51 protein-coding genes, 1 tRNA gene and 1 pseudogene (2 of these 53 cut by a window edge) are annotated in these 57671 nt (G+C 55.7%); 26 read left to right on the top strand and 27 right to left on the bottom strand.

The window, feature by feature from the left end; translation table 11 throughout:
* Positions 1–959 carry the 3' portion of an HlyD family secretion protein gene (locus tag SPL01S_RS13260; RefSeq protein WP_063200432.1) on the top strand. 316 nt of this gene lie to the left of the window's left edge, so only the last 959 of its 1275 coding nucleotides appear in the window; its start codon lies beyond the left edge, outside the window; it ends in the stop codon at positions 957–959.
* Entirely contained in the window at positions 952–3051 is a 2100-nt protein-coding gene (locus SPL01S_RS13265; RefSeq protein WP_063200435.1) for a peptidase domain-containing ABC transporter, read from the top strand. The genes SPL01S_RS13260 and SPL01S_RS13265 overlap by 8 nt, the downstream gene beginning before the upstream one ends.
* A 480-nt stretch (positions 3052–3531) precedes the next feature.
* On the opposite strand, the gene SPL01S_RS24630 is transcribed toward SPL01S_RS13265, so the two are convergent.
* Positions 3532–3885 carry a hypothetical protein gene (locus SPL01S_RS24630; protein ID WP_073972053.1) on the bottom strand — a complete coding sequence of 118 codons (354 nt, stop codon included), beginning with the start codon at positions 3883–3885 and terminating at the stop codon, positions 3532–3534.
* Between the two features lie 367 nt (positions 3886–4252).
* Here SPL01S_RS24630 and SPL01S_RS25265 point away from each other — a divergent pair.
* Positions 4253–4939 (top strand): annotated as a pseudogene (locus SPL01S_RS25265) (integrase core domain-containing protein).
* A gap of 377 nt (positions 4940–5316) precedes the next feature.
* Here SPL01S_RS25265 and SPL01S_RS13275 read toward each other — a convergent pair.
* A tRNA-Phe gene (locus SPL01S_RS13275) sits at positions 5317–5392 on the bottom strand.
* Between the two features lie 706 nt (positions 5393–6098).
* On the opposite strand from SPL01S_RS13275, the gene speF reads away from it, so the two are divergent.
* The gene (speF, locus tag SPL01S_RS13280) at positions 6099–8261 is read left to right on the top strand and encodes an ornithine decarboxylase SpeF (RefSeq protein WP_063200441.1); all 2163 of its coding nucleotides are present in this window, start codon (positions 6099–6101) and stop codon (positions 8259–8261) included.
* A 55-nt stretch (positions 8262–8316) separates the two neighbouring features.
* Here speF and mltC read toward each other — a convergent pair whose 3' ends face one another.
* The 3 genes from mltC to mutY are packed head-to-tail and all read right to left on the bottom strand — an operon-like array spanning position 8317 to position 10817.
* Positions 8317–9393 (bottom strand): membrane-bound lytic murein transglycosylase MltC, encoded by a 1077-nt coding sequence (gene mltC / locus SPL01S_RS13285; protein WP_013814494.1) that lies wholly within the window; start codon positions 9391–9393, stop codon positions 8317–8319.
* A gap of 54 nt (positions 9394–9447) precedes the next feature.
* Positions 9448–9720 carry an oxidative damage protection protein gene (locus tag SPL01S_RS13290; RefSeq protein ID WP_004948040.1) on the bottom strand — a complete coding sequence of 91 codons (273 nt, stop codon included), beginning with the start codon at positions 9718–9720 and terminating at the stop codon, positions 9448–9450.
* Positions 9717–10817 (bottom strand): A/G-specific adenine glycosylase, encoded by a 1101-nt coding sequence (mutY, locus tag SPL01S_RS13295; protein WP_373282284.1) that lies wholly within the window; start codon positions 10815–10817, stop codon positions 9717–9719. Before mutY ends, SPL01S_RS13290 begins: the two co-directional genes overlap by 4 nt.
* Before the next feature lie 176 nt (positions 10818–10993).
* Here mutY and trmB point away from each other — a divergent pair, with 176 nt between their 5' ends.
* From trmB to SPL01S_RS13320, 5 genes are all read left to right on the top strand, one after another.
* On the top strand, positions 10994–11713 hold the full coding sequence (trmB, locus tag SPL01S_RS13300; protein ID WP_004948035.1) for a tRNA (guanosine(46)-N7)-methyltransferase TrmB: 720 nt from the start codon (positions 10994–10996) through the stop codon (positions 11711–11713).
* Positions 11713–12039 carry a YggL family protein gene (locus tag SPL01S_RS13305; protein WP_062868636.1) on the top strand — a complete coding sequence of 109 codons (327 nt, stop codon included), beginning with the start codon at positions 11713–11715 and terminating at the stop codon, positions 12037–12039. Before trmB ends, SPL01S_RS13305 begins: the two co-directional genes overlap by 1 nt.
* Before the next feature lie 242 nt (positions 12040–12281).
* On the top strand, positions 12282–13205 hold the full coding sequence (gene glsB / locus SPL01S_RS13310; protein WP_063200555.1) for a glutaminase B: 924 nt from the start codon (positions 12282–12284) through the stop codon (positions 13203–13205).
* A gap of 30 nt (positions 13206–13235) precedes the next feature.
* Positions 13236–13952 carry a YggN family protein gene (locus SPL01S_RS13315; RefSeq protein ID WP_063200447.1) on the top strand — a complete coding sequence of 239 codons (717 nt, stop codon included), beginning with the start codon at positions 13236–13238 and terminating at the stop codon, positions 13950–13952.
* A 97-nt stretch (positions 13953–14049) separates the two neighbouring features.
* The gene (locus SPL01S_RS13320) at positions 14050–14484 is read left to right on the top strand and encodes a DUF29 domain-containing protein (protein WP_063200450.1); all 435 of its coding nucleotides are present in this window, start codon (positions 14050–14052) and stop codon (positions 14482–14484) included.
* Between the two features lie 39 nt (positions 14485–14523).
* Here SPL01S_RS13320 and hemW read toward each other — a convergent pair whose 3' ends face one another.
* The 6 genes from hemW to SPL01S_RS13350 are packed head-to-tail and all read right to left on the bottom strand — an operon-like array spanning position 14524 to position 18685.
* Positions 14524–15663: a radical SAM family heme chaperone HemW gene (gene hemW, locus SPL01S_RS13325; RefSeq protein ID WP_062868634.1), complete on the bottom strand. Its 1140-nt coding sequence runs from the start codon at positions 15661–15663 to the stop codon at positions 14524–14526.
* Complete coding sequence (locus SPL01S_RS13330) at positions 15656–16249, bottom strand: XTP/dITP diphosphatase (protein WP_062792737.1); 594 nt, start codon at positions 16247–16249, stop codon at positions 15656–15658. The genes hemW and SPL01S_RS13330 overlap by 8 nt, the downstream gene beginning before the upstream one ends.
* Positions 16250–16266: 17 nt before the next feature.
* On the bottom strand, positions 16267–16557 hold the full coding sequence (yggU, locus tag SPL01S_RS13335; RefSeq protein WP_004948014.1) for a DUF167 family protein YggU: 291 nt from the start codon (positions 16555–16557) through the stop codon (positions 16267–16269).
* Positions 16554–17108, bottom strand: coding sequence for a YggT family protein (locus SPL01S_RS13340; protein WP_004948012.1), 555 nt, complete (start codon positions 17106–17108; stop codon positions 16554–16556). Before SPL01S_RS13340 ends, yggU begins: the two co-directional genes overlap by 4 nt.
* A 31-nt stretch (positions 17109–17139) precedes the next feature.
* Complete coding sequence (gene proC, locus SPL01S_RS13345; protein ID WP_062868632.1) at positions 17140–17958, bottom strand: pyrroline-5-carboxylate reductase; 819 nt, start codon at positions 17956–17958, stop codon at positions 17140–17142.
* Between the two features lie 19 nt (positions 17959–17977).
* On the bottom strand, positions 17978–18685 hold the full coding sequence (locus SPL01S_RS13350) for a YggS family pyridoxal phosphate-dependent enzyme (protein ID WP_063200453.1): 708 nt from the start codon (positions 18683–18685) through the stop codon (positions 17978–17980).
* Between the two features lie 20 nt (positions 18686–18705).
* On the opposite strand from SPL01S_RS13350, the gene SPL01S_RS13355 reads away from it, so the two are divergent.
* On the top strand, positions 18706–19713 hold the full coding sequence (locus tag SPL01S_RS13355) for a type IV pilus twitching motility protein PilT (RefSeq protein ID WP_063200456.1): 1008 nt from the start codon (positions 18706–18708) through the stop codon (positions 19711–19713).
* Between the two features lie 8 nt (positions 19714–19721).
* On the opposite strand, the gene ruvX is transcribed toward SPL01S_RS13355, so the two are convergent.
* From ruvX to SPL01S_RS13385, 6 genes are all read right to left on the bottom strand, one after another.
* Positions 19722–20144 (bottom strand): Holliday junction resolvase RuvX, encoded by a 423-nt coding sequence (ruvX, locus tag SPL01S_RS13360; protein WP_013814482.1) that lies wholly within the window; start codon positions 20142–20144, stop codon positions 19722–19724.
* Positions 20144–20707, bottom strand: coding sequence for a YqgE/AlgH family protein (locus SPL01S_RS13365; protein ID WP_004948000.1), 564 nt, complete (start codon positions 20705–20707; stop codon positions 20144–20146). Before SPL01S_RS13365 ends, ruvX begins: the two co-directional genes overlap by 1 nt.
* A gap of 271 nt (positions 20708–20978) precedes the next feature.
* Complete coding sequence (gene gshB, locus SPL01S_RS13370) at positions 20979–21929, bottom strand: glutathione synthase (protein ID WP_063200461.1); 951 nt, start codon at positions 21927–21929, stop codon at positions 20979–20981.
* A gap of 10 nt (positions 21930–21939) precedes the next feature.
* Entirely contained in the window at positions 21940–22671 is a 732-nt protein-coding gene (gene rsmE / locus SPL01S_RS13375) for a 16S rRNA (uracil(1498)-N(3))-methyltransferase (RefSeq protein WP_013814479.1), read from the bottom strand.
* A 184-nt stretch (positions 22672–22855) separates the two neighbouring features.
* Positions 22856–23551, bottom strand: a complete 696-nt coding sequence (gene endA, locus SPL01S_RS13380; protein WP_063200464.1) for a deoxyribonuclease I — start codon at positions 23549–23551, stop codon at positions 22856–22858.
* Between the two features lie 101 nt (positions 23552–23652).
* Positions 23653–24165 carry a SprT family zinc-dependent metalloprotease gene (locus SPL01S_RS13385; RefSeq protein ID WP_004947987.1) on the bottom strand — a complete coding sequence of 171 codons (513 nt, stop codon included), beginning with the start codon at positions 24163–24165 and terminating at the stop codon, positions 23653–23655.
* Between the two features lie 364 nt (positions 24166–24529).
* Here SPL01S_RS13385 and fumA point away from each other — a divergent pair, with 364 nt between their 5' ends.
* Positions 24530–26176 carry a class I fumarate hydratase FumA gene (gene fumA / locus SPL01S_RS13390; RefSeq protein ID WP_063200468.1) on the top strand — a complete coding sequence of 549 codons (1647 nt, stop codon included), beginning with the start codon at positions 24530–24532 and terminating at the stop codon, positions 26174–26176.
* Between the two features lie 169 nt (positions 26177–26345).
* Entirely contained in the window at positions 26346–27212 is an 867-nt protein-coding gene (locus tag SPL01S_RS13395) for a helix-turn-helix domain-containing protein (RefSeq protein WP_063200471.1), read from the top strand.
* Here the strand turns inward: SPL01S_RS13395 and SPL01S_RS13400 are convergent.
* Both SPL01S_RS13400 and SPL01S_RS13405 read right to left on the bottom strand, forming a co-directional pair.
* Positions 27148–28185 carry an XdhC family protein gene (locus SPL01S_RS13400; RefSeq protein ID WP_063200474.1) on the bottom strand — a complete coding sequence of 346 codons (1038 nt, stop codon included), beginning with the start codon at positions 28183–28185 and terminating at the stop codon, positions 27148–27150. The two genes, SPL01S_RS13395 and SPL01S_RS13400, sit on opposite strands and share 65 nt — an antisense overlap.
* Positions 28186–28193: 8 nt before the next feature.
* The gene (locus tag SPL01S_RS13405; protein WP_063200477.1) at positions 28194–28778 is read right to left on the bottom strand and encodes a nucleotidyltransferase family protein; all 585 of its coding nucleotides are present in this window, start codon (positions 28776–28778) and stop codon (positions 28194–28196) included.
* 203 nt (positions 28779–28981) lie between these two features.
* On the opposite strand from SPL01S_RS13405, the gene SPL01S_RS13410 reads away from it, so the two are divergent.
* The 3 genes from SPL01S_RS13410 to SPL01S_RS13420 are packed head-to-tail and all read left to right on the top strand — an operon-like array spanning position 28982 to position 33560.
* A complete protein-coding gene (locus tag SPL01S_RS13410; protein WP_063200480.1) occupies positions 28982–31771 on the top strand; it encodes a xanthine dehydrogenase family protein molybdopterin-binding subunit in 2790 nt (929 codons plus the stop codon).
* A complete protein-coding gene (locus SPL01S_RS13415) occupies positions 31768–32322 on the top strand; it encodes a (2Fe-2S)-binding protein (RefSeq protein WP_004947967.1) in 555 nt (184 codons plus the stop codon). The genes SPL01S_RS13410 and SPL01S_RS13415 overlap by 4 nt, the downstream gene beginning before the upstream one ends.
* A complete protein-coding gene (locus tag SPL01S_RS13420; protein ID WP_063200482.1) occupies positions 32319–33560 on the top strand; it encodes a cytochrome c in 1242 nt (413 codons plus the stop codon). The genes SPL01S_RS13415 and SPL01S_RS13420 overlap by 4 nt, the downstream gene beginning before the upstream one ends.
* Positions 33561–33599: 39 nt before the next feature.
* Here SPL01S_RS13420 and SPL01S_RS13425 read toward each other — a convergent pair whose 3' ends face one another.
* The 3 genes from SPL01S_RS13425 to SPL01S_RS13435 form a co-directional block, all read right to left on the bottom strand.
* A complete protein-coding gene (locus tag SPL01S_RS13425; RefSeq protein ID WP_063200484.1) occupies positions 33600–34550 on the bottom strand; it encodes a glycoside hydrolase family 43 protein in 951 nt (316 codons plus the stop codon).
* 10 nt (positions 34551–34560) lie between these two features.
* A complete protein-coding gene (locus SPL01S_RS13430; RefSeq protein WP_062868608.1) occupies positions 34561–35961 on the bottom strand; it encodes a glycoside-pentoside-hexuronide (GPH):cation symporter in 1401 nt (466 codons plus the stop codon).
* Positions 35962–36157: 196 nt separating this feature from the next.
* Positions 36158–37534, bottom strand: coding sequence for an amino acid permease (locus SPL01S_RS13435; protein ID WP_063200489.1), 1377 nt, complete (start codon positions 37532–37534; stop codon positions 36158–36160).
* 655 nt (positions 37535–38189) lie between these two features.
* Here SPL01S_RS13435 and pdhR point away from each other — a divergent pair.
* The 4 genes from pdhR (at position 38190) to lpdA (ending at position 45345) form a co-directional block, all read left to right on the top strand.
* Positions 38190–38954, top strand: a complete 765-nt coding sequence (gene pdhR / locus SPL01S_RS13440) for a pyruvate dehydrogenase complex transcriptional repressor PdhR (RefSeq protein ID WP_004947949.1) — start codon at positions 38190–38192, stop codon at positions 38952–38954.
* 165 nt (positions 38955–39119) lie between these two features.
* Positions 39120–41783 carry a pyruvate dehydrogenase (acetyl-transferring), homodimeric type gene (gene aceE, locus SPL01S_RS13445; protein WP_013814466.1) on the top strand — a complete coding sequence of 888 codons (2664 nt, stop codon included), beginning with the start codon at positions 39120–39122 and terminating at the stop codon, positions 41781–41783.
* Positions 41784–41796: 13 nt separating this feature from the next.
* A complete protein-coding gene (aceF, locus tag SPL01S_RS13450; RefSeq protein ID WP_063200492.1) occupies positions 41797–43686 on the top strand; it encodes a pyruvate dehydrogenase complex dihydrolipoyllysine-residue acetyltransferase in 1890 nt (629 codons plus the stop codon).
* A gap of 234 nt (positions 43687–43920) precedes the next feature.
* Positions 43921–45345 (top strand): dihydrolipoyl dehydrogenase, encoded by a 1425-nt coding sequence (gene lpdA / locus SPL01S_RS13455; RefSeq protein ID WP_004947933.1) that lies wholly within the window; start codon positions 43921–43923, stop codon positions 45343–45345.
* Between the two features lie 99 nt (positions 45346–45444).
* Here the strand turns inward: lpdA and SPL01S_RS25715 are convergent, their stop codons facing one another.
* Entirely contained in the window at positions 45445–45567 is a 123-nt protein-coding gene (locus tag SPL01S_RS25715; RefSeq protein ID WP_006327883.1) for a hypothetical protein, read from the bottom strand.
* Positions 45568–46461: 894 nt separating this feature from the next.
* Here SPL01S_RS25715 and acnB point away from each other — a divergent pair.
* Positions 46462–49059 carry a bifunctional aconitate hydratase 2/2-methylisocitrate dehydratase gene (acnB, locus tag SPL01S_RS13460; RefSeq protein WP_004947931.1) on the top strand — a complete coding sequence of 866 codons (2598 nt, stop codon included), beginning with the start codon at positions 46462–46464 and terminating at the stop codon, positions 49057–49059.
* A gap of 138 nt (positions 49060–49197) precedes the next feature.
* Positions 49198–49560, top strand: a complete 363-nt coding sequence (gene yacL, locus SPL01S_RS13465) for a protein YacL (RefSeq protein ID WP_004947927.1) — start codon at positions 49198–49200, stop codon at positions 49558–49560.
* Positions 49561–49601: 41 nt separating this feature from the next.
* On the opposite strand, the gene speD is transcribed toward yacL, so the two are convergent.
* The 3 genes from speD to SPL01S_RS13480 all read right to left on the bottom strand — a co-directional run bounded on the left by speD (position 49602) and on the right by SPL01S_RS13480 (position 51745).
* Positions 49602–50396, bottom strand: a complete 795-nt coding sequence (gene speD / locus SPL01S_RS13470; RefSeq protein WP_004947924.1) for an adenosylmethionine decarboxylase — start codon at positions 50394–50396, stop codon at positions 49602–49604.
* Between the two features lie 26 nt (positions 50397–50422).
* Complete coding sequence (gene speE / locus SPL01S_RS13475; RefSeq protein WP_063200558.1) at positions 50423–51286, bottom strand: polyamine aminopropyltransferase; 864 nt, start codon at positions 51284–51286, stop codon at positions 50423–50425.
* Positions 51287–51397: 111 nt separating this feature from the next.
* Positions 51398–51745 (bottom strand): YacC family pilotin-like protein, encoded by a 348-nt coding sequence (locus tag SPL01S_RS13480; RefSeq protein ID WP_006327880.1) that lies wholly within the window; start codon positions 51743–51745, stop codon positions 51398–51400.
* A gap of 268 nt (positions 51746–52013) precedes the next feature.
* On the opposite strand from SPL01S_RS13480, the gene cueO reads away from it, so the two are divergent.
* Complete coding sequence (gene cueO / locus SPL01S_RS13485; RefSeq protein ID WP_063200495.1) at positions 52014–53648, top strand: multicopper oxidase CueO; 1635 nt, start codon at positions 52014–52016, stop codon at positions 53646–53648.
* A gap of 87 nt (positions 53649–53735) precedes the next feature.
* Complete coding sequence (hpt, locus tag SPL01S_RS13490; RefSeq protein ID WP_004947911.1) at positions 53736–54272, top strand: hypoxanthine phosphoribosyltransferase; 537 nt, start codon at positions 53736–53738, stop codon at positions 54270–54272.
* 50 nt (positions 54273–54322) lie between these two features.
* On the opposite strand, the gene can is transcribed toward hpt, so the two are convergent.
* Entirely contained in the window at positions 54323–54985 is a 663-nt protein-coding gene (can, locus tag SPL01S_RS13495; RefSeq protein WP_062868598.1) for a carbonate dehydratase, read from the bottom strand.
* Positions 54986–55174: 189 nt separating this feature from the next.
* Between can and SPL01S_RS13500 the strand changes: the two genes are divergently transcribed.
* The 3 genes from SPL01S_RS13500 to SPL01S_RS13510 all read left to right on the top strand — a co-directional run.
* The gene (locus tag SPL01S_RS13500) at positions 55175–56098 is read left to right on the top strand and encodes an ABC transporter ATP-binding protein (RefSeq protein WP_004947905.1); all 924 of its coding nucleotides are present in this window, start codon (positions 55175–55177) and stop codon (positions 56096–56098) included.
* Positions 56095–56865, top strand: coding sequence for an ABC transporter permease (locus tag SPL01S_RS13505; RefSeq protein WP_004947902.1), 771 nt, complete (start codon positions 56095–56097; stop codon positions 56863–56865). The genes SPL01S_RS13500 and SPL01S_RS13505 overlap by 4 nt, the downstream gene beginning before the upstream one ends.
* A gap of 175 nt (positions 56866–57040) precedes the next feature.
* Positions 57041–57671: the start of a polysaccharide deacetylase family protein gene (locus tag SPL01S_RS13510; RefSeq protein ID WP_062868597.1), read on the top strand. The gene runs 650 nt beyond the window's last position; the window shows 631 of its 1281 coding nt (coding positions 1–631); its start codon is at positions 57041–57043; its stop codon lies off the right edge, out of view.

Consider the following 57671-nt stretch of genomic DNA (forward strand, 5'->3'; position numbering starts at 1 on the left):
TAGTCAGTGATAATCAGCGAAAGGACATTGAAGATCAACTAGGACGAATTTCAGATATCATATCACGTTTACAGAGTAGCAAGAAAAACACGCTCGCTATGCTGACAAACCAAAGAGAACAGTACACTTCCGCTTTCAAGCGTTCGTCAGAGATTATCAAACGAGCCGAAGAAGGCATTCGTATAATGAAAGAGAACATGGAGAACTATAGGCATTATCAGATCAAGGGGCTAATTAACAAAGATCAACTAACCAATCAGGTGGCATTATATTATCAACAGCAAAATAATATGCTGGGGCTAAGCGGGCAAAATGAGCAAAACTCTTTGCAAATCACTACGTTGGAAAGTCAAATACAAACCCAAGCCGCTGAATTTGACAATCAGATTTATCAGATGGAGTTGCAGCGTTACGAACTGCAAAAGGAATTGATCAATATCGATGCCGGTGGAGAAATCATCGTTAAAGCATTATCCGCCGGTCGTGTTGATTCACTGAGCGTTACTGTCGGACAAATGGTGAATGTCGGCGACAGTCTGCTGCAGGTGATTCCGCAAAAGATAGACCACTACAACCTGGTGATTTGGGTTCCCAATGACGCGCTCCCCTACATCACCGTTGGCGACCGGGTTAACGTACGCTATGAAGCCTTTCCGGCGGAGAAGTTCGGGCAGTTTGCCGGCAGCGTCTCAATCATCTCCAAGGCACCTGCTTCGCCACAGGAAATGCTGACTTACCAGGGGGCTCCCAAAAGCGCACTGACCACAGCCGTTCCGTACTACAAGGTGATCGTCCGGCCAGAAAAACAGACCATTATGTATGGCGATAAACGCCTGAGCCTGGAAAACGGCATGAAAGCGCAGAGCACGCTGTTTCTTGAGAAAAGGAAAATCTATCAATGGATGTTGTCACCGTTCTACGACATGAAACACAGCGCAACGGGGCCAGTAAATGAGTAAAGCGCCCTTTAAAAGTTTGCTCAGCCAATTGGATATACGACTGCGTCATCGTGTACCTCTGGTCCATCAAACCGAATCCTCCGAGTGCGGTCTGGCCTGCCTGGCGATGGTCTGCGGCCATTATGGCAAGAATATCGATCTGATTGCGCTGCGCCAGCAGTTTAACCTGTCGGCGCGTGGCACCACGCTGTCTGGTCTGAGCGGTATTGCCGAGCAATTGGGATTGGCCTCACGCCCTCTGTCACTCGATATAGACGAACTTGGTGCGCTAAAAATGCCGTGCATATTACACTGGGAGTTCAACCATTTTGTGGTGCTGGTGAGTGTCAGGCGTAACAGTGTCGTGCTGCATGATCCGGCGCAGGGGCGTCGTACCCTGAGTCTGGCTGAGGTGTCGCAAAGTTTCACCGGGGTAGCCCTTGAAGCCTGGCCCGGCAGCGCTTTCGAGGCATATACTGTGAGCAACCGGCTCAGTCTTGGCTCGCTGATGAGAAGCGTGCACGGTCTCAAAGGGACACTCGGCAAGATCTTTTGTCTGTCATTGGTGATAGAAACCATCAACCTGGTGATGCCGGTCGCTACGCAACTGGTGATGGATCATGCGATCCCTGCCGGGGATCGAGGTCTGCTTACTTTGATCTGTGCAGGGTTGCTATTTTTCATCCTGCTGCGGGCGGCAGTCAGCATGGTGCGCGCCTGGTCCTCATTGGTCATGGCAACTCTCATCAACGTACAGTGGCAATCTGGGCTTTTCAATCATCTGTTGCGACTGCCATTGGGCTATTTTGAACGGCGCAAACTGGGTGATATCCAGTCGCGTTTCGGCTCGCTGGATGCACTGCGCAGCACCTTCACTGCCAGTATCGTCGGCGCCATCATGGACAGTATCATGGTGATCGGCGTGTTAGTTATGATGATTCTGTACGGTGGTTGGTTGACCTGGATCGTGATGGCCTTCACCACCTTGTATGTATTACTGCGTCTGCTGACCTATGGTTATTACCGGCAACTGTCTGAGGAGTCGTTAGTCAGAAGTGCCCGGGCCAGCTCGTATTTCATGGAGACACTGTATGGCATAGCCACTGTCAAAATACAGGGAATGGCGGAACGACGTAGTGCTCACTGGCTCAACCTCGAAATCGATACCATCAATACCGGTATCCGGGTGACGAGGATGGACATGCTGTTTGGCGGCATCAACACCTTTGTCGCGGCCTGCGACCAGGTCGTTATCCTGTGGCTGGGTACCAGTCTGGTGATCGACAACCAGATGACCATTGGTATGTTCGTCGCGTTCGGTGCCTTCCGGGGACAGTTTTCCGACCGTATCAGCTCGCTGACCGACTTTCTATTGCAGCTACGCATGATGAGCCTGCACAACGAACGCATTGCTGATATCGCCCTGCATCCGCGGGAAAATCGCAAGCCTGACCTTCCTTATGAGGCTAGGTTGCAGCCGATTACGTTGACAACCCACGCATTGAGCTATCGTTATGACAGCCAGTCGCCAGCCATTTTCAATGAACTGAACATTACCATCCTACCGGGAGAAAGCGTGGCTATCGTAGGGCCCTCCGGAGTGGGTAAGACTACGCTGATGAAGGTACTGTGTGGGCTTTTTACGCCAGACAGTGGAAGGGTTGAGATGAATGGTATCGATATCCAACAACTGGGGGTCAACAACTACCACAAGATGATTGCCTGTGTGATGCAGGATGACAAGTTGTTCTCCGGCTCAATCCGGGAAAATATCTGCGGCTTTGCGGAAGATGTGGATGATGCTTGGATGCAGGAATGCGCCCGGGCCAGCTATCTGCATGAGGTGATTATGTGTATGCCCATGGGGTATGAAACGTTGATCGGCGAACTGGGTGAGGGGTTGTCCGGAGGACAAAAGCAACGCCTCTTTATTGCCCGGGCGATCTATAGGAAACCAGGCGTGCTGTTCATGGATGAGGCGACCAGTGCGTTGGATAAGGAAAGTGAGGAGGTAGTGAATCAGGCGATCAAAGGGCTCCGTATTACGCGGGTCATCATTGCACACCGTGAAACTACGATAGCATCGGCTGATAGAATATTTAAATTAACCTAAAACAAAATGGCGACTTAAAATTTAAGTCGCCTCATAACGATAATATTATAAATTTAGCTAAACCACCGAGTGGGTCTGCAATTCTCCTCTGTTTGGCCCATTCACAATCGAAAAACAACAAAATTCTCAAATTAGAATGCATTCGGCAACGTCGTAAATCCCATACTGGTGTTGCTTTTCGATTGGGAATGGGCCGATAACTTAAAACTAATGATGGGGTTATTTATCGATCATTTTAGGTTTAAAAAAATCGAAAATTAAATAAATGAACCTGATTATTGCAATAACTACAATTATTGATATTAAAAGTTTAGACAAGGATTCTGGTGCTGCATAGGCCAGAGGAAAACCAATACCAGCTCCACGGAGAAGTGATGTTGAAATTAAGAAGCCCACAACTACCGAGATATAACGAAGTATTTTAAACATTTAGTCACCAAAATAATAGGCATGTTGAAGACTCAGAATTTCCTTTTATCCTTACCAGGAACAACCACCTGAACCGTTTTTTCCTTTACAGCCAGCTGAGGACGAATCCGATTTGTTTCCTCCGCTTCCCATTCCGATGCCACCGCCACCTTTACTTTTTTCTGTAAAGCAGCCACCATTTATAGCACCAACGGCAAGACTTACAGGGCCACCAAACATACCGGTAAAAATCCCATTCACACAACTCTCAGATGTGTTATTTTTGTAAAAGCCGACATTACTTGAGTTATTATTGGAGTTTCCGCTGTTACCTCTACTTCTTCCGCCATTGTCGGTACGATCGCCACCATTATTACCCTGACCACCGGAGACATACTCTAACAATGAAGAATCAATCACTTTCATAAACAACTCCTTCTGTTGATGTAATCGATACAATTATAAAGTGTAAAGCTGTGTAAGGCTATGTAAAGCCGCTAAATAATTAACTTATTCCGACTTCATTAGCAAGCGTTATTATTAATGAGTTTAAAAACAGGCTTAAAACGCAAGTTAAGTCATATGGTAAAGCAATAATTGCATAATTAATTATAATTATGGGGAATTAATCGTGGTCTTATTATCGATCTTATATATTAAATAATATTAAAAATATTCTTGGGCTATTGGGCTATTGGGCTATTGGGCTATTGTACTAGTGATTTGACCTGATCCCCGTGATTAATACACTCCGATGTTAGCAATGTCTTCATCAGCAATATGAGGGCACCCCATGAAGAAGCGTTTTTTGACGAGCAGAGCATCAACATTCTTCGCGAAGCCGAGGCCGATATTCCTACCCGGGAGATATGCCGCAAGCATGCTATCTACGATGCCATCTTCTATACATGGCGCAAGAAGTTTGGCGGCATGGAAGTGCCGGAAGTGAAGCGTCTTAAGTCACTTGAAGAAGATAACGCCTGCCTGGAGAAGCTGCTGGCAGAAGCCATGCTGGACAAAGAAACATTATAGGCAGCACTGGGCCGAAAGTACTGATGACAGACCAGAAATGGGAAGCTGTGACAGTGATGTGTGATGCGACAGTTCTGTCGTAACGTCGTGCCTGCAGGTGACCCCTGTCAACCTGTCGCTATGAGGCGCTGCGTCCGGCTGCTGATGCGCATTTATTCGGACGCATCACTGAGCTTGCGTTGGAACGCATGTGTTTCGGCTAATTCAGCCGAGCAAACCGACACAGAACGGATTTATCGAGAGCTTTAACGGGCGCTTTGGCGATGAATGTCTGAATGAGCACTGGTTCAGCGACATCATGCACGCAAGAAAAATCATTAATGACTGGCGGTGGGACGATAACGAATGCAGGCCCCATTCAGCACTGAATTATCAGACCCCATCCGAGTTTACAGCAAGGTTGCGAAATGGTGAGTTTGGAAGTGAACAAGCCGACATTACTAACTGACGGTTGTATCTAATACTAGGGTAGACCACCAGCTGTAAAAATTAATCGTGATCGAGAAAATGATGCCTGTGCGCCAACGCAGGCATCCTTTTTAAGATGAGCCTAGTTATTGATATCGAATATGCAAGCTCGACAACACTGCGATATCAACCCGTCAGTTCCTTTATTCCGTCCGTTAAAGGGTGTACCTCTAACCAGCGTGCTTTGATGCAGAATTAGTGGTGCCGGACTCGGACAACCGGCGCTTGCGCCGTGTTGAACAACGCTTCAGCGTTGGCCCGCAGGGTGAGGCCTCAGGCCGAATAATCGAACTCGTTCGATGGAGAGTCCATACCCTGAAAAGCAAAAACCCAGCCATAGGCTGGGTTCTCTAAATATGGTGCCCGGACTCGGAATCGAACCAAGGACACGGGGATTTTCAATCCCCTGCTCTACCGACTGAGCTATCCGGGCAACGGGGCGCATTTAACCCTATTGGCTGGATATCGTCAATCGCTTTCTGTCACAAACCCGATCGGTTGCTCTTTTTTCATTCAATGGGGTGGGGCACTCCAGGGCGTCTGCGTCGGCCTGCGGCAATAGATATGCAGAAAAGATGTGTATTTATACCGTTTTGATTTTACAGGTATTTATTTTTATATGATAAATAACAATGAGTTATGTGATGCCTGCCTCAATGGGTAGTAACATAATTGTTACTTGAACCTCATAAAAAAACATGCAATCATTGCGCAAATTTTGGCACTCTACGTCCCCTAACGGTGTTTCCGCTCATTTAAGTCAGAGGATTACTGGCATGACTGGTTTTGTTACTCAAGCGCCACTGCGCACCAGACATCTGATGATGCCATCACGCCGCCGTTACCTTTCCCGAACACAGTACGCCAAGAACGCCCTGCCGACCATGCGGTAAGGCATCTTCTGATGCTCGCTGTTAGGCATTATTAAAAATAGAGCTGTGGCTCTGATTTTACTGATGTCTATCGGACGCTGCCGATACCAGTCCCCGATAGCTGCCTGATGATCTCGCGATCATGAGCCGGTCACGGTTGCGCTTTATGCTGCAACGCCGGACATCACTTTGCCGGGATAACCTTTGTTATCTCATCGCCGTGCCCCGTGGCACCACCTCATCCTTAACCGTTTGAGAGTTAGCATTATGAAAGAATTGAAAATAGCGACAAGCGCCAGCCTGGTCGCCACGATTGAAACGCTGCGCCAGATTGTCCGCATTGAACAGACGGACTATACCGATGTGGCCGCGGTGGTGGTGTCGGTTGATGACGTTAACGCCGGTATTTTGGCGCAGTTGAAAGCCACCGGATTCGAGATCCCAACGTTTGTTGCTGTTGAAGGGGATGAACACCTTTCCCCTGACTACCTGCCGTTTATTACCGGCGTTTTTGCCCTGGCCGGCGCCAGCAAGGCGTTCTATATGGCGCAACTGGAAGCCGCTGCGGACGCCTACGAGCAGGCGCTGCTGCCGCCGTTTTTCAAAACGCTGAAGACTTACGTGGAGATGGAAAACTCCACCTTCGCCTGCCCGGGGCATCAGGGCGGGGAGTTTTTCCGCAAGCACCCGGCCGGCAGGAAGTTTTTCGAGTTCTACGGCGAAACGCTTTTCCGTTCCGACATGTGCAACGCCGACGTCAAGTTGGGCGACCTGCTGATCCACGAAGGCTCGGCCAAGGATGCGCAAAAGCATGCGGCGCGGGTCTTCAACGCCGATAAAACCTATTTCGTGCTCAACGGCACTTCGGCGGCCAATAAGGTGGTGACCAATGCGCTGCTGACCCGCGGCGATCTGGTGCTGTTCGATCGCAACAACCATAAATCCAACCACCACGGCGCGCTGATCCAGGCCGGGGCGACGCCGGTGTATCTGGAAACCGCGCGTAACCCGTTTGGCTTTATCGGCGGCATCGATTCGCGTTGTTTTGACGAGCGCTATCTGCGTGAGCAAATCCGTGAGGTGGCGCCGGAGAAGGCCAATGCGGCGCGGCCGTTCCGCCTGGCGATCATTCAGCTCGGTACTTACGATGGCACTATCTATAATGCGCGCCAGGTGATCGACACCATCGGCCATCTGTGCGATTACATCCTGTTTGACTCCGCCTGGGTGGGTTACGAAGGCTTTATCCCGATGCTGAAAGAGTGCTCGCCGCTGCTGCTGGAGCTCGATGAACTCGATCCGGGTATTTTCGTCACCCAGTCGGTGCATAAGCAGCAGGCCGGTTTCTCGCAGACCTCGCAGATCCACAAGAAAGACGATCACATCAAGGGCCAGAAGCGCCACTGTAACCACAAGCACCTTAACAATGCTTTCATGTTGCACGCCTCGACCAGCCCGTTCTACCCGCTGTTCGCCGCGCTGGACGTTAACGCCAAGATGCATGCCGGGGCCGCCGGCCGTCGCATGTGGATGGACTGCGTGAAGCTCGGTATCGAGACGCGCAAGCAACTGCTGGAACGCTGTTCGCAGCTGCGGCCGTTTATTCCTTTGCAGGTGGCGGGCAAGGCCTGGCAGGATTACGATACTGACCTGATCGCCAACGATGCCCGTTTCTTCAACTTTGTGCCGGGCGAGACATGGCACGGTTTCGAAGGCTATGCGCAGGACCAATATCTGGTCGATCCGTGCAAGCTGTTGCTGACCACGCCGGGCATCGACGCGGCCACCGGCCAATACACCGAGTTCGGCGTGCCGGCCACCATTCTGGCCAACTTCCTGCGCGAGAACGGCATAGTGCCGGAGAAATGCGATCTTAACTCGATCCTGTTCCTGCTGACCCCGGCGGAAAATCCGGCCAAGATGGAGCACCTGGTCGATATGCTGGTGCGGTTCGAACGCTACGTGGAAGAAGACGCGCCGCTGAGCGAAGTATTGCCGACGGTGTACCGCAAGAACGAGCAGCGCTACCGCGGCTATACCATCCGCCAGCTTTGCCAGGAAATGCACGATCTGTACGTCAGCTTCGACGTTAAGCAGCTGCAAAAAGAGATGTTCCGCAAGAACCATTTCCCGCAGGTGGTGATGAACCCGCAGGACGCCAACGTGGAGTTTATTCGCGACAACGTCGAGCTGGTACCGATCGGCCAGGCCGAAGGGCGCATTGCGGCGGAAGGCGCGTTGCCGTACCCGCCGGGCGTGCTGTGCGTGGTACCGGGGGAAGTGTGGGGCGGAGCGGTGCAGCGTTACTTCCTGGCGCTGGAAGACGGCATCAACCGTCTGCCGGGCTTCTCACCGGAGCTGCAGGGCGTGTATATCGAGAAAAAGGATCACGGCTGGAAACGCATTTTCGGCTATATGATCAAGCAATAAACAACAAGGGCCGGTTTGCACCGGCCCTTTTCATTGATAACAACCTCACCGCACGTTACTTCCTGCGATAACTCTTCTGCGCGTTGTTCACCTTCACCAGATAGCGGCGTGACTCGCTGGCCGGGTGTTTGGTGGTCAGCGTCTGGTAAATGTCACCCGGCTGCATGCCGTTGATGATACTCACCGCACGGGTTCTGTCGCTGGAGAACACCCGCAACACGCTGCCTGCGCCGCCGTTATAGGCGGTGATCACCGCATAGCGGCGCGAGGTTGGGTTCTGAATGCCGCCCAGATAGTTGTTTTGCAGGATCGCCAGATAAGCGGTACCGGTGTCGATGTTGTTCTCCGGATCGAACAGGTAACTGCGGCTTGGCGTGCCCCATTTCCCGCGCATCTGGAACACGTCTTTACCGGCGGTATGCTGCACAACCTGCATCAGGCCAAGCGCATCCGAACCGCTTACTGCATACGGGTTAAAGCTGGATTCGGTTTGCATGATCGCCAGGATCAGCGACTCTTCCACGCCGTATTTCTCCGACGCCTTGCGTACCATCGGCAGGTATTTGTGCGCACGCTGATCCAGGTGGTTTGGTACCAGCTGAATGGTGACCGAGTAAATCACGTGCAGGCCGGAGGTGCGTTTTTGCAGCTTGGTTTGCAGCAGATAGTCGGCAAAGTGCGCCGCACGCCATTCCCAACGGATCGGCGCGCCTTTGTTATCCAGCACCTGGCCGTACAGGAACGGCTCTTTACTGATCTGGATATCGTTGACGTCGGAATAGAGATCGATTGAACCCGGGTCGTCCCCCATCAGCAGGGTGCTGATGATAGCCTGGCGCAGGTGAGCGGCAGGATCGGTGGTGGCGATGGTTTCAATGGTAATCGCGCCAGAATCAAAGTTGATGTGGCTACGGGTTTCATACTGGTCGGTATATTTAACGTAATCTTTTGGCCCGGCGATCAGAACCTCGTTCAGACCCCAGATATTCTCGATGTTGTGGGCAAATTGGCCCATCAGGATCTCGAAGCCGTTAGTGTCTTTGACCCAGGCTTCGTTGACTTCGTCGGTTTTCTTGCCGGAACAGGAAATCAGCAATGGCGCTATTACTAGCAAAGCTAAAATTTTCTTCATCTTAAAGCCGTATACGAGAAGTTTTGGAAGGGCCAGCGCCTGGCCCCAACAGCATTATTCGCTCGGTGGCGTATAGCCTTCGATATGGACGTCGTGCCCTTCGAACAGGAATTTGACCATTTCGGCTTCCAGCAGTTTGCGGTCATCCACGTTCATCATGTTCAGTTTTTTCTCGTTGATCAGCATGGTCTGCTTTTTCATCCATTCGGCCCAAGCCTCTTTCGAGATCTCGTTATAGATGCGTTTGCCGATGTCCCCTGGATAAAGTTGGAAGTCCTGCCCTTCGGCATCGCGCTGCAAGAAGGTACAAAAAATGGTTCTGCTCATGCTAATTCCTCATCAATGGCGCTAGCGCCAAATAAACCCTGTTGGAGCGGGGAGTGTTTTGCCAACTGTTGCAACAGGCGGTCAACCGGCGCTGCCAGCCCGACGGCGGGCGGTTGCGCCAGGTTATACCAGAGACCGACCCCTTCATCCATACTGCCGCCGGCATCGTTCATTTCCAGCCACATTGGCACGATATCGAGATGGAAATGGCTGAAAGTATGGCGAAATGCGGTCAACTGCTCCAGGCGATTGCCTTTCAGACCGCGCTGTTGCAGCCAGAGTTCCATCTCTTCGCGTTCGCTGAACTGCGGGAAGCAAAACAGCCCGCCCCACAGCCCTACGGCCGGGCGCTGTTCCAGCCACGCCCGCTTGCCGTTTTGCAGCAATAAGAAGTAGGCGGTTTTTTCCGGCAGCGTCTGCTTCGGTTTTTTGCCGGGGTATTTTGCCCAACTGTGGTTAGCGTAAGCGATGCAGCCGGTGTTAAGGGGGCACAGCTCGCATTTGGGTTTGGAGCGGGTGCAGACCATCGCCCCCAGATCCATCATCGCCTGATTGAATTGGCCGACGCCTTTGGCCGGGGTGACGTCTTCACTGATCCGCCACAGGCGGTTCTCTACGTCTTTCTTGCCCGGCCAGCCCTCAACCGCATAGCAGCGGGCCAGCACGCGCTTCACGTTGCCGTCGAGGATCGGATAGTGTTGACCGAGCGCCAGCGACAGCACCGCACCGGCGGTTGAGCGGCCGATGCCGGGCAAAGCGGCGATTTCTTCAAAGGTTGTCGGGAACTCGCCGCCGTGCTGTGCGACAATGGTCTGCGCCGCCTTATGCAGGTTGCGCGCGCGAGCGTAGTAGCCCAGGCCGGTCCACAGGTGCAGCACTTCGTCCAGCGGCGCTTCTGCCAATGCGCGTACGTTGGGAAAGCGCGCCATAAAACGCTGAAAGTAAGGAATAACGGTGGCAACCTGAGTTTGTTGCAACATGACCTCGGAGAGCCATACTTGATAGGCGGTCTTATCAAGCTGCCACGGCAGGGTTTTACGACCGTAACGCTGGTACCAGTCAAGCACTACCTGTGCGAACTGTTGTGCTTGCATCATAAGCAGATTCGATATCCGGCAGAAAATGAAGCGAGATTGCAGCATAGAGTCATGTTGCTGTAAACCGGAACTTTCCGACGTCGCACGGCAGGTATCAAGATGAACACTTGCTAAACCAAGGTATCTTTGCATAATGCGCGTTTCCCTAATTGGCAGCCAAACAGACAGAAAGCACTATGATTAATGACGTCATCTCCCCGGAATTTGATGAGAACGGCCGCGCGATGCGCCGTATCCGCAGTTTTGTCCGCCGCCAGGGGCGGTTGACCAAAGGCCAGCAGCACGCGCTGGACAACTATTGGCCGGTGATGGGCGTGGAGTATCAGGCTGAACCTGTCGATATCGCCGCACTGTTCGGGCGCGAAGCGCCGACCGTGCTGGAGATCGGTTTTGGCATGGGCGCCTCGCTGGTGACCATGGCGAGCAACAATCCACAGCAGAATTTCCTGGGGATTGAGGTGCATTCGCCGGGCGTTGGCGCTTGCCTGGCGGACGCCACCGAAGCGGAATTGAGCAACCTGCGCGTGATGTGTCACGATGCGGTTGAGGTGCTGGAGAATATGATCCCGGACGGATCGCTGGACATGGTGCAGCTGTTTTTCCCCGATCCGTGGCACAAAGCGCGCCACAACAAACGCCGTATCGTACAGACGCCGTTTGTTGAACTGGTGCGACGCAAACTGAAAGTCGGCGGCGTATTCCATATGGCCACCGACTGGCAACCTTATGCAGAACATATGTTAGAGGTTATGAACGGGATCTCAGGCTACCGTAATCTTTCCAGCGATAATGATTACGTGCCGCGTCCGGATTCACGCCCGCTGACAAAATTTGAATTACGCGGCCAGCGTCTGGGACATGGCGTTTGGGATTTGATGTTTGAGAGGAAAGAATAATGGCTAAGAACCGCAGTCGTCGTTTACGTAAAAAGTTACACATTGAAGAGTTTCAGGAGCTGGGTTTCTCCGTAGCATGGCGTTTTGCCGAAGGCACCGCGGTTGAGGATATCGACAGCACGCTGGACGCTTTCATCGACGAAATGATTGAGCCGAATGGTCTGGCGTTTGACGGCAGCGGCTATCTGCAGTGGGAAGGGTTAATCTGCCTGCAAACCATCGGTCATTGCACCGACGAACAGCGTGAACTGGTCAAAAAATGGCTGGAAGCGCGCAAGCTGTCTGACGTTAAGGTCAGCGAGCTGTTCGATATCTGGTGGGATTGATTTTACCGGCCTGATGAGTGCGGCATCGCGCCGTGCTATTCATTGATTTAAGGTGCCTTAACGGCGCCTTAGACTGTGGACAACCCGCCGAAAAACGTGGTTTTCGGTGGGTTGGGGTAAAACAGAAAATCTGATTCTTTGTTTTTATTGGCACTCATAGCACTGCTTTTAACTACAGAGGACTTTTTCAGCATTCTCAGGTGCCTTTACGGCACCTTTGTTTTGTCCGGAGTGTGACCGAGGTGGTAACGACATTGGATAACGCGTTGCTGGATGACATCCTGCAACAGGTGCGCCCGCTGATTGGCAAAGGGAAAGTGGCGGACTATATACCGGCGCTGGCGGAAGTGGCTGCCGACCGTCTGGCGATCGCCGTTTGCACCGTCGACGGCGAGATGTTCCAGGCCGGGGACGCCACGGAACGTTTTTCTATTCAGTCTATTTCCAAGGTGCTGAGCCTGACGCTGGCGCTGACGCGCTACCAGGAACACGAGATCTGGCAACGGGTCGGCAAAGAGCCTTCCGGCCTGCCGTTCAACTCGCTGTTGCAGTTGGAAATGGAACAGGGCAAGCCGCGTAATCCGTTTATCAACCCCGGCGCGCTGGTGGTGTGCGACATGCTGCAAACCCGGCTCAGCGCCCCTAAACAGCGGATGCTGGAAGTGGTGCGGCAACTGACCGGCGAAGACGATCTGGCCTATGATTCCCGCGTGGCGCGCTCCGAGTTCGAACACTCCGATCGCAACGCGGCGATAGCCTATTTGATGAAGTCGTTCGGCAACTTCGAAAACGACGTGCTCACCGTTTTGCAAACCTATTTCCACTACTGCGCGCTGCGCATGAGCTGCGTGGAGCTGGCGCGCAGCTTTGCCTATCTGGCCAATCATGGGCGTGACCTCAGTGGGCGCGAAGTGATAAGCCCGCTGCAAGCCCGCCAGATCAACGCGCTGATGATGACCTGCGGCATGTACGACGGCGCAGGGGAGTTTGCTTATCGGGTGGGCTTGCCGGGCAAATCCGGCGTAGGCGGCGGCATTGTCGCTATCGTGCCCGATGAGCTGTCGATCGCCGTCTGGTCGCCGGAGCTGGATGCATCCGGTAACTCCCTGGCGGGAACTGCGGCGCTGGAACTGTTGTCTCAACGGATTAGCCGTTCGATTTTTTAATCCCACCACGGAAGGGAGTCAGGAGAAAATATGTTAAAGAAAACCGGGTTAGCCTTACTGTTGTTGACCGCTTCACAGGCGCATGCCGAATATCAGTGCAGCGTTAAACCTCAGGACGACGTGGTTATCAGCCCGCAAAACGTGCAGGTGACCGGCGCCAGCGGCAATCTGCAGATTTCGGCGGATGGCGATGTCACCCGTAACGGCCAGGCGCTGAGCCTCAACGACAGCCAGCGTCAGAAAGCTTTCAGTTACCAGAGTGCGCTACGCAAAGAACTGCCGTGGATCGACAAGGGCGCGCAGCAGCATCTGGAAAAAGCGCGGGTGGCGCTGGACAAGGTGATCGTGAAGGAGCTGGGTAGCGACAGCAATGTGCGCAACCGCCTGACCACGTTGAACGACCAGCTTAAGCAGCAGATGAACCGCATTATCGAACACCGCAGCGACGGCCTGGCCTTCCACCACAAGGCGATCGACCAGGTTGAGCAGGATGGCCGCAATCTCGTGCAGCAAAGCATGGGCGGCGTGTTGCAAGACAGCCTGAACGAGATGGGCGTCAAGCAGGCCGCCAGCAGCGGCGGTAACCCGTTGCAGGCGATTATGGGCAACCTGGGTGGCCTGCAGAAGGCGATTCAGAACGAATGGAACAACCAGGAGCAGGATTTCCAGAACTTTGGTCACGACGTCTGCAACCGCGTTACCGGCCTGGAAACCCAGCGTCAAGACCTGCTTAATGCGTTGAAGTAACGCTAAATCAGGGGAGTAGCATATTTTGACCTGCGGATTGTTATCTGACAGACTGGTTAAACTATGTACTGATTCATGGGTGTTTACGGAGAACGCTATGGGCCATACTCGCTACGAAACTGATGTTGTCGCCTGGGCAAATGAACAGGCAGCTCTTTTGCGCTCCGGAAAATTGTCTGAGATCGATATTGAAAAGATCGCCGAGGAGATTGAGGACGTGGGGAAGAGCGAGCAAAGGGAACTTGCAAGCCGCATGACGGTGCTGATTGCACACCTGCTAAAATGGAAGTATCAGCCGGCGCGGCGCGGAAGCAGTTGGGAAAAAACCATTAAAGCGCAACGGAAAGAGGTGCTTTACAGTTTGAAAGAATCGCCGAGTTTAAAAGGTAAACTCGGCGATGCAGATTGGCTGGATGTGATTTGGTCAAAAGCGGTAGCGCTTGCCACCACGGAAACCGGATTGGACGTTTTCCCCGAAAGCGCCATTTGGGATACCCAGCAGACACTTTCACAAGAATTTTTCCCAGACTAGAATCAATAAAAAAAGCGCTGATAATTCAGCGCTTTTTGTTTATTCATCCGCCAGGAACAGCTCCAGCAGCGAGTTAAGGAACAGCTTGCCTTTTTCGGTGATCTGCCAGTATTCCGCCGTTTCCTCCAGATAGCCTTTCTCCAGCGCCTCATCCAACTGTGGGCGAATCACGCTTTCGTCCAGCCCGGTGTAGTTGGCGAAATCGGCACGCGGTGCGGCCTCCAGCAGGCGGAAGCGGTTCATAAAGAACTCGAACGGCCGATCTGCCGTCGTCACCTCATGCTGCTTGTCCATGTACTTGCCCTGCATAAAACCGCGTGGATGCTTGGTTTTTGCGGTGCGCAGAATGCGGCCGTCGCTGAAAGTCAGCTTGCCGTGCGCGCCGCAGCCAATCCCCAGGTAGTCGCCGAAGCGCCAGTAGTTGAGGTTGTGCCGGCATTGATAACCCGGTTTGGCGTAGGCCGAGGTTTCATACTGCCGGTAGCCGGCGGCGCTCAGCAGTTGGTGGCCGCGTTCGAAGATGTCCCACAGCGCATCGTCGTCCGGCAGCACCGGCGGCCGCGAGCTGAATAGGGTGTTTGGCTCGATGGTCAGCTGATACCACGACAGGTGCGGCGGGTTCAGGGCGATCGCCTGGCGCAGATCGTCCAGCGCCTCTTCCAGCGACTGGTCCGGCAAGCCGTGCATCAGATCGAGGTTAAAGCTGCGCAGGCCGAGACCGGTGGCCAGGTGTGCCGCACGCTTGGCCTCTTCCGGGCCGTGAATGCGCCCCAGACGGGTTAATTTCTCCGCGCTGAAGCTTTGCACGCCGATCGAGATGCGGTTCACACCGGCGCGCTGGTAGCCGCTGAAGCGATCGGCCTCCACGGTACCGGGGTTGGCCTCCATGGTGATCTCCGCGTCATCGGCGACGCGAATACGCGCCCGCACGCCATCGAGCAGCGATTGCATCGCCTCGGCACTCAGCAGGCTGGGGGTACCGCCGCCGATAAAAATGGTGCTGATTTCCCGGCCGCCTGCCAGCGGCAGATCGGCATCCAGATCGGCCAGCAGGTGATCGACGTATTCCTGATGCGGCACTTCACCCTTCAACGCATGCGAGTTGAAGTCGCAGTACGGACACTTCTGCACGCACCACGGGATGTGAATGTACAAACTCAGCGGGGGCAACTTAAGCATTGCGCATGGCTTCCAGCATCAACTTCAGCGCCTTACCGCGGTGTGACACCGCGCTCTTCTCGTCGCGGCTCAGTTCGGCGGCGGTGCGGCCCAACTCCGGGACGTAGAAGACAGGATCGTAACCGAAACCACCGGCACCTGCGGATTCAAAGGTGATTTCACCCGCCCAGCTACCGTGGAACACCAGCGGCGTAGGGTCTTCTGCATGGCGCATGTACACCAGCACGCAGTGGAACTGCGCGCCGCGGCTGCCTTGCGGCACGTCTTTCAGCGCCACCAGCAGCTTGTCGAGGTTTTGCTGGTCAGAGGCGTCTACGCCGGCGTAGCGCGCAGAGTAGATGCCAGGTGCGCCGCCCAGGGCGTCCACTGCCAGGCCGGAATCATCGGCGATCGCCGGCAGGCCGGTGATTTGCGCCGCGTGACGGGCTTTCAGGATGGCGTTTTCGATAAACGTCAGGCCGGTTTCCTCGGCGGAATCCACGCCCAGCTCGGTTTGTGCGACCACGTTCAGACCGAAATCGGCCAGCAGGTCGGCGAGTTCACGCACTTTTCCCGGGTTACCGGTGGCAAGAACGACTTTTTGCATGATGACTACCTTGAACATTATTCGATAAGCGCCGCGACCACGGCGGGGATCTGTTGCGGATTAACGATGCGTAACTGTTTATGCCGCCCCAGTTCGCCTTTCTCGATAGTGACGTTGCTTTTCGCCACTTTAAACTGCTTGGCGATAAACTTGATCAGATGGGCGTTGGCCTGGCCGTCAACCGGCGGGGCGGTAATGGCGACTTTAAGTTCGTCGCCATGCAAACCGATAATCTGGTCGCGGCTGGCTTTCGGCTGAATATATAGCCTGATCGCCAGCCCGTCCAGCACGGGGGTGACTGCACTCACAGCAGGAACCAGATCTCACCGAACAAATCCATACCCAGGTAGTTGATCAGATACAGAATCAGGATCACCACCATCGCTGAAAAATCGATGCCGCCCATGGCGGGAAGAATGCGGCGGATCGGGGCCATCAGGGGTTCGGTCAACTGATACATCACATAGTCAATCGGGCTGCGGCCCTGGCTGATCCAGCTCATCAGGGCGCGGATAATCATCACCCAGAAGATCAGATAACCCGCCGACTTGACCAGCGAAATCAGGCCAAACAGCAGGTTATACGGGCTGAGCGACATTGCGCCGCCCTGAATCAGCAGCAGCAGCGGGTACTTGATGGTCATCAGCAGGAACGCCAGCAACAGCGAAGCGCTGTCGACAGGCCCCAGCGACGGGATGATGCGACGCAGCGGGCCGACCACCGGTTGGGTGATCTTCACCACGAACTGGGCGAACGGGTTATAAAAGTCGGTACGCGTCCACTGCATCCAAATGCGCAGCAGCAGCACCATAACGTAAAGATCAATAACGGTTTTGACCAAAAAAGTCAGCGTTAGCATGAAAGGGTCCTTCTCCTTAACTCTCGGTTATTTAAAATGATTTTTCCATTTCCTGCGCACGGGAAACCGCCGCGCGCATGGCGTTGGCCACGGTCTCCGGCAGTTGCTGCTCGTTGAATACCCGCAGCGCTTCGGCGGTGGTGCCGCCTTTGGAGGTGACCTGCTCGCGCAGGGTCGATAATGGCGTGTCCGGATTGGCTTCCACCAATGCGGCGGCGCCGGAAGCGGCCTGTTGCACCAGCTCGCGTGCGGTTTGGCTGTCGAAGCCCATGCGCTCGGCTTCTTGCTGCATGGCTTCCATAAACAGGAAGAAGTAGGCCGGTGCGCTGCCTGCGGCGGCGATGACGCCGTTGATGCCGTTTTCGTCATCCACCCAGCAAACCTTGCCGACGGAGGCCATCAAATCGCCGGTGTAGTCGCGATCCTGCTGGCTGACCTGTTGCGGCGCGTACAGGCCACTCATGCCTTTGCCAACCAGAGACGGGGTATTGGGCATAATGCGCACGATGCTCAGTTTGTCGCTCAACAGTTGGTAAAAACGGCTGACCTGAATGCCGGCGGCGATCGACAGCACCAGCTTGCCGGAGAAATCGACCTGTTGCAGCGGCTGACAGACGTCGGCCATCATCTGCGGTTTTACCGCCAGCACCACGACCTCGGCCTCGCGTGCGCAGGCCAGGTTGTCGCCGCTGCTGACGATGCCGTAGTCCGCCGCCAACGCATCGCGGTTTTTAGCCGAAGGCGCACAGACGCTGATGAGTTTAGCCGGGTATCCGCCCGCCACCAGGCCGGCGATAATCGCACGCGCCATGTTGCCGGCGCCAATAAAGGTAATCTTACGGTGTTGCATCAAAATTCCTCGTTATATGTCAGGCCGGTGAATAATCACGAGCGCCAAAAATTGCGGTGCCGATACGCACCAGGGTGCTGCCTGCGGCGATCGCCGCCGCCATATCATCCGTCATGCCCATCGACAGGGTATCCACCTGCGGATAATGCTGTTGCAGGGCCAGGAAGGCGTCGCTCATCTGGCCGAAGACCGCCAACTGGCGTTGGTAGTCTTCTTCCGGAGCGGGAATCGCCATCAGCCCGCGCAGCGTAACGTTCGGCAGCGCGGCTACCGCCTCCGCCAGCGCCGGTAATTCAGCCAGTACAATGCCAGATTTACTCTGTTCATCGCTGATATTAATTTGGATCAGAACGTTAAGCGGCGGCATGCCAGCCGGGCGTTGATCGCTGAGCCGTTGGGCGATGCGCAGCCGATCCACCGTATGGCACCAGGCGAAGTGTTCCGCCACCAGCCGGCTTTTATTGGATTGCAACGGACCGATAAAGTGCCAATCCAGCGTTGCGCCTTCCGGCTGCGTGGCGAAATGCTGAACTTTATCCACGCCTTCCTGCACGTAATTCTCGCCAAAGGCACGCTGGCCGGCCGCGATGGCTTCTGCGATCGCCGCCACAGGTTTGGTTTTGCTGACTGCAAGCAGAGTGATTTCTTCTGGAGCGCGTGCGCAACCTTGAGCGGCTGTCGCAATGCGGCTTCTGACATCCTGCAGATTCTGTTGGATAGTGCTCATTATTGACCCAGGAGATTGATATGGATATCGACGAATTCGTGGCCCTTAGTGTAAAGCATAATGCTTCCGATCTGCACCTTTGTGCGGGCCATCAGCCCATGTTGCGCATTGATGGTGAACTGCAACCGCTGGAAGGGGCGGAAATACTGACTCAGGAGCGAATGCACCAGTTGTGCGGCACGCTGCTGCAACCGCCGCAGCGACAGCTTTTGCAGCAGCATGGGCAGCTCGATCTGGCGTTGACGTTGGCGGGCGATATCCGGCTGCGCGCCAATTTCTTTTTGCAAAGCCTGGGGATATCCATCGCGCTGCGGTTGATCGCCGGCCACTGCCCGACGCTGGCGGCGTTAGCGGCACCGGCCATTGTCCCCGCGCTGCTGCGGCGTGAGGATGGCCTGATATTGGTTACCGGCGCGACCGGCAGCGGTAAATCCACCACGCTGGCGGCGATGATTGACGACATCAATCAGCATCAACGCCGGCATGTCATCACGCTGGAAGACCCGATAGAATTTATGCACCATAGCCGGAAGTCGTTGATTCAACAGCGCGAACTGGGCCGCGATAGCCACAGTTTTGACGAAGCGCTACGCGCCGCGCTGCGTGAAGATCCGGATGTGATCCTGTTGGGAGAACTGCGTGACACCACCACCATCCGTCTGGCGCTCACTGCGGCGGAAACCGGCCATTTGGTGCTGGCGACGCTGCATACCCGCAGTGCGCCGCAGGCGGTGGATCGTTTGGTAGACGTTTTCCCGGCGGAAGAAAAGCCTTATGTGCGCGCACAGCTGGCTGCCAGCCTGCAGGCGGTGATTGCGCAAAAGCTGCTAAGCAGGCCCGGCGGCGGGCGAGTGGCGATCTTCGAGGTGCTGACGGCAACGGCGGCGGTCAGCAGCATGATCCGCGAAGGCAAAACCCATCAGCTTGCCAGCGTGCTGCAAACCGGCGCGCAGTCCGGCATGCAGACCTTTGAACAGGGATTGCAGCAACGGATCGACGCCGGTTTGTTGGGGGGAGAAGAAGCGTGACGAGCCGGTTAACCCCGTTGCCGTTCGAACCAGCTTTCCAGAATCACGACTGCGGAGGCGGAGTCTACGCTGCCTTTGTCCAGAGCGCGGAAACCGCCACGATCGAACAGATTGGCGCGCGCTTCGACGGTGCTGAGGCGTTCGTCATGCAGCGCGACCTGCACGCCAAAGCGGCCATGCAGACGGTTGGCGAATTTGCGTGCCTGGTCGGTCACCAACTGCTCGGTGCCATCCATATTCAACGGCAGGCCGACCACCACCAGATCCGGTTGCCACTCTTTCAGCAGCTTTTCGATCTTTTGCCAGTCCGGTGAGCCGTCCTGCGCTTTGAACGCCGCCAACGCGCGGGCGCTGCCGGTGAGTTCCTGACCTATGGCCGCGCCGATGCTTTTGGTGCCGAAGTCGAAGGCGATAATGGTGCGGTTGGTCATCAGGCGTGTCCTGCGTGGTTGGCAATGCTGCGGATATCAATGCCAAGAAGGTTGGCGGCCTCGCGCCAGCGGCTGGCGATAGGCGTATGGAACAGAATGTCGGTATCGGCTTCGATGGTGAGCCAGGCATTTTCCAGCACTTCCTGTTCCAGCTGGCCTTTTTCCCAGCCGGCATAGCCGAGCGCCACCAGCACGTCATCCGGCTGCTCCGGGGTGCCCAGCGTTTCCAACACGTCTTTTGAGGTGGTGATCATGGTATCCGGCGAAATCTGGATGCTGGAGCCGAAGCCACTGCGTGGCGTATGCAGGATAAACCCGCGATCGTCCGCCAATGGGCCACCGGCGAATACCGGCCTATCCAGGCTGATGGCCGGATTGCGAGCAGGCGGCATGATCTTCAGCTTGCTCAGCACCGTTTCCACCGTGAACTGTTCCACCGGCTTGTTGATCACCAGGCCCATGGCGCCCTCTTCATTGTGCTCGCAGACGTAAATCACCGAGCGTTTGAAGCGAGGATCCTGAAGAGATGGCATGGCGATAAGAAAATGGTGCTGTAAATTCATGGCGTTATTTAAGGTAATTGAGTGGTGATAAGTTAAACAGCCGCCAGTATGCGGCTATACCCGTCGCCTTTCAAGCCGCAGCGTTGTTGGCTGCACGCGCTCACCTCAGTTACTTACTTGAGTAAGCGCCTGAGGATGAGCGAGCTGGCCGCCTGGCTGCAACTCGAAATCCATAGGGTATATACCCGTAGCCTTTCAAACCGCAGCGTTGTTGGCTGCACGCGATCCGAAAGGTCAGGATTGCGGGCGACAGCGCCGCCCGCATGGCGGATTACTTCGCTGCCAGACGCTTTTCGATCGCGTCCATCAGCATACCGGTGATGGAAACCGGGAAGGCCGCTTCGATTTCGCGCGCACAGGTTGGGCTGGTGACGTTGATCTCGGTCAGACGATCGCCGATCACGTCCAGGCCAACGAAGATCAGGCCTTTCTCTTTCAGCGTCGGAGCCACTGCGCGGGCAATTTTCCAGTCGCTTTCGCTCAGAGGGCGCGGTTCGCCACGGCCACCGGCCGCCAGGTTACCACGGGTTTCCCCCTGCGCCGGGATGCGCGCCAGGCAGTACGGCACAGGTTCGCCGTCAACCACCAGAATGCGTTTATCGCCTTCCTTGATCGCCGGCAGGAAGTTTTGCGCCATGCAGAAACGGCTGCCGTGCTCGGTTAAGGTCTCGATAATCACCGACAGGTTAGGATCGTCCTGCTTCACGCGGAAGATGGACGCGCCGCCCATGCCGTCCAGCGGTTTGAGGATGATGTCGCCGTGCTGCTGGTGGAATTTGCGGATGTGGGCTGCGCTACGGCTGACCAGGGTGTCCGGCGTCAGCTCCGGGAACCAGGCGGTGAATAGCTTCTCGTTGCAGTCACGCAGGCTCTGAGGCTTGTTGACCACCAGCGTGCCTTTCACCTCTGCGCGCTCCAGAATGTAGGTCGCGTAGATGTATTCGGTATCGAATGGCGGATCCTTGCGCATCAGGATCACGTCCAGATCCTGCAGCGCCAGATCCTGCTCGGATCCGAAGCTGAACCAGCTCTCTTTATCTTCTTTCACGCTCAGCAAGCGGGTGCGCGCGCGCCCATCGCCGGCGTGCAGATAGAGATCGTTCATCTCCATGTAATGCAGTTCCCAGCCACGGCGCTGCGCTTCGAGCAGCATGGCGAAGCTGGTGTCTTTCTTGATATTGATGGAGGCGATAGGGTCCATCACGATGCCGAGCTTAATCATTTTCTCTCCTTTAACCCAGATCGCCGAAACGTACCTGCAAAGCGGTAATTGCGGTGAGCGCTGTAGTTTCTGTACGCAGAACGCGTGGCCCCAGCAGGATATCAGTAAATCCGTAGCCGGTGGTCATCGCAATTTCGTCGGCGGATAACCCGCCTTCCGGCCCAATCAGCAGGCGGACATGGTCCACCGGCAGCGGCAGGGTATTGATGCTGTGGCTGGCGCGCGGGTGCAGGTTAAGCTTCAGACTGCCGTCCTGCTCGGCGCACCAGGCTTCCAGCTGCATGGCCTCGCGAATTTCCGGAATGCGGTTGCGGCCGCATTGTTCACAGGCGGCGACGGCGATTTTCTGCCATTGCTGAATTTTTTTCGCCAGACGTTCGCCATCCAACTTGACGCCGCAGCGTTCGGAAAACAGCGGAGTGATGACGTTAACGCCCAGTTCGATGGATTTCTGAATGGTAAATTCCATCTTCTCCCCACGGGAAATCACCTGGCCCAGGTGCAGATTGAGCGGTGACTCGCGGTCTTCCAATTGGCCGGCGCTGAGTTGCACCTGCACGCTTTTCTTATCAACCCGAACGATCTCGGCGTTAAACACCCGGTTGCTGCCGTCGAACAGCTGCAACGTCTGGCCGGCGCTCATGCGCAGCACACGTCCGACGTGGTTGGCGGCGTCTTCGCTCAGCGCGATTTCCGCATTGTCGATCAGCGGTTGCGGGTGATAAATGCGGGGTATACGCATGTGAATATTCGATCCTGACTAAAGGGGTAGGCAGCTTGATAGAGAGAGGCTATACCCTATGAATTTCGAGTTGCAGCTAGGCGCCCAGCTCGTTCATCCCCAGGAGCTTACTTAAGTAAGTGACTGGGGTGAGCGAGTGCAGGTAACAACGCTGCGGCTTGAAAGGCGACGGGTATATAGTAGGTTAGCCTTTTCGTTGCTGGCAAGCCTGTTGAATATAGGCGTTATGATTGCCCTGAACCTTGGCGATGCGTGCTTCACGCAGACATTCCCATTGGCTGACCGGATATTGGCGGTTCCACACTTCGAACAATTGGGTTTGCTGGCGTGAAAGCCGCAGTTGATAACGGTCGCGCATATAGAAATAGGTGCGTGCGATAGCGCCACGGGCCCGCGCCGGCGGCTCAGCCTGCTTATTTTTGAAATCCACTTTCATCGGGCATTGGCCGTACTGGCCTTCGCCGCCTTTCCACTGGCTGTACATAAAGTTATTGCGATCGCCGTTCACTTCCCCGATCGCCGGCTGCAGGTTGTGCAGATCGGTTTCGATCTGGCGGTAGGTCGCGTCTTTATTGCAGTTTTTGCGGCCGCCTTGCTGCCAGCATTGCAACTGATGGCCGAACTGCCAGGCCGGCACCACGTGTTCCCATTCAATACGCTGCGCACGCTGGGCGTTTTTACGCACCTGATAGCCGCAGCTATTGAGGTCAGGAATGCCTTTTTTACCCTGCCAGTCGATCCGGCATCCGCAGTAAAAAGAGCCGGGCGCATCCTGATTGATTTTGGCCGCCGCTGTCTTGGCCTGAGAGAAATTATTGATGCCGTGGGCGTGCGCGGCACCTGCAATGAAAACCACCATAAACAGAATTTTGCGAAGCATATTCCAAAACAGCTCGAAATTGGAAAAGCAGGCAGGGTAACGGAAGTTTATGGCAGTGGCAAATGGTGATATTTACTTGTTTTAACGTATAAATCGTTTCGTTAAAGGTTTTCGATAGCGATAAATCTCAGCTTTTCGCCGCACTGGCGACAGCGGTATTCGCTTTCACCGCGCAGCACCCGATTGTGACGGCGCACGGTGAGCTGGTGCTGCTGACAGCGGCACAGGTAGGGGAAGGTTTTGCTCTGCACCGAGGCGATTTCGAACTGGTGGGTGCGGCTGGCGGGCACCCGCAAGACGCTCTCCATCATCTGGCGCCATTCACGGCCATGCGGCGGCACACGGCCAAACTGGCGAAACACCAACAGGTGCGCCAGCTCATGCGGCACCACTTCATCGATAAACGGCTGCTGATTTTCCATTAACAGCACCGGATTCAGCCTGATTTCCCAGGCTTGCAGCCAGGCGGTGCCCGCAGTGGTGCCACGCTGCTGGTAAACGACTTTGGGTTCAGGAAACTCGACGGAAAAATGCTGGCGGGCCAGCTGAAGCTTTTCCCGCAGACAGCGCATTACCGCCTGTTGCAGTGCAATGGGGATTCTTACTTTGTTCATTGTGGGTAGCTTAAGCAAAGGCGCCCCGGCTGGCAATAAGACGAAAAACTAATTCCGCGTTCACTGCCGGCAGGTTTTTCACCGCATTGATAACCCGATCGTCTCTGATGGATTGTAATCAATGTGTTAACTGCGGGATAATAAAGCGTGCATGCAGAGTCTGTACCCGCAGTGCTCATCGTATGAGGTTGGGAAAAAACCACCTGAAGTAATGCCTTGCTAATATAGGGGTTATTATGCGATTTAGCGCAATAACCGACTGATTAAAAATACGTAAGGTGTGGGAGGTTTTTTGCCGCAGCCTGTCCCGGGCATGCTGAGTAAGTGTGAATTTAACGCAGCTGATGTTGCAAGTGAGAGATCAATGTCGAATAAACCGTTCCATTATCAAGATCCGTTCCCGCTGAAGAAAGACGATACCGAATACTATCTGCTGAGCCGCGATCACGTTTCTGTGAGTGAGTTTGAAGGCCAGGAAATCCTGAAAGTTGCCCCCGAAGCCTTAACCCTGCTCGCCCAGCATGCTTTCCATGACGCTTCGTTTATGCTGCGCCCGGCGCACCAACAGCAGGTTGCCGATATTCTTGAGGATCCGGACGCCAGCGAAAACGATAAGTACGTTGCGCTGCAATTTCTGCGTAACTCAGAAATCGCCGCCAAGGGTATTTTGCCAACCTGCCAGGACACCGGCACCGCGATCATCATGGGGAAAAAGGGCCAGCGCGTCTGGACCGGCGGCGGCGATGAAGAAGCGCTGTCGCGCGGGGTGTACAACACCTTTATCGAAGACAACCTGCGTTATTCGCAAAACGCCGCGCTGGACATGTACAAAGAGGTCAACACCGGCAGCAACCTGCCGGCGCAGATCGATCTCTACAGTGTGGACGGTGAAGAGTACAAGTTCCTGTGCGTCGCCAAAGGCGGCGGTTCGGCCAACAAAACTTATCTGTATCAGGAAACCAAGGCGCTGTTGTCGCCGGGCAAGCTGAAAGATTACCTGGTCGATAAAATGCGCACGCTGGGCACTGCGGCCTGTCCGCCTTACCACGTGGCGTTTGTCATCGGGGGCACGTCGGCTGAAGCTACGCTGAAAACTGTCAAGCTGGCGTCGACCAAGTACTACGACGGCCTGCCGACCGAAGGCAACGAACATGGTCAGGCGTTCCGTGATGTGGCGCTGGAAGAAGAGTTGCTGAAAGAAGCGCAGAACCTGGGGCTGGGCGCGCAATTTGGCGGTAAATACTTTGCGCACGATGTCCGCGTAGTGCGTTTGCCGCGCCACGGCGCATCCTGCCCGGTCGGCATGGGCGTTTCCTGCTCCGCTGACCGCAATATCAAGGGAAAAATCAACCGCGACGGCATTTGGCTGGAGAAGCTGGAGCACAATCCGGGCAAATTTATCCCTCAGGAACTGCGCCAGGCCGGAGAGGGGGAGGCGATCAAGGTCGACCTCAACCGCCCGATGGCCGATATCCTCAAGCAGCTGTCGCAGTATCCGGTATCGACCCGCCTGTCGCTGAGCGGCACTATCATCGTGGGTCGCGACATCGCGCACGCCAAGCTGAAAGAGCGTCTGGATCGCGGTGAAGGTTTGCCGCAATACATTAAGGATCACCCGATTTACTACGCCGGCCCGGCCAAAACGCCGGACGGTTACGCCTCGGGTTCGTTGGGGCCGACCACCGCCGGGCGCATGGACTCTTACGTCGATCTGCTGCAATCTCACGGTGGCAGCATGATCATGCTGGCGAAGGGCAACCGCAGCCAGCAGGTGACGGATGCCTGCAACAAACATGGCGGTTTCTACCTTGGCAGCATCGGCGGCCCGGCGGCGGTTCTGGCGCAGCAAAGCATCAAGAGCCTGACCTGTGTGGAATACCCGGAACTGGGGATGGAAGCGATCTGGAAAATCGAAGTGGAAGATTTCCCGGCGTTTATTCTGGTGGATGACAAAGGCAATGACTTCTTCCAGAAGATCCAGGCCGGCCAGTGCTCGCGCTGCGTGAAATAACCCTTCAAAAACAGTTGCCGCCTGATAGGGGCGGCAACTTTCAGACTGAATTTCATCCTGTGTAAAATCCTGTTGCCCGCTGGACGCCTTGTTTTAACCTGTATACCCTACGCACAAAGCAGTAAAACGTGCGCACCGGCATATTTGGAACGGAAGGTTCGGCAAGAAAATGGGAACGCAGGAAAATCACATCAAGGATCTGCTGGTCTGGATTGAAGACAATCTGACTAATCCGCTGTCATTGGATATTGTGTCCGCCAAATCAGGCTACTCGAAATGGTATCTGCAGCGGCTGTTCAAGAAGCAGACCGGTCTGTCGCTGGCATCGTATATTCGCGCACGCCGTTTGTATCTGGCTGCTTTCGCATTGCGTTTCACGCGAAAGAGCATTCTTGATATTTCCGTAGAATATCAATTTGATAACCAACAAACCTTTTCCCGCTGTTTCAAAAAGCACTTTGCCGAATCCCCCAGCGTCTACCGCCATGCCCGCAAGCAGGACTTCAGCCATCTGGTGCGTTCGCTGTCCGCCGGTCAGCCTGGCGATATTAAGGTCGATCGCGTCACCGTTGATAAAGGCCAGTATCTCCTCAGAGGGAAAAATTACGCCTATCACCTGGACATCGAACATCTGGATAAGTCGCATCTGCATCTGCGCAGCGGAATCAAAGAGAATTTCTACACGCTGCTTGGCGGCCGTCCGCCGTTGATCTACGCGCTGACCCATTTGAGTCCGGATGGGGAAAGGGTCAGGGTGGATTATTCTCTCGGTGTTGAGGCGGACAGTTCGGTCAATGCCGTTCCCGAGCTGGAACCGCTGCCGGACATCCACGGTGATTTTTGCCGCTTTTGTTATTCCGGCAAGCCGGTGGCGCTGAACGACCACGTGGTGCAGATATACACTCAGATATTGCCGGAGCTAGGCCTGGCCCGCCGGGAAGGGCCTGACCTGACGTTGTTCAGCTATTCGCTCAATGAGCGGGAGGAGCTGCATCTGGAGCTTCAGCACCTGGTCCCCGTAATTCCTCTGGACTGAAAGGCCGGGCCGCCGCGCGATTTTTCTGTTGCACGATATCGGCCATTACCGCCAGGGCGATTTCCGCCGGGGTTTTACTGCCGAGCGGCAGCCCAATCGGCGCGTGAATACGTTCCAGTTCTTGTGGGCTGAACTCGGCAATCTGCTGCAGGCGCTGGCGGCGGCGCGCGCTGTTGCGCAGCGAGCCCATGGCGCCGATATAAAATGCCGGGGTGTGGATGGCCTCCATCAGCGTCAGATCGTCCATCCGTGGGTCGTGAGTCAGCGCCACGATGGCGGTGTTGGCGTGGCACCCGCCGTCCTCAATAAACTTGGCGGGGAACTGGCGCAGCAGCGTCACGCCGGGCCGGAGCTGGGGGGCGAAGTTATCCAGCGCCTCCGGGCGGTTTTCACATACCAGCACTTCGAACCCCAACGAACCGGCGAAATCGGCGCAATACAGCGCCACGCTCGATAAGCCAGCAATCAGCAGGCGCGGTGCAGCGGCGATATTCAGCGTGATGTGTTGCCCATGGCGTTCCACCTGGGTGGCGCTGGCGAAGTCGGTCAGTTCCAGGCTGTGGCAGGCATCGGGTAAGGCCAGGCGTTTGACCAACGCGTGGTGTCCGTCCAGCGCGCCGGCGATTTTTGTCAGGTAGCCGATGCTGTCGTCACCGGCCGGCAGGTATTCAATCAGCACGTCCAGCACGCCGCCGCAGGGCAACGCCACGTTCGGCTCCAGGCCGCCCTCACCGTAGCGGATCACCTGGCTGGCCGCCAGATACTCCCCGGCCGCCACGCGCCGCAGAAAATCCTCTTCCACGCAGCCGCCAGACAGCGAGCCGCAGTAATGCCCGCTCTGAGTTGCCGCCAGCAGCGCGCCTGGCGATCGCGGCGAGGAGCCGTAAGTATTCAGTACGGTACACAGCCACACCGGCTGCTGTTTTAGCCAGCTTATCGCCTGGCTGACCACGGTGATATCAAGATGCTGCATAGAGGATTTTACTCGCTGGCCGGTAGCTGTGACGGAAGATCAATATCCTGTACGACGCTTGCCCGATCAAGAGGCAACAGATAAACCGCTTCCCCTTGCAGCAGTTCACGTGCGCCATTATCGCCGCGCAACTGGCAAAGCCTTTTGCGCAATGGAGCGGCAAAGCCGACCGGGTGGCCAGGCCGTTGGCCGAAACAGGGGCGAGCTATCGCATGATGCTGCAGCGCATCGGCGACCAACCGGAAGATGTCGGGCGTGACGAACGGCATATCCGCCAGATGGATCAACCAGCCTTGCCAGTGCGGCGTAGCGCCAACGCCGGCGGCAATGGAATCCCCGAGACCCGCGCTGGCGATCAGCGTGACCGGCACCTGATACGCGGCGCAAACCTCCTGTACCCATCGGTTATCCGGCCGGGTGACGACCCATATCGGCAGACCTGAGGCCAGTGCGTGGCGCAAGGTATGTTCAAACAACGGGCGCCGGCGACCCGCCTCATCCGCAAACTCAGCGTTTAATTTGTTGCCTGCGCCACCGGCCTGCGAGAAACGTTCCCCACGCCCGGCGGCGGCGATCACTATGCCAGTTGTCATCTGCTCTGCCCGAATTTGCGCAACTATTGATAACCTTAGCGCTAATGCGTGTTTTTAATATGTGTTTTTGTTGAAAACAGGATGTTAATCATCACATAATTTTGGCTATAAGCATATGCTTATGACGTCTACGGCAAGGTCGTCAGCGTTTGCGCAACAACACCGCGAACACAAAACAACAATAAAGATGTGAAGGACTTTTTATGAGCAATTTCAACTCGTCACGGCGTCGCTTTATCAAAAGCGCCGTGATAGCGGGGGTGTCCGTCTACCTCGCCCCCCTCTACAGCCGCGCCTACGCCGCGTTGTTTGAACAGAAGATTCTTCAGTCGCCTAACTGGGACGCCCATGAGAAACGCGTGCGTTTCCGTATTGACGGCCGTGCCAAGGTCATGGGTCAGAAGGTGTTCGCCCGCGATATCCGCGCGGTCGATATGCCGCACTGGCCACAAAAGCAGGCGCACGCCTTTATTCTGCGCGTGACCAAGGCCGACAGGCTGTTTACGGGCCTCGATCTCTCGTTGTTGGGAGACGACCTGCAGCCGGATCGTCTGGTGACGGCGGAAGATTTGGCGCGCGACGGCTTGGCTTTCCCGGCGTTTTATGGTGACGACATGCTGCTGCCCGCAGGCAAGACGCCGGCCTATCTGGGGCAAGCGGTGGCGATCCTGATTTATCATGACTTTGCTCGCTTCCGCTTTGCCAAGGACAAGCTGAAATTCCGCGAAGATACCCTCAAATACGGTGCCGAGACTGGCCCGCTGGAGCGCGATCCTTGGGGCACCTTCCGCTATGTGCGGGTGGGTGGCGACCAGCCGTTCGATGACGATCGTTTCTCCAGCCTGAAAGACACGCCGATTTTCCCGGTGTCGATGAGGAAACACCTGCCGGTCTGGCCGGAAGGCCGCGAAGGCGGCAAGCTGGATCAGGAAGGCATGCATTATGCCGGGATGGTTGCCGCAGAGCTGCAAACGCCGCCGGATGATTGGCTGGTGCTGTCGCGCCGTTATACCACGCAGTCTGTCGATACTTCGGCGCTGGAGCCGGATAACGCCAACGGCTGGTACGATACTGCGACGCAGACTCTGCATCTGGTGGTGCCGACCCAGTCGCCGCAGGAAGTGGCCGACGAAATGCCGCGCATGCTGGCCAAACTCAACCCGCCAGTGAAGCAGCTGATTTTGCACCCGTGCTACACCGTCGGTTACGGTTCGAAAGATCACTTTAACTTCCCGTACTACGGCGCGGTGGCGGCGATGTATGGCGACGGGCACCCGGTACGCCTGGCCAATGACCGTTTCGAGCAGTTCCAGACGGCGCTGAAACGCCACGCTTTCGACATGAATTACCGTATTGCGGTCAATCGCCAAACCGGCGTACTGCAATCATTTCACGCAGAGATGACGGCAGACGGTGGTGGCCGCAGCAACTTTACGCCGTCGGTGGTGATGGTGGCGGCGACGGCGGCGCAGTCGATTTACTACTTCCCGAAAAGCGATTTGTCTGCAGTGGGATTGGCTTCGCGTGCTATCGACGCCGGTTCGGCACGCGGCTACGGCACGCTGCAAAGCATGGCCGCCACCGAGATGATGGTGGATGAACTGGCTGCCGAACTGAAGATCGACCCGATCGAGTTTCGTTTGCGCAACGTACTGAAGTCCGGCATGAAAAACACCCAGGGTGCTATTCCTGCCGGGGCTATTCGTGCCGATGAAGTGCTGGAGAAGGCGGTGAAGCACGAGATGTGGCTGCAACGTGCCCAACGCAAGGCGGAGTTCGAGAGCAAGAACCCGGGCAAACGCTACGGCGTTGGCTTCGGTTGCGTGCAAAAAGACTTCGGCACCGGCGCGGAAACCTCCTTTGCTCGCGTCGAGCTGGGGGAAGACGGGCGCATCATGCTGCATCACAGCGGCGCAGAGATGGGCACCGGCATGTCGACGTCGCAGTCGGTGCTGTGCGCGCAATGGCTGGGCAAACCGGCGGATGAGGCGCACTTTTCGGTGACCGACTGGTCAGTACTGCCGATGATCGCCAGCGGCGATCCTTACATCATGTCGCAGGCCGAGCAGGATCAATTGCAAACCAACCCAGCCTGGACGCCAAGCTACTGTTCGCCGTCCAGCGCCAGCAACTCGGCGTATTACTTTTCCCACAGCACGCGCGAAGCGGCCCGGCTGATCTTCAACCACGGCTTGTGGCCGGCGGCGATGGCGCTGTGGCAGGCGGGTATCGGCGGCGGCCAGGCGGCGCCGCTGGTGGTGCGCAGAGAGGATGCGCGCTGGGTAGAAGGCGGGCTGACCGCCGCCGGCATGGCGGTGTTGAGCCTAGAGATGTTGGCGAAAAAAGCCTACCAGATGGGCGGTATCACCGGTGCAGCGGTGCACGTGTTTAACCGCTGGCAGTGGGCGGAGGCGGATTTCACGCTGAGCGGTAACGGTGAGCGCCTGCCGATCGACGGGTTGGCGGTACGCAATGCCAATGGCGAGTTCAAAACGCTGCCGCGCACCCAGGTCTATTATCCACCGACCCAGCGCAATAACGCGGCGGTGACCTATTACAGCGCCGTCGGCACCTTGGCGGAAGTGGCGGTGGATATCGCCACCGGCCAGGTGGAACTGCTTAACCATCATTCGATCATGGAGTGCGGCAACCTGATTGTGCCGGAACTGGTTTCCGGTCAGCTGCAGGGCGGGCTGGCGATGGGCATCGGCCATGCGTTGCACGAATATTTACCCTTGTACGAAGACGGGCCGGGTAACGGCACCTGGAACTTTAACCGTTACCACCTGCCGCGCGCCAGCGATGTGGCGGTCTGGAAGCAGACCGGTGACATCCTGCCCGCGCTGTCGGAAACCGATCCGCCAAAAGGCATGGCCGAAGTGGTGATGATCCCGGTGGTCGCCGCGTTGGTTAACGCCATCGCCCATGCCACTGGCCACCGTTTCCGTGATTTGCCCGTTCGTGCAGAAAATATTCGTGAGGTATTACAATGAGCATTAAAACCCAGCCGATCTCCCTGACCGTCAACGATAAGCAGTATGGCCCGATCGAGGTGCCGGAAGGGCTGATGATGATCGACTTCCTGCATGAATATCTCGATCTGACCGGTTCGCGCCTGGGCTGCGGGCAGGGCATTTGTCACGCCTGCGTGGCGATTGTCGATCATCCGAGCGGTACCAGTGAGGAAGTGCGCACCTGCATCACCGGCGCGCACTTTTTCAGCGGCAAGAAAGTGCGCACCGTCGAAGGGCACGCCAGGGTGGATGAACACGGCGAGGTGGTCGAGCTTTCACCGATCCAGCAGGCCTTTCTCGAACATTACAGCTTCCAGTGCGGCTACTGCACGCCGGGCTTCGTCAACGCCGCCACCCTTTTTGTGGAAAAGCTCAAGCGTGAACCCATTGCGCGCGATCAACTGGAAAGCGCCATCGAGCAAGCGTTGGACAACCATATCTGCCGCTGTACCGGCTACGTGCGTTACTACGAAGCGGTGCGCGACGTGGTGCTGAAGACGCCGGGTCTGGTGAAGGAGACGGCGCGATGAAAAAACGTCTCGCACTGTTGATTCTGCTGGTGGCGATTATCGTTATCGCCCTGCTGTGGTGGCGGGAAAACCGCCGCTATGACGGTCCGGTGCAGCAGGTAACCGCCAGCGCCGAACAAATCGTCCGGGGGCGCTATCTGGCCCAGGCCGCCGACTGCGCAGCCTGCCATACCGCCAGCGGCGGCGCACCTTTGGCGGGCGGCTATCCGTTGGATACGCCGTTCGGCACAATTTATGGCAGCAACCTGACGCCGTCGGCCGACCACGGCATTGGCCGCTGGACCAAAGACGACTTCTTCCTGGCGTTGACCCAGGGCGTGGCACCGGGCGGTCGCCATCTGTACCCGGCGATGCCTTATACCTCGTATAAAGGGATTTCGCGCCAGGATGCCGATGATATTTATGCCTATTTGATGACGCGCCCGGCGGTGGACGTCGCCATCCCGGAAAATGCCATGCCGTTCCCGTTCAACCAGCGCATGGCGCTGATTGGCTGGAACCTGTTGTTCCGCAACCAGGATCCGCTGCCGGCCAGTTCGCAGGGGGCTTCGGCGCAGTGGCAACGTGGCCGCTATCTGGCGGATACGCTGGGCCACTGCGGGGAGTGCCATACGCCCCGCGGCATGCTGGGCCAGATGGATCTCGGGAAACCGATGCAGGGCGGCGAACTGGGGCGCTTTATGGCGCCGGACATTACTCCGCACGGGTTGGCGCAACGCGGCTGGACGCCGGACGACCTGAACCGCTTCCTGGCAACCGGCATTGCGCCGCAGGGCAGCGCCTTCAGCGAAATGCATATGGTGGTGGACCTCAGCACGCGTCATTTGACGCCGGAAGACCATCAGGCGTTGGCTACCTATCTGATGGGTGAGCAACCGCCGGCCGCGCTGCCGGTAAAAGTGGGGCAGGGCAGCGATGCCGGGCGCATCAGCTATCTGGATCAGTGTTCCGGTTGCCATGCACGTGAAGGCGAGGGTAAGCCGCATGTGGCGGTCGCGATGCGCGATAACGCTACGCTGCGCCAGCCGGACGCTAAAAACCTGATTGTCTCGGTGCTGGACGGTTTGCCGGCGCAGCAGTTCCCCAATGGTGAAAGCATGCAGAGCATGCCGGCCTTTGGTGCGCGGCTGGACGATGCGCAAGTGGCGGAGTTGGTGAACTATCTGCGGGTCACCTGGGGCGGGTTGCCGGGCGATATCACTGCCGAGCAGGTTAAGAAGCTGCGAAATCAGCCTTGATCAAGAAGGGGCTCAGCGTGTTGAGCCCCTTTTACTCTACTAACGATTATCCGCCGGCGGTTCACCCAATACCGGCATGCCTTCTTCATCCCACGCTATCGGCTTAATCCGCGCATGACGATTCGGGTCATAGAGCGGATCGCCCTCGATTTCAGTGTAATTGCGCGCATGGTAAACCAACAGATCCCGGCCCTGCTCGTCGAGGGTAAAGCTGTTGTGTCCGGGGCCGAATTGGCGGTTTTTGGCGCTGGTGCGGAATACCGGTTGGCTGGCCTTGTGCCATTGGGTTGCGTCGGTGATGTCGCTATCGATATCGGCCCAGAGCAGCCCGATGCAGTAATTTTCATCGGTGGCGCTGGCGGAGTAGCTGATAAATATCCGTTGGCCATGAGTAATCACCGCAGGTCCTTCATTCACCTCGAAACCCACGATTTCCCAGGGGAGCTCCGGCTTGCTGAGCAGCACCGGTTTGCCCTTTAGCGTCCACGGATTTTCCATCTCCGCCAGGTAAAGATTGGAGTTGCCGCTGATGGCCGGATCCTTTTGCGCCCATAAGTAATAATGTTTGCCGCGATGCTCAAAATGGGTGGCGTCGAGGGAGAAGCTGTCGATGTGGCTGTATATCCTGCCTTTTTCTACCCATTCCCCGGTTAACGGGTTGGCTGCGCTGCATTCCAGCGCAAACATGCGATGCTGGAACAGGCCATCTGCAATGTCGGGGCTGTGGGCGGCGGCAAAATACAAATACCACTTGCCGCTGATAAAGTGCAGTTCCGGCGCCCAGATCAGTGCGCTCATTGGCCCTTGCTGCGGCTTTCGCCATACTACTCTTGCTGTGGCCTGCGGCAGTTCGTCGAGGCTGCGCGCCCGGCGAAGCTCCAGGCGATCGTATTCCGGCACCGAGGCGGTGAAATAGTAATAGCCATCGCTGTGGCGCAAAATAAACGGATCGGCCCGCTGTTCGATAAAGGGATTAGGGTAGTCTCGCATTACGGGCTCCTTACGGGTGTTTGGTTTCTAGCTGCTGCTCACGATAGTCGGCCAGCTCCTGGTAATTGACCCGGCGCTTTTCCAGATCGATCTGAATCTGCTGCATCAACTGGCGATCGACCTTCAGCAGGCGCACTACGCCTGCGGTGATCAGATAGCCAATGCCCGGGATCACGGTGAACAACAATACGATGCTATTCAGTGCACTGGCGCTTTGGCTGGCCGCATCTGCCTGATAACCGGAATACGACATCAGGAAGCCGACCATGGCGCCGGCTACCGCCAGCCCGACCTTCAGGAAGAACAGATTGCCGGAAAAGCTGATGCCGGTGATGCGCTTGCCGGTTTTCCACTCACCATAGTCGTCCACGTCGGCCATTAACGACCAGTGCAGCGGTGAAGGGATTTGATGCAAGATATTCAGCAGGAAATAGGCGACCACGATTAATGAGGTCAACTGAGGGTTGAGGAAGTAAAAACCGCAGGAAAACGCCGCCAGCACGATATTGGTCCAAAAGAACACTTTCAGTTTGCAGAAGCGGTCGGTCAGCGGCTTCGCCAATGCGCTGCCGATCATCATGCCGACTACGCCCAGCGCGATAAACAGGCTGGCGAATGAGGTTGACTGCTGCATGACGTAGGTCACGTAATACATGGTGGCCGCCATGCGGATAAACCCGGGGCAAACGTTGCAAAAGGTCAGCAGCAGAATGCGTACCCATTGGTCATTTTTCCACACGTCTTTCAGATCGGACTTGAGCGCGTCGTGGGTCGGCACGGCCGGGCGTATACGCTCTTTGACCGTGGCAAAGCAGAACAGAAACATGAACAGGGCGATCAGCGCCAGTACGCCCATCGCCATCTGATAACCGCGCGCCTTGTCGGCGCCGCCAAACCAGTCGGCCATCGGCAGCAGGGTTAGCGAGAGGATGAGCGTCGCAATGCCGACCAGAATAAAACGGTATGACTGGCAGGATACCCGCTCTTGCGGATCTGAGGTGATTACGCCGCCTAATGAACAGTAGGGAATGTTAATGGCGGTGTAGGTCAGCGACATCAAGAAGTAAGTGGCGAAGGCATAGATGACCTTGCTGTTGTAACTCCATTCCGGCGTGGTGAACATCAACACGCTGAATAATACATAGGGCAGGGATACCCACAGCAACCAGGGGCGAAAGCGCCCCCAGCGGCTTTGGGTACGATCGGCGATAGCGCCCATAATAGGATCGGTAACCGCATCCAGCACCCGAACCGAGAGCAGCAGAATGCCGACCAGCGCCGGAGTCAATCCAAAGATGTCGGTATAGAAATAATTGAGAAACAACATAATCGCGCCACCGATCATGTTGCAGCCGGCATCTCCCATGCCATAGCCAATCTTTTCTTTTATCGATAGGGCATTGCTCTTCATGGACATTTTCTCCGTGGCGGCAGGATCTGACTGAGTGGCAACGATTATTGTCCCGGCAGGCGGCGAGTTATCAGAAACTATTGGTTGTAGAGATGGACAAACCGGGCGTGGCGAAGAAACTGTGAGCCAGTTTGCAAAATTGAAGGGCAATAAAATGGCCCGCATTTGCGGGCCATGTTGATTTTAACGAGGTTTATCAGCGGCTGGCGGTGCTCGCCGCGCGCTGGCTGCGCTGTTTGATGACGTAGCCGATGGCCAGAACCGCCACCCATACCGGGATCAGCAGCACCGAGATTTGGATACCTGGCGTCAGGTACATGATCACCAGAATACCGGCCATAAACGCCAGGCACAGGTAGTTGCTGAACGGATACCAGAATGCCTTGAACTTCGGTTCTACGCCTTCACGGTTCTTGGCCGCGCGGAACTTCAGGTGCGCCAGGCTGATCATCGCCCAGTTGATCACCAGCGCCGATACCACCAGCGCCATCAGCAGCTCGAAGGCGCGCCCTGGGATCAGGTAGTTGATCAGCACGCAGAAGGCGGTGGCAATGGCGGACACGCCGATGGCGATCACCGGCACGCCGCGGCCGTCGACTTTCAGCAGGCTTTTCGGGCCGTTGCCCTGTTGCGCCAGGCCGTACAGCATGCGGCTGTTGCAGTATACGCAGCTGTTATAGACCGACAGCGCTGCGGTCAACACCACGATATTCAGCACCGTTGCCACCACGTCGCTGTTCAGCGCGTGGAAGATCAGCACGAACGGGCTGCCACCTTCAACCACTTTGCCCCATGGGTACAGCGACAGCAGAATGGTCAATGAACCGATATAGAAAATCAGAATGCGGTAGATCACCTGATTGGTGGCTTTAGGGATGCTTTTCTGCGGGTTATCGGCTTCGGCGGCGGTGATGCCCACCAATTCCAGACCGCCGAACGAGAACATGATCACCGCCATCGCCATCACCAGCCCCATGATGCCGTTCGGGAAGAACCCGCCCTGCGCCCACAGATTGGTTACGGTGGCTTCCGGGCCGCCCATGCCGCTGAACAGCAGGTAGGCGCCGAATACGATCATGCCGATAATCGCCACCACTTTGATAATGGCGAACCAGAATTCCATCTCGCCATACACTTTCACGTTGGCCAGGTTGATGGCGTTAATCGCCAGGAAGAACACCGCGGCGGACACCCAGGTCGGGATTTCCGGCCACCAGTACTGAACATAGATGCCGACCGCGGTCAGTTCCGCCATCGCCACCAGCACGTACAGCACCCAGTAGTTCCAACCGGAAGCGAAGCCGGCGAAGTTGCCCCAATATTTATAGGCGAAGTGGCTGAAGGAACCGGCAACCGGCTCTTCCACCACCATTTCACCCAGCTGGCGCATAATCAGAAACGCGATGAAGCCGCCAATGGCATAGCCGAGAATGACCGACGGGCCGGCCATTTTTATTGTTTGAGCGATACCGAGAAACAGCCCGGTACCAATTGCGCCACCTAGGGCTATAAGCTGAATATGGCGGTTTTTCAGGCCGCGTTTCAGCTGGTCGCCATGCTGTTGACCATCCATCAATGAAACCCTCTGTCGTTGCAGAATACTCACATGCTGTAAAGCAGTGGTTACGATGTGTGTTTTGTTTTATTTACGGCGTTATAGCTATTAATTCCACGGAGCCGCTACCGTTTGGCAAAGAATAATGTTATGCGCGTCAGTTTGCACCTGCTTTATTCTGTGAGTGATTAAGATTTCAGCAGTTTAGGAAACAAAATGCGGGTTGTGTGACGACAGAGGGGATCCGATGCACGAAATAAGCAGCAAATCACACAATGCGCAGAAATAACGTAGATAGGATCCCCTGGTGGCGGTGAAATAGTAATCAGCTTCATGCCGGACATCGGATGCAAATAGCTATTCGTTAAAGCTTAATAAACATGCAATAAAATTCTGCCTTTGATGCTTCAGTCTTCATGTCGGGACGCAGCCTCTAAAACGTTAAATCAGAAACCTACCTCGTAAATGGTATTACCAACGGTGAGTTACCGGTTTGCAGCAGGCCGGATAGCGAAGTGTTAACCGGATATCGAGGTGTTAAAATGTGCGGGGAATCATGATTTCGAACGAGGCTCATATGGACAGGAGGTGAATACTTTGTTACTTTACCGTCACGTTTTTGAAATTGGTATTACCAATTGACTCCGCGCCATTCGCAGAGAAGAATTCACCCATGGCCTACAGCAAAATCCGCCAACCCAAGTTGTCAGACGTTATCGAGCAGCAGCTCGAACACCTGATCCTCGAGGGAACGTTGCGTCCAGGCGAAAAGTTGCCACCGGAGCGCGAACTGGCGAAACAATTTGATGTTTCCCGTCCTTCTCTGAGAGAGGCCATCCAGCGCCTGGAAGCTAAAGGGCTGCTCCTGCGCCGTCAGGGCGGCGGCACCTTTGTACAAACTAATCTGTGGCAGAGCTTCAGCGATCCGCTGGCTGAACTGCTGGCCGACCATCCTGAATCACAATTCGATCTGTTGGAAACTCGTCATGCCCTCGAAGGCATCGCTGCCTATTATGCGGCGCTGCGCGGTACCGACGAAGATCTGGCGCGCATCCGCGATTGCCATATTGTGATTCAGCAGGCCCAGGACAGCGGCGATCTCGACGCAGAAGCCGACGCGGTCATGCAATACCAAATCGCCGTGACCGAAGCTGCCCACAACGTTGTGTTACTGCACCTGTTACGCTGTATGGGGCCGATGCTGGAACAGAACGTACGTCAGAACTTTGAATTGCTCTACTCGCGCCGTGAGATGTTGGCAAAAGTGAGCAGCCACCGCGCCGGGATTTTTGAGGCGATTGTGGCACGCGAGCCGGAAAGGGCCCGCGAAGCTTCGCACCGCCATTTGGCGTTTATCGAGGAAATATTGCTGGATCTCAGTCGGGAACATACCCGGCGCGAGAGGTCGCTGCGGCGTCTCCAGCAACGCAAGGATTAAGAACGGTTCTCTTCAGGGTACACCAGCCTGCGGGGTTTACGTTCGGAATGCTTATTTAAGCATTTAAGCGGCAACTAAACTGATGGGCCTGTCTTCGTGTGTTTTGCTTCAGAACACAGGAAGACAGGCTCCAAACAAACCATTAGACAGATAAGGAATACCACCATGTCAGAACGTTTAAACAATGACGTGGATCCGATCGAAACCCGCGACTGGCTGCAGGCGATCGAATCGGTCATCCGTGAAGAGGGTGTTGAGCGAGCTCAGTTTCTGATTGATCAGGTATTGGGTGAAGCCCGTAAAGGCGGTGTTAGCGTTGCAGCCGGTGCTGCCGCCAACAACTACGTCAACACCATCGCGGTGGAAGACGAACCTGCTTACCCAGGCAACCTGGATCTGGAACGTCGTATCCGTTCAGCCATCCGCTGGAACGCGGTAATGACCGTTCTGCGTGCATCCAAGAAAGATCTGGACCTGGGCGGCCACATGGCTTCCTTCCAGTCTTCCGCGACCTTCTATGAAGTCTGCTTCAACCACTTCTTCCGTGCGCGCAACGAGCAAGACGGCGGCGATCTGGTTTATTTCCAGGGCCACATCTCTCCAGGCGTTTACGCACGAGCCTTCCTTGAAGGCCGCCTGACCGAAGACCAAATGAACAACTTCCGTCAGGAAGTTCACGGCAAAGGCCTGTCTTCTTACCCGCATCCGAAACTGATGCCGGAATTCTGGCAGTTCCCGACCGTTTCCATGGGCCTGGGCCCAATCAGCGCCATCTATCAAGCGAAGTTCCTGAAATATCTGGAACACCGTGGCCTGAAGAACACCTCTGCTCAAACCGTTTACGCCTTCCTGGGCGACGGCGAGATGGACGAACCTGAATCCAAGGGCGCGATCACCATCGCTACCCGTGAAAAACTGGACAACCTGGTCTTCGTCATCAACTGTAACCTGCAACGTCTGGACGGCCCGGTCACCGGTAACGGCAAGATCATCAACGAGCTGGAAGGCATCTTCGCCGGTGCAGGCTGGCAGGTTCTGAAAGTGATTTGGGGCGGACGTTGGGATGAACTGCTGCGTAAAGACACCAGCGGCAAACTGATCCAACTGATGAACGAAACCCTGGACGGTGACTACCAGACCTTCAAATCCAAAGACGGCGCTTACGTACGCGAGCACTTCTTCGGCCGCTTCCCGGAAACCGCCGCTCTGGTCAAAGACATGACCGACGACGAAATCTGGGCGCTGAACCGTGGTGGTCACGATCCGAAGAAAGTCTTTGCTGCACTGAAAAAAGCGCAGGACACCCAAGGCAAACCAACCGTGATCCTGGCCCATACCATCAAAGGTTACGGCATGGGTGAAACCGCGGAAGGTAAAAACATTGCTCACCAGGTGAAGAAAATGAACATGGAAGGGGTTCACCACTTCCGCGATCGTTTCAACGTGCCGGTTGCCGATGCTGACATCGAAAAACTGCCGTACATCACCTTCGAGAAAGAGTCTGAAGAGTACAAATACCTGCACGAACGCCGTCAGGCGCTGAAAGGTTATGTGCCGACTCGTCTGCCGGCCTTCACCCAGAAGCTGGAAATGCCGGCTCTGGAAGACTTCAGCTCACTGCTGGAAGAGCAGAACAAAGAAATCTCCACCACTATCGCTTTCGTACGCGCCCTGAACGTGATGCTGAAGAACAAGTCGATCAAAGATCGCCTGGTTCCAATCATCGCCGACGAAGCCCGTACCTTCGGTATGGAAGGTCTGTTCCGTCAGATCGGTATCTACAGCCCGAACGGCCAGCAGTACACTCCGCAGGACCGTGAGCAGGTTGCTTACTACAAAGAAGACGAAAAAGGCCAGATCCTGCAGGAAGGCATCAACGAACTGGGCGCAGCCTCTTCATGGTTGGCCGCAGCGACTTCCTACAGCACCAACGATCTGCCGATGATTCCGTTCTACATCTACTATTCGATGTTCGGTTTCCAGCGTATCGGTGACCTGTGCTGGGCAGCGGGCGACCAACAGGCGCGCGGCTTCCTGATCGGCGGGACTTCCGGCCGTACCACCCTGAACGGTGAAGGTCTGCAGCACGAAGACGGCCACAGCCACATTCAGTCTCTGACTATCCCTAACTGTATCTCTTACGATCCGGCTTACGCATACGAAGTGGCTGTAATCATGCATGACGGTCTGGTCCGCATGTACGGCGACGCGCAGGAAAACGTCTACTACTACATCACCACGCTGAACGAAAACTACCACATGCCGGCCATGCCGCAGGGTGCAGAAGAAGGTATCCGTAAAGGTATCTACAAGCTGGAAACTCTGGAAGGCAGCAAAGGTAAAGTGCAGTTGCTGGGTTCAGGTTCCATTCTGCGTCACGTGCGTGAAGCTTCGCAGATCCTGGCGAAAGACTACGGTGTTGGCTCTGACATCTACAGCGTGACTTCCTTCACCGAACTGGCGCGCGATGGCCAGGACTGTGAGCGTTGGAACATGCTGCACCCAACCGAAACCCCACGCGTGCCTTACATCGCTCAGGTGATGAACGATGCGCCTGCGGTTGCGTCTACCGACTACATGAAGCTGTTCGCAGAACAGGTTCGTACTTACGTTCCAGCCAGCGATTATCGCGTTCTGGGTACTGACGGCTTCGGTCGTTCAGACAGCCGCGAAAATCTGCGTCACCACTTTGAAGTCGATGCTTCTTACGTTGTGGTTGCTGCTCTGGGTGAACTGGCTAAACGCGGTGAAATCGAAGCTTCTGTGGTAGCTGATGCGATTAAGAAATTCGACATCAACCCAGAAAAAGTCAACCCGCGTCTGGCATAAGAGGTACAGAAGAATGTCTATCGAAATCAAGGTACCGGACATCGGTGCAGACGAAGTGGAAATCACCGAAATTCTGGTGAAAGTGGGCGATAAAGTTGAAGCTGAACAATCGCTGATCACCGTTGAAGGTGATAAAGCTTCCATGGAAGTCCCGTCCCCGCAAGCGGGCGTGGTGAAAGAGATCAAGGTTTCCGTCGGCGATAAAACCGAAACCGGCAAACTGCTGATGATCTTTGAAGCAGAAGGTGCGGCAGCTGCCGCACCAGCCGCCAAAGCGGAAGAAAAACCGGCCGCAGCACCTGCTGCTGCACCTGCTGCCGCTGCTGCCAAAGACGTTGCGGTACCGGACATCGGTGCCGACGAAGTTGAAGTGACCGAGATCCTGGTGAAAGTGGGCGACAAGGTGGACGCCGAGCAGTCCCTGATCACCGTGGAAGGCGACAAGGCTTCAATGGAAGTCCCTGCACCCTTTGCGGGCATCGTGAAAGAGATCAAAATCGGCGCCGGCGACAAAGTGAAAACCGGTTCCCTGATCATGGTCTTCGAAGTGGCCGGCGCAGCGTCTGCTGCCGCTCCGGCTGCGGTTGAGGCCCCTGCGGCCCCAGCCGCACCGGCTGCCGCTGCTGCCAAAGACGTTGCCGTGCCGGACATCGGCGGCGACGAAGTAGAAGTGACCGAAGTGATGGTGAAAGTGGGCGACAAAGTTGCCGCTGAGCAGTCGCTGATCACCGTTGAAGGTGACAAGGCTTCTATGGAAGTGCCGGCACCGTTCGCAGGTACCGTGAAAGAAATCAAAATCAGCGCCGGCGACAAAGTGAAAACCGGCTCTCTGATCATGGTGTTCGAAGTTGAAGGCGCGGCACCAGCCGCCGCTCCGGCCCAGAAAGCAGAAGCTGCACCGGCTCCGGCCAAGCAGGAAGCCGCTGCGGCCGCTCCAACTGTCAAAGCGGAAAGCAAAGGCGAGTTCGCAGAGAACGACGCTTACGTGCACGCAACCCCGGTCATCCGTCGTCTGGCGCGTGAATTCGGCGTAAACCTGGCGAAAGTGAAAGGCACCGGTCGTAAAGGCCGCATCCTGCGCGAAGACGTCCAGACTTACGTGAAAGACGCGGTTAAACGTGCGGAAGCGGCTCCAACCGCTGCTGCCGGTGGCGGTCTGCCAGGCATGCTGCCATGGCCGAAAGTGGACTTCAGCAAGTTCGGCGAGATCGAAGAAGTTGAACTGGGCCGCATCCAGAAGATTTCGGGTGCCAACCTGAGCCGCAACTGGGTGATGATCCCGCATGTGACTCACTTCGACAAAACCGATATCACCGATCTGGAAGCGTTCCGCAAGCAACAGAACGATGAAGCGGCCAAACGTAAGCTGGACGTGAAGTTCACCCCTGTGGTGTTCATCATGAAAGCCGTCGCCGCCGCTCTGGAGCAGATGCCGCGCTTCAACAGCTCTCTGTCCGAAGATGGCCAGAAGCTGACGCTGAAAAAATACATCAACGTCGGTGTTGCGGTTGATACGCCAAATGGTCTGGTGGTTCCGGTCTTCAAGGATGTGAACAAGAAAAGCATCACTGAGCTGTCCCGCGAGCTGATGGCTATCTCCAAAAAAGCGCGCGACGGCAAGCTGACCGCAGGCGAAATGCAGGGCGGTTGCTTCACCATCTCCAGCCTGGGCGGTATCGGGACGACTCACTTCGCGCCTATCGTCAACGCGCCGGAAGTGGCTATCCTGGGCGTCTCCAAGTCTGCTATGGAGCCAGTCTGGAACGGTAAAGAGTTCGTGCCGCGTCTGATGATGCCAATGTCGCTCTCCTTCGACCACCGTGTTATTGATGGTGCAGATGGTGCGCGCTTTATTACCATCATCAACAATATGCTGGCTGACATTCGCCGTCTGGTGATGTAATGAAAAAAGGGCGCAGCATGCTGCGCCCTTACTACTTCAGTAGCAGTTTTGTCGGTTTTTGCATGACTCGACAAAATTGTTGAGACACGGGTCACTTCGAACGCGCTTTGCAGATTATTAACAATTCTGTAAACTGCTCGCGGTGTAAGCGTCCCGGTGGATGAAGGGCGTTATGAGATCGATTAGCAATAAAAATGACGTCTGACCCGCCGGACAATCAATTAAGAGGTCATGATGAGTACTGAAATTAAAACTCAGGTCGTGGTACTTGGGGCGGGCCCGGCAGGTTACTCTGCTGCCTTTCGTTGCGCTGACTTAGGTCTTGAAACCGTTCTGGTTGAACGTTATTCCACGCTGGGCGGTGTTTGCCTGAACGTGGGATGTATCCCTTCCAAAGCACTGTTGCACGTTGCCAAAGTGATCGAAGAAGCCAAAGCGCTGGCCGAGCACGGCATCGTTTTCGGCGAGCCGAAAACCGACATCGACAAAGTGCGCGTCTGGAAAGAAAAAGTCATCAATCAGCTGACCGGCGGTCTGGCTGGCATGGCTAAAGGCCGTAAAGTTAAAGTCGTTAACGGTCTGGGCAAGTTCACCGGCGCTAACACCCTGGTCGTTGAAGGCGAAAATGGTCCTACTACCATCAACTTCGACAACGCCATCATCGCCGCAGGCTCCCGTCCGATCCAACTGCCATTCATTCCTCATGAAGACCCGCGCGTGTGGGATTCTACCGATGCGCTGGAACTGAAAACCGTCCCTGAGCGTCTGCTGGTGATGGGCGGCGGTATTATCGGCCTGGAAATGGGTACCGTATACCATGCGTTGGGTTCACAGATCGACGTGGTCGAGATGTTTGACCAGGTGATCCCGGCTGCCGACAAAGACGTGGTGAAAGTCTTCACCAAACGCATCAGCAAGCAGTTCAACCTGATGCTGGAAACCAAAGTGACTGCGGTAGAAGCCAAAGAAGACGGCATCTACGTCACTATGGAAGGCAAAAAAGCGCCTGCAGAACCACAGCGTTACGACGCGGTGCTGGTAGCTATCGGCCGTGTGCCGAACGGCAAACTGCTGGAAGCGGGCAAAGCCGGTGTGGAAGTTGACGAGCGTGGCTTTATCCGCGTCGACAAACAGCTGCGTACCAACGTGCCGCACATCTTCGCTATTGGCGACATCGTCGGTCAGCCGATGCTGGCGCACAAAGGCGTGCATGAAGGCCACGTTGCCGCTGAAGTTATCGCCGGCATGAAGCACTACTTCGACCCGAAAGTGATCCCATCAATCGCTTACACCGAGCCGGAAGTTGCATGGGTGGGTCTGACCGAGAAAGAAGCGAAAGAGAAAGGCATCAGCTATGAAACGTCCACCTTCCCGTGGGCAGCTTCCGGCCGTGCTATCGCTTCCGATTGTGCAGACGGCATGACCAAACTGATCTTCGACAAAGAAACTCACCGTATCATCGGTGGCGCGATTGTCGGCACCAACGGCGGCGAGCTGCTGGGCGAAATCGGTCTGGCTATCGAGATGGGTTGTGATGCGGAAGATATCGCGTTGACCATCCATGCTCACCCAACCCTGCACGAGTCCGTAGGCTTGGCGGCAGAGATCTTCGAAGGCAGCATCACCGATCTGCCAAACCCGAAAGCCAAGAAGAAGTAATTCTGCTGGTTTGACCGGTTAACGAACGGCTCCTGAAAAGGGGCCGTTTTTTTATGGGTGGCAGTTAGGTAAAAGGCCGCTCAATGAGCGGCCAGTAGCTTACTTGTTCTGGAATATCACGTTCAACGTGAGGCTGTTGCCGTTAACCGACCAACCGCCTTTGCTCACGCCAAACGCCGATCCCAGTACAATGAGCAGGATAAACAAAGAACTCCCTTTCATTGCGCGATCCTTGTGGAACCACGACCACCGCGACTTCACCGGAAAAATCCCGGCGGAACAAGCGCTTTGTGGTGCCTGTATCGCAGTCGTTGCAGCACTGTTCTCAAGCCCGATGACCGACTGCTAAACCGGCAGAACAGACCCGGCTAAATACTACGTTGAAATGAATTTTCAGACATTCTTTTTGTTGATTTTTTAATCATCGTTGCGCACAATGTCCCTGCTTTGTGGCGCTTGTATCGTTCTTTAACGATGTAAGAAATCCGTGAGGTGCCTGCTAACACCGAACGGAACAACAGAACCGCCTTAACGGCGGTTTTTTTGTGCCTGCCGTTCCCAATCTTTGATCTTCGCACTCAATAACCATTGCAAATGAAAGGGTATCGTGTTGTGCTCTTGGCGCTGGATTTCCGTTTCCCGCAGCCGGGCCTACGAGCCCAGCTAGCCTTCGTTACAGCCGATTACTCTGTACTCAACGATTCAGCAAAGATTTAATGTTGCTTTTATGTGAACGAATTAACAACCGTTTCAAATCCTGATATGCTGGCTGAGCGGAACCGGGCACTGTACCTTACAGGCCAGGACATCGACAGCAGTGCCCCGTCAGGATCAATGGCATCACACCGTGCGCTAAACCCGGTTTGAACATATGCCCTATGGCTTTCAAGTTGCAGTTAGGCGCCCAGTTCGTTCATCCCCAGGCGCTTACTTAGGTAAGTAACTGGGGTGACAAATCTGCCGGGAGCAGATTTGAACGCTGCTCGCAGCGGCCCCGAAGGGGTGTGGCCCATGGACGGGCCACATAACTGAACGCAGGTAACAACACTGCGGCTTGAAAGACGACGGGTATAAACGCCAGGCACAATAAATGACAATGAGAGCGAGGAGAATGTCGTGCTAGAAGAATACCGTAAGCACGTAGCCGAGCGTGCTGCAGAGGGCATCGTCCCTAAGCCGTTAGACGCCACCCAAATGGCAGCGCTGGTTGAATCATTAAAGAATCCGCCACAAGGCGAAGAAGAATTCCTGTTAGACCTGCTGATTAATCGTGTTCCACCAGGCGTCGACGAAGCCGCCTATGTCAAAGCAGGTTTCCTGGCGGCCATCGCCAAAGGTGAAGCGACCTCTCCCCTGATTACCCCCGAGAAAGCCGTAGAACTGTTGGGCACCATGCAGGGCGGTTACAACATTCATCCGCTGATCGACGCGCTGGATAACGAAAAACTGGCCGCTATCGCCGCCAAAGCGCTTTCCCATACGCTGCTGATGTTCGACAACTTCTACGACGTGGAAGAGAAAGCCAAGGCGGGTAACCCGCACGCCAAACAGATTATGCAGTCCTGGGCCGATGCCGAGTGGTATCTGTCACGCCCGAAACTGGCGGAAAAAATCACCGTTACCGTATTCAAAGTCACCGGCGAAACCAACACCGACGATCTGTCGCCGGCGCCGGATGCCTGGTCGCGTCCGGACATCCCATTGCACGCCCTGGCGATGCTGAAAAACGAACGTGAAGGCATAGTGCCGGATCAACCGGGCAGCGTTGGCCCGATTAAGCAAATTGAGCTGCTGAACAAGAAAGGTTTCCCGCTGGCCTACGTCGGTGACGTGGTCGGTACCGGTTCTTCCCGTAAGTCCGCCACCAACTCTGTGCTGTGGTTTATGGGCGACGACATCCCGTATGTGCCGAACAAGCGCGGTGGCGGTGTGGTGCTGGGCAGTAAAATCGCGCCTATCTTCTTCAATACCATGGAAGATGCCGGTGCCTTGCCGATTGAAGTGGACGTTTCCGAGCTGAACATGGGCGACGTGATCGACGTTTACCCGTACAAAGGCGAAGTGCGCAACCACGAAACCGGCGAACTGATCGCCAACTTCGAACTGAAAACCGACGTATTGCTGGATGAAGTGCGCGCCGGCGGCCGTATCCCGCTGATTATCGGCCGTGGTTTGACCACCAAGGCGCGTGAAGCGCTGGGCCTGCCGCACAGCGACGTGTTCCGTATCGCCAAAGAAGTTGCCTCCAGCAACAAGGGCTTCTCGCTGGCGCAGAAAATGGTGGGCCGCGCCTGTGGCGTTGCCGGCGTGCGTCCGGGCGAATACTGCGAGCCGAAGATGGCTTCCGTAGGTTCTCAGGACACCACCGGCCCGATGACCCGTGACGAACTGAAGGACCTTGCGTGCCTGGGCTTCTCCGCCGATCTGGTCATGCAGTCGTTCTGTCACACCGCCGCGTACCCGAAACCGGTTGATGTGACCACTCACCACACGCTGCCGGACTTTATCATGAACCGTGGCGGCGTATCGCTGCGTCCGGGCGACGGCGTTATTCACTCGTGGCTGAACCGCATGCTGTTGCCGGATACCGTCGGCACCGGCGGTGACTCCCACACCCGTTTCCCGATCGGCATTTCCTTCCCGGCCGGCTCCGGTCTGGTGGCGTTTGCCGCAGCGACCGGCGTTATGCCGCTGGATATGCCTGAGTCGGTGCTGGTGCGCTTCAAAGGCAAAATGCAGCCGGGCATCACACTGCGCGATCTGGTGCACGCCATTCCTTACTACGCGATCCAGCAGGGCCTGCTGACCGTTGAGAAGAAGGGCAAGAAGAACATCTTCTCCGGCCGCATTCTGGAAATCGAAGGCTTGCCGGAGCTGAAAGTCGAGCAGGCGTTTGAACTGACCGACGCCTCTGCCGAACGTTCCGCCGCCGGTTGTACCATCAAGCTGGATAAGGCACCGATCGAAGAGTACCTGAACTCTAACATCGTGCTGCTGAAGTGGATGATCTCCGAAGGTTACGGCGATCGCCGTACGCTGGAGCGCCGCATTCAGGGTATGCAGAAATGGCTGGCGGATCCGCAACTGCTGGAAGGCGATGCGGATGCGGAATACGCTGCGGTGATCGACATCGATCTGGCAGAGATCACTCAGCCAATCCTGTGTGCGCCGAACGATCCTGACGATGCACGCCTGCTGTCCGACGTGGCTAACAGCAAGATCGATGAAGTGTTCATCGGTTCTTGCATGACCAACATCGGCCACTTCCGCGCCGCCGGCAAGTTGTTGGACCAGCACAAGGGCCAATTGCCGACCCGCCTGTGGGTTGCGCCGCCGACCAAGATGGATGCGGCTCAACTGACCGAAGAGGGCTATTACAGCGTGTTCGGCAAGAGCGGTGCGCGTATCGAGATCCCGGGTTGTTCACTGTGTATGGGTAACCAGGCGCGAGTGGCCGACGGCGCGACGGTGGTTTCCACCTCTACCCGTAACTTCCCGAACCGTCTGGGTACCGGTGCCAACGTTTATCTGGCCTCTGCAGAACTGGCGGCGGTTGCTTCGCTGCTGGGCCGTTTGCCAACGCCGGACGAGTATCAAACGTACATGGAACAGGTCGATAAAACGGCGGCGGATACTTACCGCTACCTGAACTTCGACCAACTGGGCCAGTACACCGAAAAAGCCGACGGCGTGATCTTCCAAACCGCCGTTTAAGCCGCTATATTGCGCAACTGTTCAACGGGAGGCCTTGGCCTCCCGTTTTATTTTGCTCAGTTGCCAACTTTGCGAGCGCTCGCTGAGTTAGTCATGAATTAATGTTTACACTAAGAAAAAGGCTCAGGAGGGCGTGCTATGGATTACGAATTTCTGCGTGACGTGACCGGTCAGGTGGTGGTCAGATTTTCGATGGGGCATGAAGCGATTGGCCACTGGATTAATGAGGAAGTCAAAGGCGACTTCAACCTGCTGGATCGGATCGAAGCCGGGGCGGCGGAAGTCAAAGGCAGTGAGCGTCAATGGCAGTTGGAAGGCCACGAATATACATTGCTGATGGACGGTGAAGAGGTGATGATTCGCGCCAATCTATTGGCGTTTGAAGGCGACGAGATGGAAGAGGGGATGAATTATTATGATGAAGAAAGCCTCTCATTCTGCGGCGTCGAAGACTTCCTGGCGGTGCTGAAGGCCTACCGTTCTTTCATGCTCAAATATTAAACGTAAGGGCGCGGCATGTGTATGGCCGCACCCTTAACCCATTACAAGTGCGGAATATTGCGGCCGTAATAGATTTCTTGCATCTCTTTCCACAGCAGATCGGTAATCTCTTTACGCTCGGCCTCGCTCAGGGCTTCCGGCTTGGCGTTAAACAGGTAATGCTTCAGATCGAAATCCTTCAGCAGCATCTTGGTATGGAAGATGTTCTCCTGGTAAACGTTGACGTCCATCATGTGGTACAGCGCCTTCATATCGTCAGACATAAAGTTCTGGATCGAGTTGATCTCATGATCGATGTAATGCTTCACGCCATTTACGTCGCGGGTAAAGCCGCGCACACGGTAATCCATAGTGACGATGTCGGATTCCAACTGGTGGATCAGGTAATTCAGCGCTTTCAGCGGTGAAATCACGCCACAGGTCGACACTTCAATATCGGCGCGGAAGGTGCACAATCCGCCTTCTGGATGGCTTTCCGGATAGGTATGAACGCAGATGTGGCTCTTGTCCAGGTGTGCGACCACCGTCTTTGAGAGGGGGCCAGGCTGTTCCGAAGTATCTACATCTTTCGGGTCGACCGGTTCTTCGCTGACCAAGATGGTCACGCTGGCGCCCTGAGGCTCGTAGTCCTGACGTGCGACGTTCAGAATATTTGCGCCAATGATCGAGCAGGTTTCACTCAGGATCTCGGTCAGGCGATTGGCGTTGTATTGCTCGTCAATGTAGGCGATATAGCCATCGCGGTCATCCGCGGTTTTGGCGTAACAAATATCGTAAATACAAAAACTCAGGCTCTTCGTCAGGTTGTTGAAGCCGTGCAGTTTTAGCTTTTGCAATTGGGTTCACCTCCTTATCTTCTCGCTTAACGTGTAACGTTCAGTGCGTTGAGCAAGTACTGTGGCAGGGCAAAGCTGCCTGCGTGGATCGCCGGGTTGTAATAACGGCAGTTTAGGCCGCTTTGATTAAAGCGATGTTGCAGGGCGGATAAATCGAGCTGACGCAGCGCCGGGTTTTGGCTCGCCCAGGCGAAGGTCATGATGCCGCCGTAATAGGTCGGGATCGCCGCCTGATAGAAGCTGACGTCGTTGAAATATTGGCTTAGTTTGGCATGGCTGTTGACCGCTTCGTCCTGTTGCAGGAAGCAGACGCCGTTTTGCGCGACAAAAATGCCGCCCTCGTCCAGGCAGCGTGCGCAGCCTTCGTAGAACGCCGAGGTGAACAGGCTTTCGCCGGGGCCGATCGGATCGGTGCAGTCCGAGATAATCACATCGAATTTTTCATCGGTCTGATTAACGAAGTTGACGCCGTCGTCGATCACCAGCTTGAAGCGCGGGTCGTCGTAGGAGCCGGCATTGTGATTAGGCAGGTACTGGCGGCAGAACTCCACCACCCCGGCGTCGATCTCGACCATGGTGATCTGCTCTACGCCCTGATGGCGGCTGACTTCACGCAGCATGCCGCCGTCGCCGCCGCCGATGATCAACACTTTCTTCGCCTGGCCATGTGCCAGCAACGGAACGTGGGTCATCATTTCGTGATAAATGAACTCATCGCGCTCGGTGGTTTGCACCACGCCGTCGAGCGCCATCACGCGCCCCAGCACCGGGTTTTCAAAAATCACCAAATCCTGATGCTCGGTCTTCTCGCGGTACAGCACATTCTCTACCGAGAAGTACTGGCCGAAGTTGGCATGCAGCGTTTCATACCAAATTTCTTTCTGGGTCATGTGCGGGAACTCCGTAATAACGGCCATGAAAAATTGGCGCAACATCATAGCTAACTCTGCCTGGTGATGCACGGCTGAATTTCAAACAGAGGTAGCGGAAGGCAGAAGGGATTAGTTGGCGTACGCCAGCAGGCTCAGCGAATCGCGTGCCAGAGATTTGCATTTGTTGGGAGTAGGGATGGCGATGCCACTGAGATCGCGGTAGCTGTCTTCGCCCAGCGCCTTCATGTTGTAGCTATTATAGTTGCTCAAATCCCAGCGGTTTTGCTGGGCGAAGTAAACGATGGCACGTTTGATTTGCGCGTTGGGCAAGTCGTTGTAGCCGCAATCGTTTTTCAGATAAATAAATACCGCCGTCAGATCGGCCAGATCTTCCGCCTCAGACTCATTGAGCGCCAGACTGGCGTTGGAGAACCCCAGCATGGTGAGCAGCAGCACCAGTAACGTTGTTTTTTTCATCATGAAAATAGACCTGTTTATTGTCTGCAAACGTTATCACACTTGCCTGTAAAGGCACCAAATTTTATTACTTGCGGATAACATAACCGGCAGCAAAGGCTTGACCTTCCGCTAAGGGGAGGGTTTAGGCTGTCTGGCACGAAAGTTATACCTGTTGTCTTTCAAGCTGCGGCGTTATTACCTGCGCTAGCGCCCCGATTGACAGGGGATGAATGAGCTGGAACTTGAAAGCCATAGGGTACATATCACTGAGAAAAGGGAGTCAGCGATGTTACGCCGTGATTTTATCAAACTGACCGCTGCGCTGGGCGCGGCAAGCGCCTTACCGCTGTGGAGCCGAAGCGCGTGGGCAGCCGGGTTGCCGGCGTTGCCGATCCCGCCGCTGTTGATGCCGGACGCACAGGGAAAAATCGCGCTGGCGCTGCAAACCGGTGAAATGAACTGGTTGCCGGGCAAAGCGACCCAAACCTGGGGCGTCAACGGAGCGCTGCTGGGCCCTGCGGTGCGGCTGCAGCGCGGCAAACCGGTGACGGTCGATATCAAAAACGGCTTGCCGGAGGCCAGCACGGTCCATTGGCACGGGTTGGAAATCCCCGGCGATGTCGATGGTGGCCCGCAGGCGCTGATTCAACCGGGTACCACGCGTACAGTGAGCTTCACTGTCGAACAGCCCGCGGCCACCTGTTGGTTCCATCCGCATACCCACGGCAAAACCGGCCATCAGGTGATGATGGGGCTGGCGGGGCTGGTGCTGCTGGAAGACGACGAGAGCAGTAAACTGCCGTTGCCGAAGACCTGGGGGCTGGATGATATTCCGGTGATCCTGCAGGACAAACGCTTGGGCAAAGACGCACAGATTGAATACCAACTGGACGTGATGAGCGCCGCAGTTGGCTGGTTCGGCGACCGTATGTTCACCAACGGCGCCCAATATCCGCAGCACGTCGCACCCCGCGGCTGGTTGCGGTTACGTTTTCTCAACGGCTGCAATGCACGTTCGCTGAACCTGGCGGCCAGCGATAATCGGCCGCTATACGTTATCGCCAGCGACGGGGGGTTCCTGGCCGAACCGGTGAAGCTGACCGAATTGCCGATGCTGATGGGCGAACGCTTTGAAGTGCTGGTGGATGCCTCGGACGGCAAGCCGTTCGACATCGTCACGTTGCCGGTCAAGCAGATGGGCATGACGCTGGCGCCGTTCGACCAGCCGCTGCCGGTGTTGCGCATTCAGCCTTCGCTGGCGCAGGGCATCAAGACGATGCCGGACAGCCTGGTGAAACTACCGGCACTGCCGCCGCTGGCCGGCATTCAGGAACGCTGGCTGCAACTGATGATGGATCCGCAGTTGGATAAGCTGGGCATGCAGGCGTTGATGGATCGCTACGGTCATCAGGCGATGGCCGGGATGAGCATGGATCACGGCAGCATGAGCAACAGCGATGGCGGAATGGCCGGCATGGATCATGGCAATATGCAGGGCATGGATCATGGCAGCATGAAAGGTATGGATCACGGCAACATGAAGGGTATGGATCATGGCGCCAAGCCTTTCGACTTCAGCCACGGCAATAAGATCAACGGCAAGGCCTTTGATATGACCAAACCGGCGTTTGAAGCCAAACGCGGCAAGTACGAGAAATGGACCCTGTCCGGCGAAGGCGACATGATGCTGCACCCGTTCCATATCCACGGCACCCAGTTCCGCATCCTGTCGGAGAACGGCAAGCCGCCGGCGGCTCACCGCAGCGGCTGGAAAGACACGGTGCGCGTCGAGGGGTGGCGCAGCGAAGTGCTGGTGCGTTTTGATCATCCGGCTAGCAGTGAACATGCCTATATGGCGCATTGTCACCTGCTGGAGCATGAGGATACCGGCATGATGATGGGCTTTACCGTAGCCGACTAGAGCAGAAGTGGCGGCGCACTCGCGTCGCCACCGGCTTCAGGCTATGCTAAACTCTGCGCCCTTCTTCCGGCAACTGACCTGAAACCTATGAAACACACTGTAGACGTAATGATTTCCGAGCAGGAAGTTAAGACCCGTATCGCCGAACTTGGCCGTCAAATCACCGAACATTACCGCGATAGCGGCAGTGATATGGTGTTGGTCGGGCTGCTGCGCGGTTCCTTCATGTTCATGGCCGATCTGTGTCGCACGATTGAAGTGCCGCACGAAGTCGACTTTATGACCGCCTCTAGCTACGGCAGCGGCATGTCCACCACCCGCGATGTGAAAATCCTCAAGGATCTTGATGAAGACATCCGCGGCAAAGACGTGCTGATCGTCGAAGACATCATTGATTCCGGCAATACGCTGAATAAAGTGCGCGAAATTTTGGCGCTGCGCGGGCCGAAATCTCTGGCGATCTGTACCTTGCTGGACAAACCCGAGCGCCGTGAGGTGGAAGTGCCGGTGGAGTTCGTCGGTTTCTCGATCCCGGACGAGTTCGTGGTGGGCTACGGCATTGACTACGCTCAGCGTTACCGTCACTTGCCGTACGTCGGCAAAGTGGTGCTGCTGGACGAGTGATCGGCAGGGGCGCGGCTTGGCCGCGCCCACATTGAGAGCAAGATAACGTTCTAGGCTTTTACGCCCTTGTCCTGTTGCAGTTTGGCCATGGCTTTGCGATACCCCATTTCCAGGCTCTCGCGGCTGGTGGCGGCCACTTCCAGATCCCGCAGGCGCCCGTCCTGAATCCCGTACACCCAACCGTGGATCGTCACTTTCTGGCCGCGTTTCCAGGCCGATTGCATAATGGTGGAGTGACCCAGGTTGTACACCTGTTCGATCACGTTGATCTCACACAGTACGTCGAGGCGCTGTTCCGGTGCCAGTTCACCCAGCAGTGAGCTGTGCTTGTACCACAGGTCGCGGATATGCAGCAGCCAGTTGTTGATCAGCCCCAGCTCCGGGTTTTCCACCGCGGCTTCTACGCCGCCGCAGCCCAAATGGCCGCAGATGATGATATGTTCAACTTCCAGCACATCCACCGCATACTGCACGACCGACAGACAGTTAAGATCGGTGTGAACCACCAGGTTTGCCACATTGCGATGAACAAACAGTTCGCCTGGCTCCAGGCCGGTCAAACGTTCTGCCGGAACACGGCTGTCTGAGCAACCTATCCATAAAAAGCGGGGCTTTTGCGCTTGGGATAAACGTTCAAAAAAGTCTGGATCTTCCTGGTTGATATTGGCCGACCAGGCTTTGTTGTTGGCGATCAGCGTTTCGATTTCTTTCATGGAGGGTTATAGACCTGTAACAAACAGATTGCGTTGGGCTAATATAGGACAAGCGTCACAATTTGGAAATCAGAACAGTTACGCTTTTTTCCGCACGGATTCGCCTCAGTGAAATCGCTGCTGATGATAAGATCATCTCTATTACAATACGCAGCAGCATACTCATCGTCACAAGGTACTTTCTAACTTATGAATTATGCACTGGAATTAGCGCAGTTGACCAAGACCTACGCGGGTGGCGTCAAGGCGTTGCGCGGGATCGATCTTAACGTCGAAGCGGGGGATTTTTATGCCCTGTTAGGGCCAAACGGCGCTGGAAAATCTACCACCATCGGCATTATCAGCTCGCTGGTGAACAAAACGGCCGGCAGCGTACGGGTGTTCGGCTATGACATCGATAAAGATATCGTTAACGCCAAGCGCCAACTCGGGCTGGTGCCGCAAGAATTCAACTTTAACCCGTTTGAAACCGTCATGCAGATTGTGGTCAATCAGGCGGGTTACTACGGCGTGACCCGGCGCGAAGCCTTAGCGCGTGCGGAAAAATACCTGACCCAGTTGGATCTGTGGGGCAAGCGCGATGAACGCGCCCGCATGCTGTCCGGCGGTATGAAACGCCGTCTGATGATCGCCCGCGCCTTGATGCACCAGCCAAAGCTGCTGATCCTCGATGAGCCGACGGCTGGGGTGGATATCGAACTGCGCCGCTCCATGTGGGGCTTCCTCAAAGAGCTGAACGCCCAGGGCACGACCATTATCCTCACGACCCACTATCTGGAAGAGGCGGAAATGCTGTGCCGCAATATCGGCATTATCCAGAACGGGGAACTGGTGGAAAACACCTCAATGAAAGGATTGCTGGCCAAGCTGAAGTCCGAAACCTTTATCCTCGATTTGGCGGCCAAAAGCCCCTTGCCGAAGCTGGATGGCTATCGCAATCGCCTGACGGATACCTCGACGCTGGAAGTGGAAGTGATGCGCGAGCAGGGCCTGAACGGCTTGTTCGCTCAGCTCAGCGCGCAGGGGGTGCAGGTATTGAGCATGCGTAATAAGGCTAACCGGCTGGAAGAGCTGTTTGTCACCCTGGTTAACGGTAATGGAGAAAAAGCATGACGCGTTTGTATTGGGTGGCTTTACAGAGTATCTGGGCCAAAGAGATCAACCGTTTTGCCCGTATCTGGATCCAGACCCTGGTGCCGCCGGTGATCACCATGACGCTGTATTTCATCATCTTCGGCAACCTGATTGGTTCACGTATTGGCGATATGCACGGTTTTGATTACATGCAGTTTATCGTTCCCGGCCTGATTATGATGGCGGTAATCACCAACTCGTATGCCAACGTCGCATCGTCGTTCTTCAGCGCCAAGTTCCAGCGCAATATCGAAGAGCTGCTGGTGGCGCCGGTGCCGACTCATGTGGTGATTGCCGGTTACGTCGGCGGCGGCGTGGCGCGCGGCATTTGCGTCGGCGTGCTGGTGACGGTGATCTCGCTGTTCTTTGTGCCGCTTCAGGTGCATGCCTGGTGGGTGATTGTGCTCACGCTGCTGCTGACGGCAATCCTGTTCTCGCTGGCGGGCCTGATCAACGCGGTGTTCGCCACTACCTTTGACGACATCAGCCTGATCCCGACGTTCGTATTGACGCCGCTGACCTATCTGGGCGGGGTTTTCTATTCGCTGACGTTGCTGCCGCCGTTCTGGCAGGCGGTGTCCAAACTGAATCCGATCGTCTATATGATCAGCGGTTTCCGCTACGGTTTCCTCGGCATCAGTGATGTACCGCTGGTGCTGACCATGGCGGTGCTGGTAGCGTTTATCCTGGTGTTCTATCTGCTGTCCTGGTACCTGATAGAGCGCGGTCGTGGCCTGCGCACCTGATGTACTGATGCCCCCGGACCCGCGTTCGGGGGCGCTGTTATCGATCTGAAGCCGGCATCACATAAATCAATAGAATTGCTCACATAACCCCTTTCTCCCCGATGTTCAAATCGTGCTATGCTGGCGCTCCACATTTTCTCCATTTTTATCACGCACTCGTAAGCAGAACATAACCATGCGGCCTCAACACAAGATAGCGGCTGGGCTACTCGGCATCCTGATGTCACTCGCTTCTCCGGCGACGCTGGCAAATTTGTTGTCGGAAGACAGCGCTGTTAAATCTGAATATATGGAAGCGCAACGCGACAGCGAGGTTTATTCGCTGATTGGCGAGCATGTTATCCCGGTCGGAGAAGTGAAGCAGGGGCAGCTGATTCAGGTGTTCCCGGCGGATGCGGAATATTACGAATTCAAGTTTGGTCACGGCACGGGGTTTATCGATAAAGACGACGTGCGCAACCTCAAAAAATCACGCAAGGTGCAAGACGATCTCGGTGAGCTGAATAAGCCGCTGACCAATCAGAACCTGATCACTCAGAAGGCGATCAACGTCTATACCGAGGCGGATAACGCCAGCGAAGTGTTTGGCGTGCTGGAAGAGAACCTGCGTTATCCGATCATAGGCAAACTGAAGGATCGGCTGAACAATACCTGGTATGAGATCAATATTGGCGATCGTCTGGGCTATATCAGCGAGCTGGATTGCGAAATAGACACCGGCATTCCGGTGTTGACCTACCACCATCTGCTGAAAAACGAAGAGAACAAGCGTTTCCGCCATACCTCGACCACCACTTCGGACGTGG

Source organism: Serratia plymuthica NBRC 102599, assembly GCF_001590925.1.
GTDB classification, from domain to species: domain Bacteria; phylum Pseudomonadota; class Gammaproteobacteria; order Enterobacterales; family Enterobacteriaceae; genus Serratia; species Serratia plymuthica.

Bases quoted from the DNA above. Each gene is read 5' to 3' on its own strand.
- SPL01S_RS13265 (WP_063200435.1), top strand. From the start codon at position 952: ATGAGTAAAGCGCCCTTTAAAAGTTTGCTCAGCCAATTGGATATACGA.
- SPL01S_RS24630 (WP_073972053.1), bottom strand. From the start codon at position 3,885: ATGAAAGTGATTGATTCTTCATTGTTAGAGTATGTCTCCGGTGGTCAG.
- speF (WP_063200441.1), top strand. From the start codon at position 6,099: ATGAAAGAATTGAAAATAGCGACAAGCGCCAGCCTGGTCGCCACGATT.
- mltC (WP_013814494.1), bottom strand. From the start codon at position 9,393: ATGAAGAAAATTTTAGCTTTGCTAGTAATAGCGCCATTGCTGATTTCC.
- SPL01S_RS13290 (WP_004948040.1), bottom strand. From the start codon at position 9,720: ATGAGCAGAACCATTTTTTGTACCTTCTTGCAGCGCGATGCCGAAGGG.
- mutY (WP_373282284.1), bottom strand. From the start codon at position 10,817: ATGATGCAAGCACAACAGTTCGCACAGGTAGTGCTTGACTGGTACCAG.
- trmB (WP_004948035.1), top strand. From the start codon at position 10,994: ATGATTAATGACGTCATCTCCCCGGAATTTGATGAGAACGGCCGCGCG.
- SPL01S_RS13305 (WP_062868636.1), top strand. From the start codon at position 11,713: ATGGCTAAGAACCGCAGTCGTCGTTTACGTAAAAAGTTACACATTGAA.
- SPL01S_RS13315 (WP_063200447.1), top strand. From the start codon at position 13,236: ATGTTAAAGAAAACCGGGTTAGCCTTACTGTTGTTGACCGCTTCACAG.
- SPL01S_RS13320 (WP_063200450.1), top strand. From the start codon at position 14,050: ATGGGCCATACTCGCTACGAAACTGATGTTGTCGCCTGGGCAAATGAA.
- hemW (WP_062868634.1), bottom strand. From the start codon at position 15,663: ATGCTTAAGTTGCCCCCGCTGAGTTTGTACATTCACATCCCGTGGTGC.
- SPL01S_RS13330 (WP_062792737.1), bottom strand. From the start codon at position 16,249: ATGCAAAAAGTCGTTCTTGCCACCGGTAACCCGGGAAAAGTGCGTGAA.
- SPL01S_RS13340 (WP_004948012.1), bottom strand. From the start codon at position 17,108: ATGCTAACGCTGACTTTTTTGGTCAAAACCGTTATTGATCTTTACGTT.
- proC (WP_062868632.1), bottom strand. From the start codon at position 17,958: ATGCAACACCGTAAGATTACCTTTATTGGCGCCGGCAACATGGCGCGT.
- SPL01S_RS13350 (WP_063200453.1), bottom strand. From the start codon at position 18,685: ATGAGCACTATCCAACAGAATCTGCAGGATGTCAGAAGCCGCATTGCG.
- SPL01S_RS13355 (WP_063200456.1), top strand. From the start codon at position 18,706: ATGGATATCGACGAATTCGTGGCCCTTAGTGTAAAGCATAATGCTTCC.
- ruvX (WP_013814482.1), bottom strand. From the start codon at position 20,144: ATGACCAACCGCACCATTATCGCCTTCGACTTCGGCACCAAAAGCATC.
- SPL01S_RS13365 (WP_004948000.1), bottom strand. From the start codon at position 20,707: ATGAATTTACAGCACCATTTTCTTATCGCCATGCCATCTCTTCAGGAT.
- gshB (WP_063200461.1), bottom strand. From the start codon at position 21,929: ATGATTAAGCTCGGCATCGTGATGGACCCTATCGCCTCCATCAATATC.
- rsmE (WP_013814479.1), bottom strand. From the start codon at position 22,671: ATGCGTATACCCCGCATTTATCACCCGCAACCGCTGATCGACAATGCG.
- endA (WP_063200464.1), bottom strand. From the start codon at position 23,551: ATGCTTCGCAAAATTCTGTTTATGGTGGTTTTCATTGCAGGTGCCGCG.
- SPL01S_RS13385 (WP_004947987.1), bottom strand. From the start codon at position 24,165: ATGAACAAAGTAAGAATCCCCATTGCACTGCAACAGGCGGTAATGCGC.
- fumA (WP_063200468.1), top strand. From the start codon at position 24,530: ATGTCGAATAAACCGTTCCATTATCAAGATCCGTTCCCGCTGAAGAAA.
- SPL01S_RS13395 (WP_063200471.1), top strand. From the start codon at position 26,346: ATGGGAACGCAGGAAAATCACATCAAGGATCTGCTGGTCTGGATTGAA.
- SPL01S_RS13400 (WP_063200474.1), bottom strand. From the start codon at position 28,185: ATGCAGCATCTTGATATCACCGTGGTCAGCCAGGCGATAAGCTGGCTA.
- SPL01S_RS13405 (WP_063200477.1), bottom strand. From the start codon at position 28,778: ATGACAACTGGCATAGTGATCGCCGCCGCCGGGCGTGGGGAACGTTTC.
- SPL01S_RS13410 (WP_063200480.1), top strand. From the start codon at position 28,982: ATGAGCAATTTCAACTCGTCACGGCGTCGCTTTATCAAAAGCGCCGTG.
- SPL01S_RS13415 (WP_004947967.1), top strand. From the start codon at position 31,768: ATGAGCATTAAAACCCAGCCGATCTCCCTGACCGTCAACGATAAGCAG.
- SPL01S_RS13420 (WP_063200482.1), top strand. From the start codon at position 32,319: ATGAAAAAACGTCTCGCACTGTTGATTCTGCTGGTGGCGATTATCGTT.
- SPL01S_RS13425 (WP_063200484.1), bottom strand. From the start codon at position 34,550: ATGCGAGACTACCCTAATCCCTTTATCGAACAGCGGGCCGATCCGTTT.
- SPL01S_RS13430 (WP_062868608.1), bottom strand. From the start codon at position 35,961: ATGAAGAGCAATGCCCTATCGATAAAAGAAAAGATTGGCTATGGCATG.
- SPL01S_RS13435 (WP_063200489.1), bottom strand. From the start codon at position 37,534: ATGGATGGTCAACAGCATGGCGACCAGCTGAAACGCGGCCTGAAAAAC.
- pdhR (WP_004947949.1), top strand. From the start codon at position 38,190: ATGGCCTACAGCAAAATCCGCCAACCCAAGTTGTCAGACGTTATCGAG.
- aceE (WP_013814466.1), top strand. From the start codon at position 39,120: ATGTCAGAACGTTTAAACAATGACGTGGATCCGATCGAAACCCGCGAC.
- aceF (WP_063200492.1), top strand. From the start codon at position 41,797: ATGTCTATCGAAATCAAGGTACCGGACATCGGTGCAGACGAAGTGGAA.
- lpdA (WP_004947933.1), top strand. From the start codon at position 43,921: ATGAGTACTGAAATTAAAACTCAGGTCGTGGTACTTGGGGCGGGCCCG.
- SPL01S_RS25715 (WP_006327883.1), bottom strand. From the start codon at position 45,567: ATGAAAGGGAGTTCTTTGTTTATCCTGCTCATTGTACTGGGATCGGCG.
- yacL (WP_004947927.1), top strand. From the start codon at position 49,198: ATGGATTACGAATTTCTGCGTGACGTGACCGGTCAGGTGGTGGTCAGA.
- speE (WP_063200558.1), bottom strand. From the start codon at position 51,286: ATGACCCAGAAAGAAATTTGGTATGAAACGCTGCATGCCAACTTCGGC.
- SPL01S_RS13480 (WP_006327880.1), bottom strand. From the start codon at position 51,745: ATGAAAAAAACAACGTTACTGGTGCTGCTGCTCACCATGCTGGGGTTC.
- cueO (WP_063200495.1), top strand. From the start codon at position 52,014: ATGTTACGCCGTGATTTTATCAAACTGACCGCTGCGCTGGGCGCGGCA.
- hpt (WP_004947911.1), top strand. From the start codon at position 53,736: ATGAAACACACTGTAGACGTAATGATTTCCGAGCAGGAAGTTAAGACC.
- can (WP_062868598.1), bottom strand. From the start codon at position 54,985: ATGAAAGAAATCGAAACGCTGATCGCCAACAACAAAGCCTGGTCGGCC.
- SPL01S_RS13500 (WP_004947905.1), top strand. From the start codon at position 55,175: ATGAATTATGCACTGGAATTAGCGCAGTTGACCAAGACCTACGCGGGT.
- SPL01S_RS13505 (WP_004947902.1), top strand. From the start codon at position 56,095: ATGACGCGTTTGTATTGGGTGGCTTTACAGAGTATCTGGGCCAAAGAG.